Source organism: Faecalispora sporosphaeroides DSM 1294 (assembly GCA_000383295.1).
Lineage (GTDB): Bacteria > Bacillota > Clostridia > Oscillospirales > Acutalibacteraceae > Faecalispora > Faecalispora sporosphaeroides.
Genome location: KB911071.1, coordinates 145410 through 200478, shown reverse-complemented (window position 1 = coordinate 200478; position 55069 = coordinate 145410). Strand labels below are relative to the sequence as shown.

At 56.6% G+C, this 55069-nt stretch carries 67 protein-coding genes (2 of these 67 only partly in view); 56 read left to right on the top strand and 11 right to left on the bottom strand.

What is annotated here, in order from left to right; genetic code table 11:
* The 6 genes from gltS to G340_RS0111865 all read left to right on the top strand — a co-directional run.
* Positions 1 to 943 carry the 3' portion of a sodium/glutamate symporter gene (gene gltS / locus G340_RS0111890; RefSeq protein WP_020073872.1) on the top strand. It extends 290 nt beyond the left edge of the window, so only the last 943 of its 1233 coding nucleotides appear in the window; its start codon lies off the left edge, out of view; the stop codon is at positions 941 to 943.
* 127 nt (positions 944 to 1070) lie between these two features.
* Positions 1071 to 1652: a DUF4830 domain-containing protein gene (locus G340_RS0111885; RefSeq protein ID WP_020073871.1), complete on the top strand. Its 582-nt coding sequence runs from the start codon at positions 1071 to 1073 to the stop codon at positions 1650 to 1652.
* Positions 1653 to 1895: 243 nt separating this feature from the next.
* Positions 1896 to 2633, top strand: coding sequence for a pseudouridine synthase (locus G340_RS0111880; protein ID WP_020073870.1), 738 nt, complete (start codon positions 1896 to 1898; stop codon positions 2631 to 2633).
* A 202-nt stretch (positions 2634 to 2835) separates the two neighbouring features.
* Positions 2836 to 3948, top strand: coding sequence for an ABC transporter ATP-binding protein (locus G340_RS0111875; RefSeq protein WP_020073869.1), 1113 nt, complete (start codon positions 2836 to 2838; stop codon positions 3946 to 3948).
* A 410-nt stretch (positions 3949 to 4358) separates the two neighbouring features.
* Positions 4359 to 5300 carry a threonine ammonia-lyase gene (locus tag G340_RS0111870; RefSeq protein ID WP_020073868.1) on the top strand — a complete coding sequence of 314 codons (942 nt, stop codon included), beginning with the start codon at positions 4359 to 4361 and terminating at the stop codon, positions 5298 to 5300.
* A gap of 154 nt (positions 5301 to 5454) precedes the next feature.
* Positions 5455 to 5937 (top strand): RidA family protein, encoded by a 483-nt coding sequence (locus G340_RS0111865; protein WP_020073867.1) that lies wholly within the window; start codon positions 5455 to 5457, stop codon positions 5935 to 5937.
* Between the two features lie 90 nt (positions 5938 to 6027).
* Here G340_RS0111865 and G340_RS0111860 read toward each other — a convergent pair whose 3' ends face one another.
* The 8 genes from G340_RS0111860 to G340_RS0111825 all read right to left on the bottom strand — a co-directional run bounded on the left by G340_RS0111860 (position 6028) and on the right by G340_RS0111825 (position 14248).
* On the bottom strand, positions 6028 to 7158 hold the full coding sequence (locus G340_RS0111860; protein WP_020073866.1) for a bifunctional chorismate mutase/prephenate dehydratase: 1131 nt from the start codon (positions 7156 to 7158) through the stop codon (positions 6028 to 6030).
* Positions 7158 to 8246 (bottom strand): chorismate synthase, encoded by a 1089-nt coding sequence (gene aroC / locus G340_RS0111855; protein WP_020073865.1) that lies wholly within the window; start codon positions 8244 to 8246, stop codon positions 7158 to 7160. Before aroC ends, G340_RS0111860 begins: the two co-directional genes overlap by 1 nt.
* Entirely contained in the window at positions 8236 to 9495 is a 1260-nt protein-coding gene (gene aroA / locus G340_RS0111850; protein ID WP_020073864.1) for a 3-phosphoshikimate 1-carboxyvinyltransferase, read from the bottom strand. The genes aroC and aroA overlap by 11 nt, the downstream gene beginning before the upstream one ends.
* Positions 9492 to 10568 (bottom strand): 3-dehydroquinate synthase, encoded by a 1077-nt coding sequence (aroB, locus tag G340_RS0111845; protein ID WP_020073863.1) that lies wholly within the window; start codon positions 10566 to 10568, stop codon positions 9492 to 9494. Before aroB ends, aroA begins: the two co-directional genes overlap by 4 nt.
* A complete protein-coding gene (locus G340_RS0111840) occupies positions 10569 to 11453 on the bottom strand; it encodes a prephenate dehydrogenase (RefSeq protein ID WP_020073862.1) in 885 nt (294 codons plus the stop codon).
* Between the two features lie 51 nt (positions 11454 to 11504).
* On the bottom strand, positions 11505 to 12521 hold the full coding sequence (gene aroF, locus G340_RS0111835; RefSeq protein WP_020073861.1) for a 3-deoxy-7-phosphoheptulonate synthase: 1017 nt from the start codon (positions 12519 to 12521) through the stop codon (positions 11505 to 11507).
* Positions 12522 to 12827: 306 nt separating this feature from the next.
* Positions 12828 to 13352: a shikimate kinase gene (locus G340_RS16740; RefSeq protein WP_020073860.1), complete on the bottom strand. Its 525-nt coding sequence runs from the start codon at positions 13350 to 13352 to the stop codon at positions 12828 to 12830.
* Positions 13353 to 13357: 5 nt separating this feature from the next.
* The gene (locus G340_RS0111825; protein WP_020073859.1) at positions 13358 to 14248 is read right to left on the bottom strand and encodes a shikimate dehydrogenase family protein; all 891 of its coding nucleotides are present in this window, start codon (positions 14246 to 14248) and stop codon (positions 13358 to 13360) included.
* Between the two features lie 163 nt (positions 14249 to 14411).
* Here G340_RS0111825 and acpP point away from each other — a divergent pair, with 163 nt between their 5' ends.
* The 39 genes from acpP (at position 14412) to rplQ (ending at position 35213) form a co-directional block, all read left to right on the top strand.
* Entirely contained in the window at positions 14412 to 14639 is a 228-nt protein-coding gene (gene acpP / locus G340_RS0111820; protein WP_009065587.1) for an acyl carrier protein, read from the top strand.
* 245 nt (positions 14640 to 14884) lie between these two features.
* A complete protein-coding gene (locus G340_RS0111815; RefSeq protein ID WP_081626951.1) occupies positions 14885 to 16006 on the top strand; it encodes a sodium ion-translocating decarboxylase subunit beta in 1122 nt (373 codons plus the stop codon).
* 15 nt (positions 16007 to 16021) lie between these two features.
* Positions 16022 to 16207: a hypothetical protein gene (locus G340_RS0111810; RefSeq protein ID WP_020073857.1), complete on the top strand. Its 186-nt coding sequence runs from the start codon at positions 16022 to 16024 to the stop codon at positions 16205 to 16207.
* An 18-nt stretch (positions 16208 to 16225) separates the two neighbouring features.
* Positions 16226 to 17662 (top strand): proline--tRNA ligase, encoded by a 1437-nt coding sequence (gene proS / locus G340_RS0111805; RefSeq protein ID WP_020073856.1) that lies wholly within the window; start codon positions 16226 to 16228, stop codon positions 17660 to 17662.
* Between the two features lie 126 nt (positions 17663 to 17788).
* Complete coding sequence (locus tag G340_RS0111800) at positions 17789 to 18082, top strand: hypothetical protein (protein ID WP_020073855.1); 294 nt, start codon at positions 17789 to 17791, stop codon at positions 18080 to 18082.
* Positions 18079 to 18384, top strand: coding sequence for a hypothetical protein (locus G340_RS0111795; RefSeq protein WP_020073854.1), 306 nt, complete (start codon positions 18079 to 18081; stop codon positions 18382 to 18384). The genes G340_RS0111800 and G340_RS0111795 overlap by 4 nt, the downstream gene beginning before the upstream one ends.
* A gap of 1 nt (position 18385) precedes the next feature.
* Complete coding sequence (locus G340_RS0111790) at positions 18386 to 19231, top strand: polysaccharide deacetylase family protein (protein ID WP_020073853.1); 846 nt, start codon at positions 18386 to 18388, stop codon at positions 19229 to 19231.
* Between the two features lie 371 nt (positions 19232 to 19602).
* Entirely contained in the window at positions 19603 to 19914 is a 312-nt protein-coding gene (gene rpsJ, locus G340_RS0111785; RefSeq protein WP_009065628.1) for a 30S ribosomal protein S10, read from the top strand.
* A gap of 70 nt (positions 19915 to 19984) precedes the next feature.
* Entirely contained in the window at positions 19985 to 20617 is a 633-nt protein-coding gene (rplC, locus tag G340_RS0111780) for a 50S ribosomal protein L3 (RefSeq protein ID WP_020073852.1), read from the top strand.
* Between the two features lie 17 nt (positions 20618 to 20634).
* On the top strand, positions 20635 to 21258 hold the full coding sequence (gene rplD / locus G340_RS0111775) for a 50S ribosomal protein L4 (protein ID WP_020073851.1): 624 nt from the start codon (positions 20635 to 20637) through the stop codon (positions 21256 to 21258).
* Positions 21258 to 21548, top strand: a complete 291-nt coding sequence (rplW, locus tag G340_RS0111770) for a 50S ribosomal protein L23 (protein ID WP_020073850.1) — start codon at positions 21258 to 21260, stop codon at positions 21546 to 21548. The genes rplD and rplW overlap by 1 nt, the downstream gene beginning before the upstream one ends.
* Before the next feature lie 114 nt (positions 21549 to 21662).
* Positions 21663 to 22496 carry a 50S ribosomal protein L2 gene (gene rplB, locus G340_RS0111765; RefSeq protein WP_020073849.1) on the top strand — a complete coding sequence of 278 codons (834 nt, stop codon included), beginning with the start codon at positions 21663 to 21665 and terminating at the stop codon, positions 22494 to 22496.
* Between the two features lie 24 nt (positions 22497 to 22520).
* The gene (rpsS, locus tag G340_RS0111760) at positions 22521 to 22793 is read left to right on the top strand and encodes a 30S ribosomal protein S19 (RefSeq protein ID WP_009065752.1); all 273 of its coding nucleotides are present in this window, start codon (positions 22521 to 22523) and stop codon (positions 22791 to 22793) included.
* Between the two features lie 21 nt (positions 22794 to 22814).
* Positions 22815 to 23150, top strand: coding sequence for a 50S ribosomal protein L22 (rplV, locus tag G340_RS0111755; protein WP_009065523.1), 336 nt, complete (start codon positions 22815 to 22817; stop codon positions 23148 to 23150).
* 15 nt (positions 23151 to 23165) lie between these two features.
* A complete protein-coding gene (rpsC, locus tag G340_RS0111750) occupies positions 23166 to 23831 on the top strand; it encodes a 30S ribosomal protein S3 (RefSeq protein ID WP_020073848.1) in 666 nt (221 codons plus the stop codon).
* Complete coding sequence (gene rplP, locus G340_RS0111745) at positions 23831 to 24259, top strand: 50S ribosomal protein L16 (protein ID WP_020073847.1); 429 nt, start codon at positions 23831 to 23833, stop codon at positions 24257 to 24259. Before rpsC ends, rplP begins: the two co-directional genes overlap by 1 nt.
* Complete coding sequence (gene rpmC, locus G340_RS0111740) at positions 24256 to 24462, top strand: 50S ribosomal protein L29 (RefSeq protein WP_020073846.1); 207 nt, start codon at positions 24256 to 24258, stop codon at positions 24460 to 24462. Before rplP ends, rpmC begins: the two co-directional genes overlap by 4 nt.
* A 20-nt stretch (positions 24463 to 24482) precedes the next feature.
* The gene (rpsQ, locus tag G340_RS0111735; protein ID WP_020073845.1) at positions 24483 to 24740 is read left to right on the top strand and encodes a 30S ribosomal protein S17; all 258 of its coding nucleotides are present in this window, start codon (positions 24483 to 24485) and stop codon (positions 24738 to 24740) included.
* Between the two features lie 28 nt (positions 24741 to 24768).
* The gene (rplN, locus tag G340_RS0111730) at positions 24769 to 25137 is read left to right on the top strand and encodes a 50S ribosomal protein L14 (RefSeq protein WP_020073844.1); all 369 of its coding nucleotides are present in this window, start codon (positions 24769 to 24771) and stop codon (positions 25135 to 25137) included.
* A gap of 15 nt (positions 25138 to 25152) precedes the next feature.
* Positions 25153 to 25473: a 50S ribosomal protein L24 gene (gene rplX / locus G340_RS0111725; protein ID WP_009065525.1), complete on the top strand. Its 321-nt coding sequence runs from the start codon at positions 25153 to 25155 to the stop codon at positions 25471 to 25473.
* 17 nt (positions 25474 to 25490) lie between these two features.
* Complete coding sequence (gene rplE / locus G340_RS0111720; protein WP_009065758.1) at positions 25491 to 26030, top strand: 50S ribosomal protein L5; 540 nt, start codon at positions 25491 to 25493, stop codon at positions 26028 to 26030.
* A 12-nt stretch (positions 26031 to 26042) separates the two neighbouring features.
* The gene (locus G340_RS0111715) at positions 26043 to 26228 is read left to right on the top strand and encodes a type Z 30S ribosomal protein S14 (RefSeq protein ID WP_009065714.1); all 186 of its coding nucleotides are present in this window, start codon (positions 26043 to 26045) and stop codon (positions 26226 to 26228) included.
* Positions 26229 to 26246: 18 nt separating this feature from the next.
* Positions 26247 to 26645 (top strand): 30S ribosomal protein S8, encoded by a 399-nt coding sequence (gene rpsH, locus G340_RS0111710; protein WP_020073843.1) that lies wholly within the window; start codon positions 26247 to 26249, stop codon positions 26643 to 26645.
* A 16-nt stretch (positions 26646 to 26661) separates the two neighbouring features.
* Positions 26662 to 27210, top strand: a complete 549-nt coding sequence (gene rplF / locus G340_RS0111705; protein WP_009065734.1) for a 50S ribosomal protein L6 — start codon at positions 26662 to 26664, stop codon at positions 27208 to 27210.
* A gap of 20 nt (positions 27211 to 27230) precedes the next feature.
* Positions 27231 to 27590 carry a 50S ribosomal protein L18 gene (gene rplR / locus G340_RS0111700; protein WP_020073842.1) on the top strand — a complete coding sequence of 120 codons (360 nt, stop codon included), beginning with the start codon at positions 27231 to 27233 and terminating at the stop codon, positions 27588 to 27590.
* Positions 27591 to 27607: 17 nt separating this feature from the next.
* Entirely contained in the window at positions 27608 to 28105 is a 498-nt protein-coding gene (rpsE, locus tag G340_RS0111695) for a 30S ribosomal protein S5 (RefSeq protein ID WP_020073841.1), read from the top strand.
* A gap of 16 nt (positions 28106 to 28121) precedes the next feature.
* Positions 28122 to 28301, top strand: coding sequence for a 50S ribosomal protein L30 (gene rpmD / locus G340_RS0111690; protein WP_020073840.1), 180 nt, complete (start codon positions 28122 to 28124; stop codon positions 28299 to 28301).
* 18 nt (positions 28302 to 28319) lie between these two features.
* Positions 28320 to 28760, top strand: coding sequence for a 50S ribosomal protein L15 (gene rplO, locus G340_RS0111685; protein ID WP_020073839.1), 441 nt, complete (start codon positions 28320 to 28322; stop codon positions 28758 to 28760).
* A gap of 13 nt (positions 28761 to 28773) precedes the next feature.
* Positions 28774 to 30090, top strand: a complete 1317-nt coding sequence (gene secY / locus G340_RS0111680; protein WP_020073838.1) for a preprotein translocase subunit SecY — start codon at positions 28774 to 28776, stop codon at positions 30088 to 30090.
* A 45-nt stretch (positions 30091 to 30135) separates the two neighbouring features.
* Positions 30136 to 30777, top strand: coding sequence for an adenylate kinase (locus G340_RS0111675; RefSeq protein ID WP_020073837.1), 642 nt, complete (start codon positions 30136 to 30138; stop codon positions 30775 to 30777).
* Positions 30774 to 31526: a type I methionyl aminopeptidase gene (gene map / locus G340_RS0111670; RefSeq protein WP_020073836.1), complete on the top strand. Its 753-nt coding sequence runs from the start codon at positions 30774 to 30776 to the stop codon at positions 31524 to 31526. The genes G340_RS0111675 and map overlap by 4 nt, the downstream gene beginning before the upstream one ends.
* Before the next feature lie 114 nt (positions 31527 to 31640).
* Positions 31641 to 31880, top strand: coding sequence for a KOW domain-containing RNA-binding protein (locus G340_RS17980; protein WP_154653191.1), 240 nt, complete (start codon positions 31641 to 31643; stop codon positions 31878 to 31880).
* A gap of 28 nt (positions 31881 to 31908) precedes the next feature.
* Positions 31909 to 32127 (top strand): translation initiation factor IF-1, encoded by a 219-nt coding sequence (gene infA, locus G340_RS0111660; RefSeq protein WP_009065662.1) that lies wholly within the window; start codon positions 31909 to 31911, stop codon positions 32125 to 32127.
* A gap of 51 nt (positions 32128 to 32178) precedes the next feature.
* Complete coding sequence (gene rpmJ, locus G340_RS0111655; RefSeq protein ID WP_009065749.1) at positions 32179 to 32292, top strand: 50S ribosomal protein L36; 114 nt, start codon at positions 32179 to 32181, stop codon at positions 32290 to 32292.
* 34 nt (positions 32293 to 32326) lie between these two features.
* A complete protein-coding gene (gene rpsM / locus G340_RS0111650) occupies positions 32327 to 32695 on the top strand; it encodes a 30S ribosomal protein S13 (protein WP_020073834.1) in 369 nt (122 codons plus the stop codon).
* A gap of 24 nt (positions 32696 to 32719) precedes the next feature.
* On the top strand, positions 32720 to 33127 hold the full coding sequence (rpsK, locus tag G340_RS0111645) for a 30S ribosomal protein S11 (RefSeq protein WP_020073833.1): 408 nt from the start codon (positions 32720 to 32722) through the stop codon (positions 33125 to 33127).
* A 36-nt stretch (positions 33128 to 33163) separates the two neighbouring features.
* On the top strand, positions 33164 to 33790 hold the full coding sequence (rpsD, locus tag G340_RS0111640) for a 30S ribosomal protein S4 (RefSeq protein WP_020073832.1): 627 nt from the start codon (positions 33164 to 33166) through the stop codon (positions 33788 to 33790).
* 67 nt (positions 33791 to 33857) lie between these two features.
* On the top strand, positions 33858 to 34823 hold the full coding sequence (locus G340_RS0111635) for a DNA-directed RNA polymerase subunit alpha (protein ID WP_020073831.1): 966 nt from the start codon (positions 33858 to 33860) through the stop codon (positions 34821 to 34823).
* Between the two features lie 48 nt (positions 34824 to 34871).
* Positions 34872 to 35213, top strand: coding sequence for a 50S ribosomal protein L17 (gene rplQ, locus G340_RS0111630; protein ID WP_027103984.1), 342 nt, complete (start codon positions 34872 to 34874; stop codon positions 35211 to 35213).
* Positions 35214 to 35379: 166 nt separating this feature from the next.
* On the opposite strand, the gene abc-f is transcribed toward rplQ, so the two are convergent.
* The 3 genes from abc-f to rnhA all read right to left on the bottom strand — a co-directional run bounded on the left by abc-f (position 35380) and on the right by rnhA (position 39128).
* Positions 35380 to 37005, bottom strand: a complete 1626-nt coding sequence (gene abc-f, locus G340_RS0111625) for a ribosomal protection-like ABC-F family protein (protein WP_020073829.1) — start codon at positions 37003 to 37005, stop codon at positions 35380 to 35382.
* Positions 37006 to 37466: 461 nt separating this feature from the next.
* Positions 37467 to 38612 carry a cysteine desulfurase NifS gene (nifS, locus tag G340_RS0111620; protein ID WP_020073828.1) on the bottom strand — a complete coding sequence of 382 codons (1146 nt, stop codon included), beginning with the start codon at positions 38610 to 38612 and terminating at the stop codon, positions 37467 to 37469.
* A 69-nt stretch (positions 38613 to 38681) separates the two neighbouring features.
* On the bottom strand, positions 38682 to 39128 hold the full coding sequence (gene rnhA, locus G340_RS0111615) for a ribonuclease HI (RefSeq protein WP_020073827.1): 447 nt from the start codon (positions 39126 to 39128) through the stop codon (positions 38682 to 38684).
* 556 nt (positions 39129 to 39684) lie between these two features.
* Between rnhA and G340_RS0111610 the strand changes: the two genes are divergently transcribed.
* The 11 genes from G340_RS0111610 to secG all read left to right on the top strand — a co-directional run.
* On the top strand, positions 39685 to 41727 hold the full coding sequence (locus G340_RS0111610) for a ribonuclease J (protein ID WP_020073826.1): 2043 nt from the start codon (positions 39685 to 39687) through the stop codon (positions 41725 to 41727).
* 105 nt (positions 41728 to 41832) lie between these two features.
* Positions 41833 to 43824, top strand: coding sequence for a DHH family phosphoesterase (locus G340_RS0111605; protein ID WP_020073825.1), 1992 nt, complete (start codon positions 41833 to 41835; stop codon positions 43822 to 43824).
* A gap of 97 nt (positions 43825 to 43921) precedes the next feature.
* The gene (rplI, locus tag G340_RS0111600; RefSeq protein ID WP_020073824.1) at positions 43922 to 44374 is read left to right on the top strand and encodes a 50S ribosomal protein L9; all 453 of its coding nucleotides are present in this window, start codon (positions 43922 to 43924) and stop codon (positions 44372 to 44374) included.
* Positions 44375 to 44410: 36 nt separating this feature from the next.
* The gene (gene dnaB / locus G340_RS0111595; RefSeq protein WP_020073823.1) at positions 44411 to 45778 is read left to right on the top strand and encodes a replicative DNA helicase; all 1368 of its coding nucleotides are present in this window, start codon (positions 44411 to 44413) and stop codon (positions 45776 to 45778) included.
* Positions 45771 to 47141: a tRNA lysidine(34) synthetase TilS gene (tilS, locus tag G340_RS0111590; RefSeq protein WP_020073822.1), complete on the top strand. Its 1371-nt coding sequence runs from the start codon at positions 45771 to 45773 to the stop codon at positions 47139 to 47141. The genes dnaB and tilS overlap by 8 nt, the downstream gene beginning before the upstream one ends.
* The gene (hpt, locus tag G340_RS0111585; RefSeq protein ID WP_020073821.1) at positions 47138 to 47677 is read left to right on the top strand and encodes a hypoxanthine phosphoribosyltransferase; all 540 of its coding nucleotides are present in this window, start codon (positions 47138 to 47140) and stop codon (positions 47675 to 47677) included. The genes tilS and hpt overlap by 4 nt, the downstream gene beginning before the upstream one ends.
* A gap of 42 nt (positions 47678 to 47719) precedes the next feature.
* Positions 47720 to 49657 (top strand): ATP-dependent zinc metalloprotease FtsH, encoded by a 1938-nt coding sequence (gene ftsH / locus G340_RS0111580; protein ID WP_020073820.1) that lies wholly within the window; start codon positions 47720 to 47722, stop codon positions 49655 to 49657.
* Between the two features lie 594 nt (positions 49658 to 50251).
* A complete protein-coding gene (locus G340_RS0111570; protein ID WP_020073818.1) occupies positions 50252 to 52231 on the top strand; it encodes a DNA gyrase/topoisomerase IV subunit B in 1980 nt (659 codons plus the stop codon).
* Positions 52232 to 52244: 13 nt separating this feature from the next.
* A complete protein-coding gene (locus G340_RS0111565) occupies positions 52245 to 54482 on the top strand; it encodes a DNA gyrase subunit A (RefSeq protein WP_020073817.1) in 2238 nt (745 codons plus the stop codon).
* Between the two features lie 150 nt (positions 54483 to 54632).
* Complete coding sequence (locus tag G340_RS17975) at positions 54633 to 54809, top strand: hypothetical protein (protein ID WP_154653190.1); 177 nt, start codon at positions 54633 to 54635, stop codon at positions 54807 to 54809.
* A gap of 72 nt (positions 54810 to 54881) precedes the next feature.
* Positions 54882 to 55069, top strand: the 5' portion of a protein-coding gene (gene secG, locus G340_RS0111560) for a preprotein translocase subunit SecG (RefSeq protein WP_009065576.1). The gene runs 64 nt beyond the window's last position; only the first 188 of its 252 coding nucleotides appear in the window; it begins with the start codon at positions 54882 to 54884; the stop codon falls past the right edge of the window.

Here is a 55069-nt window from a genome sequence, read left to right as displayed (position 1 = left end):
GTTGACCGGCGGCAAGCTGCTGGTGATTTACTGGCTGGTGAACATAGTAGTGACGGTGCTGCAAACGGGCATTGGCGTCGGGCTTGGCCCGATGGTGGGGCTGCATGCGGCCTATGGAATTGTATCCGGCCCGGTGGCGCTGGTGGGCGGCCACGGGGGCGCGGCTGCCTACGGCCAGACGTTGGAGGGGATGGGCTACCCCGGCGCCAGCCTTGTCGGGCTCACGGCGGCAACCTTTGGTTTGATCGCAGCCAGCCTGATCGGCGGGCCTCTGGGCCGGCGGCTGATCGTCCGCTATCACCTGGAGCCGAAGCCGGAGGAGACGTTTGAGATCGACGCTGCGGGCTACGAAACAAAACAGGCGGAGCGGCCGGAAATGGACTATGCCTCCACCATGAAAAATCTGACCGCGCTGATGCTCTGCATGACGCTGGGAGCGGTCATCGTGGGGTATCTGGGCCAGCTGATTCACATGTCGATTCCCACCTATGTAGGCGCCATGTTCTTTGCGGTGCTGGTGCGCAATCTGAACGAAAAATATCATTTCTATGAGTTCCGCATGGATTTCAACGACAAGGTCGGCGAGGTGACTCTGGGGCTGTACCTGGCTATGGCGCTCATGACGCTCAAGCTCTGGGAGCTGGCCGAATTGGCGCTGCCGCTGCTCATTGTGCTGCTCACGCAGACGGTTCTGTTGGTTCTGCTCACATATTTTGTGATTTTCCGGATTCTGGGCAGGAATTACGACGCAGCCGTCATGTGCGCCGGCCTGATCGGACACGACATCGGCTCTACTCCCACCGCAGTGGCCAACATGACGACCATTCAGGAGAAATATGGAGAATCGCGCAAGGCGCTGATCATCGTTCCCATTGTGGGCGCGTTTTTGATCGATGTGTTCTATCAGCCGTTCGTCATCTGGTGTATCAATGTCCTGTGCTGACCGCCCTCCCGCCGCGCTGCCGTGTGGGGATTTGACATGCGGCGGAGATTTTTCTGCGCATGAAAATATTTGCATGAGCGTGCCGCGCCGTGCATATGTATTGGTATGAAATAAGGGGGAGAGAGCGATGTTCGTCGTATCTGTGAAAGCAAAGCGTAAAAATATCCTGTTGGTTATTTTCCTGATTCTGGTGCTGGTTCTTGTTGCAATCACCGCGATGGTTGTTCACGGCTCCGGCAGTGAGGCGACGATGAGCGGCCAGAAATATAATCTCAAGGCGGAGAGCAATGAGGACCGCGTCGCGTTTTTGACCCAGTTCGGCTGGAAGGTGGCGGAAGAACCGGTCGAAATCCGCGAGGTGACGATTCCGGCAACCTTTAACGAGGTATATGAAAAATACAATGCTCTGCAAAAGGAGCAGGGGCTCGATCTGACCCGTTATGCGGGCAAGATCTGCAAGCAGTGGGTGTATGAGATCAACAACGCCACCGATCAGGGCGCGCCGGTTCGTGCCACCCTGCTGATTTACGGCGGCAAGGTGATCGGGGGAGATATCAGCTCCACCCCGCTGGATGGCTCAATGTGCGGATTTTCCGGCAGCGACCGCATTAGGCCCGGCAATACGGCGCAGCAGCTCACCTCTTCGGCGGAATCTGCCAAAGAGACGAACGTCAGCGAAATCCCCACCAACGCCTGGCCAACGGATTAACCCGGTGCATCGGATCTCCTTGTAATCATATCGTTCAAAACGCAGCGTGCGGGGAATCGTTCTCCGCACGCTTTTCGTCTTGACGTTTTCCGCCTGCCCAAGGTACAATAGAGCCAACAGCTTTACAAAGCGTCATTTCGTTCTTCCTTCGCCAGCGGCGAGGGAAGAAATTGCCGGTTCAAGCCGGATTACGGTTTGGCCGGCTGGCAATAGTAAGAATACAAAGGGCAGGGGGAACATACGATGGCGCTGGAACGGCTCGATAAAATACTGGCTTCTCAGAACATCGGCAGCCGCAAAGAAGTGGGCCTGATGATCCGCAAGGGGCGGGTCACGGTGAACGGGGCGGTGGCGACGCGGCCGGAGCTGAAGGCGGATGCGGAGCAGGATGCGATTGCGGTGGAGGGGCGTGAGCTGGCGGGTTCCCGCTTTATTTACCTTATGATGAATAAACCGAAGGGTGTTCTGTCCGCTTCGCGCGATACCAGGGCCGAAACGGTTGTAGATCTGGTTCCGCAGGAGTGGCGGCGCCGGGGGCTGTTCCCGGCGGGGCGGCTCGATAAAGATACCGAGGGTTTGCTCATCCTGACAAACGATGGAGATTTTGCACATAAAATGCTCTCACCCAAAAAGAAAGTTGAAAAAATCTATGATGCCGTACTCGATCTTCCCATCGATTCACAGGATATTCTGGCTTTTTCTGTCGGAGTAAAAATGAAGGATTTTGAAGCTCTTCCTGCAAAATTGTCCGTTTTGCCCCCGGAGCTTGCCGACGCGAAACTTACACCCTTGCAGCGCCAGGTGCGCGTGTGCATCCATGAAGGGAAGTTTCACCAAGTGAAACGAATGTTTATGGCCCGCGGAAAAACCGTGCTGGCGCTGCGCCGCGTGCAGATCGGCTCGCTGAAATTAGACCCAAATCTTTCGCCCGGTGAGGTTCGACAAATGGCTGCCAAAGAAATTCTGGCGGTTTTCACCTGAAAAGCCTCCTTGTTTTTATCACATCTTTAGCTTCTTTATGGGATTTACCTAAACGCTCCATGCAAAGTTTGGGTAAAAAAGGTCTGTTAAAACCGGGGTGGTTCTGATATATTAATAATATCAAATCTTGCTGTTCCATCAGGTTTTTGGCGTCGGGCGACGCCGTGCTTTCAGACTGATCCATATGCTCAGGAGGTTTATTATGGCAAGCTTATCACTCAGAAACATCTACAAGATTTATCCAGGCGGCGTGACGGCGGTTACGGATTTCTGCCTGGAGATCGAAGACAAGGAGTTCATCATTCTGGTTGGCCCGTCCGGCTGCGGAAAATCCACCACGCTTCGTATGATCGCCGGGCTGGAGGAAATTTCCAAGGGCGAATTGTACATCGGGGACAAGCTGTCCAACGACATTGCCCCTAAGGACCGCGATATCGCAATGGTGTTCCAGAACTATGCGCTGTATCCGCACATGACTGTGTTCGACAACATGGCTTTCGGGCTCAAGCTGCGCAAGACTCCGAAGGATGAGATCAAGCGCCGCGTGGAGGAAGCCGCCCGCATTCTGGACATTTCTCACCTGCTCGACAGAAAGCCGAAGGCACTCTCCGGCGGCCAGCGCCAGCGCGTTGCGCTGGGCCGTGCCATCGTGCGTGACCCGAAGGTCTTCCTGCTTGACGAGCCGCTTTCCAACCTGGACGCAAAGCTGCGTGCCCAGATGAGAACCGAGATCGCGAAGCTTCATAAGCGCCTCGGCACCACCTTTATCTATGTTACGCATGACCAGACTGAAGCAATGACAATGGCTGACCGCATCGTTGTGATGAAGGACGGCTTCATTCAGCAGGTCGATACGCCCCAGAATCTGTATGAGCGCCCGGTCAATGAGTTCGTGGCCGGCTTTATGGGTTCGCCGCAGATGAACTTCCTCGATGCGGTTCTCGGCAAGGACGGCGGGCAGTACACGCTGACCTTCGGCAAGACGACCGTGAAGATTCCGCAGTCCAAAACAGAGGGAACCTCTTTGGACGCATATGTCGGCAAGACCGTTACGTTCGGTGTTCGCCCCGAGGATGTGCACGACGAGCCCGATTTCCTCGCAAAATCGCAGGATAGCCTCGCTACCGCGGACGTAGAGGTAACAGAGCTGATGGGTGCGGAAATCTACCTGTACCTCAACTGCGAGGGCAATTCCCTTACCGCTCGTGTAGATCCCGCTTCCACCGCGAAGCCCGGCGACAAGGCCAATATAGCGCTGGATATGACGAAGTGCCATATCTTTGACAAGGAGACCGAGCTGGCGATTCTGAACTGATTTCTGATTTTTACAAGGGGCGAAGCGTGTGTGCGCGTGCTCCGGATTTTGTCAAACTGCAAACGGGCTATCTGCATGGATAGCCCGTTTTTCCATCATATAGATGCTATTCGCGGATGTTTCCACGGTGAAAGCGGCGGTTTCTTTTCCGTCGGCAGGGGTACTGCGCAGGGCGGAGCCTTTACCGGAAATTGCCCGCACGAATCAATACGAATTATCCTATAGGGTGTTATGGAAAAAAGAATTTGCCCGCCGGTTCGCCGTATGGTATGGTAGAACGAGAATGTGAGGTTCTCTGCCGTACCGTGTTCCCTGCGCGCTTCAAACGCTTTTATTTTGAAGTTTGTAAGATCCATGGATACCGGTAAACAGAGGAGGAACGGAACTACAATTTAAAGGAGAGATGCACTATGGTAACAGCACAGGATGTCGCTCTGGCAAAAGAACGGATTGGAAAATACCTTCATGAAACGCCGGTGATCCGGCTGCAAAATCTGGAGGAAGCCCTCGGCTGTCAGGTCTATGTAAAAGCGGAAAACATGCAGAAAACGCATTCCTTTAAGCTCAGAGGCGCCTTGAATAAGGCTCTTTCCCTTACGCCCGAGCAGCTGGCAAAAGGGGTTGTGGCGGTTTCCTCCGGCAACCACGGCATCGGCGTCGCGTACGCCGCCAAAATGCTGGGCGTAAAGGCGACGGTGGTTCTTACCGACACCGCGCCGGAAATCAAGATCAACGAGATCAAGGGGCTGGGCGCAGAGGTTCTGCTGTGCGAGCTGAACAGCCGTCAGGCGCTGGCGCAGAGTCTGGTGGACAAGTACGGCTATATCTTTATTCCGCCGTATGACGATGAGGCGATCATCGCGGGTCAGGGCACCTGCGGTGTAGAGATCGTGCGCCAGCTGCCGAATGTTGACGTGATCATGACGCCGGTCAGCGGCGGCGGGCTCGTTTCGGGCGTGGCCATCGGCGCGAAGGGCGAGAAGCCCTCCGTGAAGGTCATCGGAGCGGAGCCTGCGGTTGTGGCACGCTATTCCAAAAGCCTTGAGGCAGGTGAGCGGGTCGGCCTGCCCAAAGCCGCCTCCCTGGCCGACGCGCTGCTGGTTACCCAGCCGGGGCAGGCCAACTTCCCACTGGTGCAGAAGTATGTTGACCAGGTGGTATCCACCAGCGAAGAGTACATTGCCAAAGCGGCGCGCTTTTTGAGCAGCGAGGGCAAAATCATTGCGGAACCTGCCTCCTCCATCACCATAGGCGCCGTTCTTGAGGGGAAGATCCGTTTTGAGCCGCAGCAGAAGGTTTGCTTCCTGCTGTCCGGCGGCAACACCGAGCTTTCGTTTTTGGCATCGCTGTAACAGCCGCATGGCGGCGAGCTCACGCAATAAGCGGCGCCCGATTCTTCGACTCTTGTACTGCAGGGAATCGGGTGCTGTACAGAAAATCCATGGAGGCTTTTAGCTCCTTGAAGTCAGTAAAGAATACCATCATGTTTTGAACAGGAGAATGATGATGAGCATTACGGAAAAGCTGAAAGAACTGGGGATCGAGCTGCCCGGCTTTAACCCGCCCGCCGCCAACTACTCCCCGGCCATCCGCACGGGAGATTTTATTTTTACCGCGGGCCAGACCCCGAAGCAGGGCGGCAAGCTTGTTCTGACCGGCAAGGTCGGTGTGGAGGTAAGTGAGGAGCAGACGTATGAGGCCGTGAAGACCTGCGCACTGAACTGCCTGACGATTGTCGATTATTATGCCGGCGGGCTCGACAATGTGGCGGCTATCGTCAAGCTGACGGTGTTCCTCAACACGGAGCCCGGCTTTGCAGACCACGCCAAGATCGGCAACGGCGCCTCCGACCTTTTTGTATCCGTTTTCGGCGCGCACGGCTGTGCGGCCCGCAGCGCGGTGGGGGTCGCTTCCCTTCCCGGCAACGCTCCCTGCGAAATCGAGCTGGTCGTTCGGCTGAAGGACGCTTCCATTCCGCCAAAGGGCTGAGTGGGCGTTTTCCTACAAGAAAAAGAAAGCATCTCCGTTCCGGGCAGGCACCTGGGATGGGATGCTTTCTTTTTCATTATATTAGGGGGCTCAGGGAGCGGCTTCCAGTTCCCGGTAATTCCCCAGGAAAGAAAAGCGGGGAAGCTCCTCATACAGAGCGGCGATCAAGTCCAGCGTATCGGCCTCATGCACATTGCCGGAAAAATCCAGATAGAAATCATACTCAAAGTTTTTGTCCGCGAGCGGCCGGGATTCGATTTTCGTCAGGTTCAGGCCGTGAATGGCAAAGCGCGATAAAACCCCCGAGAGCGAGCCGGTGGTGTGCGGCAGGGAAAAGCACAGGCTGATCTTTTGGGCGTCCGGCGGGATGACGGGGTCACGGCACACCGCCACAAAGCGGGTGCAGTTGCTGTGGGAGTTCTGGATATCGCGGTCGAGAATGGTGAGACCATAGGTCTCCGCCGCCTGCTGCGAACAAATGACCCCGATGCTGCCGCCCTGCTGTGCGGCCATTTTCGCCGCGGCAGCCGTGTTGCTGAACGGCTCGGCCGAAAGGCCGTTTTTGTTCAGGTATTCCGAGCATTGGGCCAGTGCCTGCGGGTGGGAATACACCGTTTTCAGCTCCCCGCGCCGCGTGCCCTTCGGGACGGCCAAACAGTGATCGATTTTCACCGTGGTTGCCGCCGCAATGAAAAAGCGATACTTTAAAATCAGGTCGTACACCTCGGTGACAGAGCCTGCGGAGGAATTTTCAACCGGGAGGATTCCAAAATCCGCCGTTCCCTGCCGGAGGGCCTCGAACACATCACCGAATGCGTGGGAAAAGCGGAGCTCCCCCTCCGGGAACAGCCGCAGCGCCGCCTGATGCGAATAGGCTCCCTCGGCGCCCTGACAGGCGATGCGCCCGCCGGACGGGAGGCGGTCCTTTGCGCTCTGAATCAGGGTGCGCAGCTCCTCTCCGCTGCCGAGCAGCCGGTGCTGTAACGAGCGGCTGGCCTCCATGCACGCGGCATAGATGACCCGCACCTCTCTGCCGTATGCCCCGGCGCGGTTCTCCATGCGATCCAGAATTTCGTGTTCGCGCTCGGGGTTGAGCACCGGGCCGCCGGTTTTCTGCTTGACTGCCGCCACCTCGCGTCCGCAGTCGAGTCGCGCCGTGAGCAGGGGCAGCAGCCGGTCGTCGATCTCGTTGATTTTTGTTCGGATTTCCTCGAGCGTCATCACAGTTTCCCTCTTTCCGCCATCAAATTCATAAGGCCCACCGCCACGGCGGCCTCTACGACCGGAATCGCGCGGGGAACGATGCACGGGTCATGCCGCCCGTGTACCACCAGCGGCTCGTTTTGCACAGTGGTGAGATTCACCGTGCTCTGCTCCCGGCTGATGGAAGGGGTGGGCTTGAACGCCGCGCGCAGGATCAGCGGCATGCCGGTGGTGATGCCGCCTAGAATCCCGCCGCAATGGTTGGTGCGGGTCTTTACCTGTCCGTTTTCGGCGGTGAAGGCGTCGTTGTTTTCGCTGCCGCGCAGGGAAGCGGCGGCAAAGCCGTCGCCAAACTCCACACCCTTCACGGCGGGGATGCCGAACACAATGGAGGAAAGCACGTTCTCCACGCCATAGAACATCGGCGAGCCGATGCCCGCTGGCACTCCGGTGACAGCGCATTCCACCACGCCGCCCACACTGTCGGCGCATTTGCGGGCCGCTTCAATCTTCTCCCGCATGGCGGCTTCGGCGGAGCGGTCAATCAGGGAGAAGTATTCCGTGGAGAGACGCTCCAGCAGAGCGTCCGGAATCTCCACAGGGTCAAAAGGGGCGTCAGACACCGACGCGATGCGCAGGGCGTGCGCGCCGATGTGGATTCCGTGAACGGATAGAATCTGGCGGCATATTGCGCCCGCAAAGGTGAGCGGAGCGGTCAGCCGACCCGAAAAGTGCCCGCCGCCGCGCACGTCGTTCGCGCCGTTGTAGCGCACGGCCCCGGTGTAATCTGCGTGGCCCGGGCGCGGCAAAACCCGCAGGCTCTCGTAGTCGGAGGAGCGGGTGTTGGTGTTCTCGATCATTCCGCACAGCGGCGCGCCGGTGGTTTTTCCATTCAGCAGCCCGCTGACAATGCGCACGCGGTCCCCCTCGCTGCGGGGGGTGGAAGAGAGATCGCGCCCCGGCGCGCGGCGCGCCATTTGCACAGCGAGCTGCTCTTCATCAATGAAACAGCCCGCGGGCAGGTTGTCGAGCACCACGCCGATGGCTTCGCCGTGGCTCTCGCCGAAAATGCTGATTCGTACGGAGTCCCCGAAGCTAGATGACATTGGCTTTTCCCCCTAACCGGTTATATTCCGCGAAAAAATCCGGATATGATTTTGCGACGCTCTGCGCGTCGGTGATGACGGTGGGCGCGGTTCCCCGCAGAGCGGCGACGGCCACAGCCATTACAACCCGGTGGTCGTTGCGGCCCTCGGCTGTGCCGGGCGAAAGCTGCGGCACTCCGTCGATTACAAGGCCGTCGGGCTGCTGGGTGATTTTTGCGCCGAGTGCCGAAAGCGCCTTTGTCATTGCGTCCAGGCGGTCGCTTTCTTTCAGCCGCAGGCGGGCGGCGCCGGTGATCACGGTGCGCCCCCCGGCCAGCGCGGCGGTGGCCGCCAGCACCGGCACCAGGTCGGGAATCTGCGCGGCGTCGATCTCGATGCCGCGCAGCGGCGCGCCCGATACGGTCAGCACGTCGCCCTCCCAGCTGATTTGCGCGCCGAAGCGCCGGAACAGCTCGGCAGATTCCCGGTCACCCTGCGCGGAGTCGCGGCGCAGGCCGTGAATGGAAAGTGCTCCGCCGAGCGCGCCCGCGGCAAGGAAGAACGCCGCCTGCGACCAATCGCCCTCCACGGTGTATTCCCGCGGCTGAAACTGCTGCCAGCCGGGAATGTCCCAGCCGTTCTGCACGGGGCGGATTTCCACGCCGAAGTCGCGCAGCACTGCCAGCGTTAAATCGATGTATCCGGCGGATTCGAGCGGAGTGGTCAGGCGGATGCGGCTGTCACCCGGCAGGAGCGGCAGCGCCAGCAGCAGTCCCGTGATAAACTGGGAACTGATGTTCCCCGGCAGTGCGTACTCGCCGGGAATCAGGCCGCCGCCGATTGAAAGCGGCAGCCCACCCCTGCTTTGGAGCACGGTGCCGTGGGGCGGCAGGCACTCAAGGTAGGTATCCAGCGGGCGGTAGGGCAGGCGGCCCCGGCCGGTCAGCTCGGCGCGGATGCCGAGCGCCGCCAGTATGGGGATGAGAAAGCGCAGGGTCGAGCCGGATTCCCCGCAGTCGATTTCGGCTTCCTCCTCCCATTTTCCGCCGCTGCTGACGATGAGGGTGTCGCCCTCCCGGCGAACCTCTGCGCCCATCGCCTGAATTGCGCCCAGCGTGGCGCGCATATCCTCCGAATCCGCCACATGGTACAGGCGGCTTTCTCCCCGTGCCAGCGCGGCGCAGAAAATCGCGCGGTGCGCGGCGCTCTTGGAGGGGGGGACCGTCACGGAACCGCAGAGCCGGGCAGGGGATAGGATTGCTCGGTTCATGCGTGCTCCTCCTTTTCCTTTATTATAATAGGAAGAAGCTCCTGCTTCGGAATGGGGTGGACAAACGAATGACCAATTTCACGCAGCAGGATCAGGTTGAGCGTGCCGCCCATCCCCTTTTTATCCATGGCGGCGGCTTTTGCCAGGCTTTCCGCCGGCGCGTCGTCCTCCGTGGGCAGGCGGTACTGCCGCAGCAGGGCGGCGATTTCCTCTGCGGTTCCGGGCTTCGTTAAATCAAGCGCCTCGCCCGCGCGGCAGATTTTTACCATCCCTATGCCCACGGCTTCGCCATGGGTCAGCTTGCTGAACGCGTAGTGCTTTTCCAGAGCGTGGCCGAGCGTGTGGCCAAAATTCAGCAGCATGCGCTCGCCGGTGTCGAACTCGTCGTCCTCCACCACACGGCGCTTACAGTCCACGCACTCGGTGATCATCCGCTCAAGCACCTTCGGTTCTTTCGACAGATCGTTGTCACGGATCAGCTCGAACAGCGGGCGGCTTTTGATGCAGCCGTATTTGATCGCCTCAGCCATGCCGTCCGCAAAAAAGCGGGGCGGCAGGGTGGCGAGCGTGTCGGGGTCGATCAGCACCAGGCGCGGCTGGTGGAACGCGCCCACCAGATTTTTGCCCTGCGGCAGGTCTACGCCGGTTTTTCCGCCGACGGAGGAATCGATCTGCGCGAGCAGCGAGGTGGGAATCTGAATAAAGCCGATGCCGCGCAGGAACGTGGCGGCGGCAAAGCCGGCCATGTCGCCCGTCACGCCGCCGCCGAGCGCGACGATGAAATCGGTGCGGGTCATCTTCTGCTCGGCCATGGCCGCGTAAACCCGCTCAATGGTAGAAAGGCGCTTGCTCTCCTCCCCGGCGGGGAAGGTGAAAACATCGGGCACGAAGCCTGCTTTTGCCAAAGAATCCGCCGCGCGTCGGGCGTACAGCGGGCCGACGTTGCTGTCGGTAATGATCATGGCCCGGCCGCCCCCGCGGAACAGCGTGCCGGCCTGCTCCCCCAGCTGATCCAGACAGCCTCGCCGAATCAGAATCTGGTAGGGGCTTGAGGTTTGAATCGTCAGTTCCATTTATTCTCCCAGCCTTTCCTTAATCTCCCGGCCCTGCCGCAGCAGCCCGCGAAGCGCTTCGCGGTCGTTCTCCGCCACGGCGTTCCGGATTTCTGTCAGATGCCCGAGCAGGGTATCGATTTCGCGGGTCAAAGGCTCGCGGTTTTCGAGGAACAGTTCACTCCAAAGGGTTTCGTTGATGCGCGCCACACGGGAAACGTCGCGGTAGCTGCCCGCCGAATAGCCGGGGTGCCCGGGGCACAGCGGGCTCATCACATACGCGCAGGCCAGTGCGTGGGGCACCTGGGAGGTAAACGCGATCATTTCGTCGTGGTGCTCCGCCGTGGTGGCGAGGGTGCGGGCAGCACCGATCGAGCGGGCCAGGTGCTCCATCAGCGCCACGGCATCGTCCGGCGCGCCGCAGGGGATCAAAAGATAGCTGGCTCCCTCGAACAGAACGGCTTCGCTTGCCGCAAAGCCGTTCTGCTCCTTTCCCGCCATCGGGTGACCGCCGACGAAGGCAAAGCCGAATGTGCGGGCAAGCTCCGTCAGTCTGGGGCAGATAAACCCCTTGACTCCGCAGGTGTCGCTCACAAGCGCGCCGCCGAGCAGCGCGCCCTTTTTCTGCACAAAGTCGATGCAGGCCTGCGGGTAGCAGCACAAAAGGATCAGGTCGGCACGGGCAAGCGCGCCGTCGTCCGCTTCGGCGGAAATCGCGCCGCAAAGCAGCGCCTGCCGGATCACCTCCGGGTTTTGGTCGACGCCGGTAATCCGGTGGCGGCGATTCCGCGAAAGGGCCTTGGCCAAAGAGCCGCCGATCAGACCCAGCCCGACAATCACGATATCGAGCTCGTCAGGATTTCGTTTTTCCGGCGCGCGTCGGCCGGTGTGCGGTGTTGGTTGCAAAGTTTACACTCTCCTTGCCAAATCGTTCGGCCGGTGCGGCCGTCTGCCGCATTATCTGGTTTTGCCGAAAACCTTGCCCACCTCGAACAGGCGGGAGGAGATCCTGTCGAACTGGTCGGGCGTCAAAGACTGCGCGCCGTCGGAGAGCGCGTGCGGCGGGTCGTTGTGCACCTCGATGATCAGGCCGTCGGCTCCGGCGGCCACAGCGGCCATGGCCAGCGGCTCCACCAGCCAGGCGATGCCGCCCGCGTGGCTGGGGTCTACAACGACCGGCAGGTGAGAGAGCTTCTTGAGCACCGGCACGGCGGAAATATCCAGCGTGTTGCGGGTGTAGGGCTCAAAGGTGCGAATGCCGCGCTCGCAGAGGATGACCTGCTCGTTGCCGCCCGCCATGATGTATTCTGCGCTCATCAGCAGCTCTTCAATCGTGCTGGAAAGGCCGCGCTTTAACAGGATGGGCTTTTTGATCTTGCCAAGCTCCTTGAGAAGCTCAAAGTTCTGCATGTTGCGCGCGCCCACCTGAATGATGTCGACGTCCTCGAACAGCTCAAGGTGCGAAACGCGCATGATCTCGGTGACGATCGGCAGGCCTGTCTTTTTCTTTGCCTCGCTCAAAAGCGCAAGCCCCTCGGCCTTCATGCCCTGAAAAGAGTACGGGGAGGTGCGGGGCTTGAACGCGCCGCCGCGCAGGAATTTGGCGCCCGCGGTCTTTACGCGCTCCGCGATGCCGCAGATTTGCTCCTCGCCCTCCACGGAGCAGGGGCCGGCCATCAGGGTGAGCGAGCCGTCGCCGATTTTCTGCCCGCCGGGGAGGGTGATCACCGTGTTGTCCGGATGAAACTTGCGGTTTGCCTTCTTGTACGGCTCCTGCACCCTCTTTACGCTTTCCACCAGATCCTGCGCGGCAATATAATCCATATCTACGCTGGAGGTATCGCCGATCAGGCCGAGAACGGTTCTCTGGGTGCCTACCCAGGTGTTCACCTGAAGGTCGTAATGGCTGGTGAGCCTCTCAATGAATTGTTCCAGCTGATCGTTTGTGCATTCCGGTTTTAATACGATGATCATAATAGTACCCTCCTGTATTGAATTTGGGTAAAAAAATAGGGACGAGGCTGCCAGGCAGCTTCGTCCCTTCTAATATTACCCTGCAAAATTAGCGGCGCTTGGTACGCCCTGCGCAAGAAGTAAATTCAGACCGACGGAAACAGTCACGGCAGTATTCGGAGCATGCGAAAAAATCCCACGCAAAATAAAAGCGGGGATAGCCAAAGCCTGTAAATCGCACACTGTTACGAATAACGTCCATGAGTAAAGATTCCTCCGGTTTTCGTTTTCAACTTGCGTTCATGATAAACAATCTCAAAAAGTTTGTCAAGTGTTTTTGCCGAAAAAAAGTTCAGCTTTTTGTAAAATTTGTTCCGAGACCGTGTCGGGGTCCTGGTTCGCGTCCACGCAGAGCTGCGCCGCGGCGCGGTATAAGGGCATTCTTTCGGCGTACAGCGCGCGCAGAAATTCCTGTCGGTCCGCCCGCTGCAGCAGCGGGCGGTCGCTCACGCCGGCAAGACGGCGCTCCAGTGTGTCGAGGGAGGCGTCCAGCAGCACGATCACGCCGTTTCGGCGCAGAATGTCCACGTTTTCTTCCCTTAAAACCGCGCCGCCGCCGGTGGCGATGACCAGACCTTTCTGTGAGCAAAGCTCCCGCGCGGCCTCGGTCTCCATCCGGCGAAAGGCCTGCTCGCCCTCGTCGGCAAAAATTTGAGAGATGGTTTTCCCCTGCCGCCGCTCAATGCATTGATCCAGATCAAAAAAGCGCCGCCCGCTTTTCTGCGCCAGCGCCTGCCCGACCGTCGTTTTGCCGCTGCCCATGAAGCCGCACAGAACAATGTTGTCGGCCATTTGCGTCACTCCTTTGCCCCGCCGAACATGCGGTTCATTTCCAGAATGGCGCTGCGGCCGATTTCAGCCACACGCTGCGGGTCAAACTCCGCGCCGTACCAAATGCGCTGCGCCGCGGCCGCCTGCCACACGAGCATATCCATGCCTCCCACGGCCACAGCTCCGGCGCGTCGGGCCGTTTGCAGAAACAGAGTGTCCTGCGGATTGTACACCGCGTCGAAAACGGCGGAAATGTTTTGGTATAATTCCGCGGGCAGCGGGGGAATAGTATGGGTGTTCGGGTGCATGCCCGCCGGCGTGCCGTTCACAGCCAGGTCATACGATTCGGCCGGGTCGAGCTCGTCGTAACGGCAGACCCGCACCAGAAAATCCTTCCGCTTTTCGCGCAGGCGCCCGGTCAGGGTGTCTGCCAGCTCGCGGGCGGAGGAAAGGCCGCTTTCCCGCACGCAGATTGTCAGGTCGGGGAAATAGGAGGCGTCGGCCAGCTCAAAAGCCATCACGCGCGCAACGCCGCCGCTGCCCAAAATCAGATTTTTCCCTCCCATGGGGATTCCCGCGGCGCGAAGCGATTTCTGAAAGCCCTCCCCGTCGGTGGTAAAGCCGCAAAGGCAGCCGTTCTCGTTCTTTACGGTATTCACCGAGGAAAACGCCGCCGCTTTTTCGTCGATTTTCCCCAGCAGGGCCATGACCGCCTGCTTGTGGGGGATCGTCACATTAAAGCCGTCCAGCCCGAGAAGGCGCTCCTTTTCTTCAGGCTGCGCAAGCTCCTCCGGGGAAACGGAGAGCACCGTGTAGTCCGCGTCGATCCCCGCCGTGCGGAACAGCTCGCCATGGATGAACGGCGACATGGTGTGGCCCACCGGAAACCCGATCAGGCCGAAATGACGTTTTTTCATTTGGAAACCCCTCTGAAAAGAAATAGTCAGGAAAGTTATAATTCCTATTGACAAAGAGAAAGATTGCTAATAATATGTGGGTAGGGAAATTGTAGCATACAATATTCTTGATTGCAAACCGAGCGCAATCATTTTTTACTTTATACGGTTAGGAGGAAAAAGGATGGTTTTTGAGAAGGTAAAGGCGATCCTCAGCGAGCAGTTTGATGTTGAGGAGGACTCCATTACTCTAGACACATCCGTGGTGGATGACCTGGGCGCGGATTCCCTGGATGTGGTCGACCTGCTGATGTCGATCGAAGATGAATTTGAAATCGAGATTCCCGATACGGAGATCGATAACATTAAAACAGTCGGGGAACTTGTAAAATACATTGAGGAGCATGTTTAAGACTGTATAAAATCAGCAAAAAAATGGTTAAAACTGCATAATCTACAAAAAATGAAAGCCGTTGTGCCCTGCACAGCGGTTTTTTTATGATTTTTTGGGCTTTTGACTTGAAAATCACAATGGAAGCCGATATAATGGATTGAGTTAGCATGGAAAATAAAATATTTTCAAAAGGAGAGTAAAAATCGTTGAGTGAATTCAGCTTTTTAGTTGACGGCGTGCAGACTATGGCCGCCAACCCGAAAATGCTGGTCATGTGGGTAGTTGGAGCGCTGCTCATCTGGCTTGCAATTGAAAAGGATTTTGAACCTGCACTGCTGCTCCCTATGGGCTTTGGTGCAATTCTCGTAAACCTGCCCCTCCCGGGCGTGCTCGGCAACATTGCTGTTGATGCCGCCGGCCACACCACTGTAGAGGGAGCGCCGGGTATTGTTACCTGGCTGTTCCAGACGGGCATCGAGACTTCTGAAGCGTTCCCGCTTCTGCTGTTCGTGGGTATCGGCGCGATGATCGATTTCGGGCCCCTGCTGTCAAACCCCCGGATGCTTCTGTTCGGCGGCGCGGCACAGTTCGGTATCTTCCTGACTGTTGTGCTGGCGGTTCTGCTCGGCTTCCCGCTCAAAGACGCCATGAGCATCGGCGTCATCGGCGCGGCCGACGGCCCGACCTCCATCCTCGTTTCTCAAACGCTGGGCAGCGCTTATATGGGTGCGATTGCCGTTGCAGCGTATTCGTACATGGCCTTGGTTCCTGTGATTCAGCCTCTGGCGATCAAGCTGGTAACAACCAAGAAAGAGCGCATGATCCGCATGCCCTACAACCCGAAGTCCGTTACCAAAACCACCAAGATTCTGTTCCCCATTGTGGTTACGCTGATCGCGGGCATGATCGCTCCCGACTCCGTAGCGCTGGTAGGCTTCTTGATGTTCGGTAACCTGATCCGTGAAAGCGGCCGCCTCGAGAGCCTGTCGCAGACAGCGCAGGGCCCGCTGGCCAACCTGATTACCATCTTCCTGGGCATCACCATCGCGTTCACCATGCAGGCAGACCGCTTCCTGAACATCGGTACGCTGATCGTTATGGCTCTCGGCCTGTTTGCGTTTATCTTTGACACCATCGGCGGCGTTGTGTTCGCGAAGATCCTGAACATCTTCCTGCCCCAGGGCAAAAAGATCAACCCCATGGTCGGCGGCGCCGGTATCTCCGCGTTCCCGATGTCCTCCCGCGTGATTCAGAAGATGGCGCTGAAAGAGGACAACCAGAACCACCTGCTGATGCACGCGGTTGGCGCAAACGTTGCCGGCCAGATCGGTTCCGTTGTAGCCGGCGGCATTATTCTGTCTCTGGCGAAAGTATTTTTGGCTTAAAGGAGGGCTTCTATTATGAATTTGACTACATTGGCAATTGCCTTTCAAAGCGTTATAGGCCCTGTGGAGTCTGACGCTATCGACCATTCCCTTGAGCTCATGGGCAAGGGAATGCTGGGTATTTTTATCGTAATGGTGCTGATCTATGCGCTGATCGTTGGCCTGGATAAGGTGACCGGCGGCAAAAAAGAAAAGCAGTAATTAAGGAGCAAGCAAATCATGGCCGGACAAAAAAAGCTGGTAGAAGCCATTACTCCCATGGAGGAAGACTTTGCCAGATGGTACACAGATATTGTGAAAAAAGCGGAGCTGATGGATTATTCCAGCGTGCGCGGCTGCATGGTGATTGAACCGTACGGCTGGGCCATTTGGGAGAACATCCGCGATCTTCTCGACAAACGCTTTAAGGAGCTGGGGCATCAGAACGTGGCGATGCCGCTGTTTATTCCCGAAAGCCTGCTGCAGAAGGAAAAGGATCACGTAGAGGGCTTCGCACCCGAGGTCGCGTGGGTTACCCACGGCGGTAACGAGGAGCTGCCCGAGCGCCTTTGCGTGCGCCCTACCTCCGAAACCCTGTTCTGTGATTATTACGCGCGCAAAATTCAATCCTGGCGCGATCTTCCAAAGCTCTACAACCAGTGGTGTTCTGTGGTGCGGTGGGAGAAAACCACCCGCCCGTTCCTTCGCTCGGTGGAGTTCCACTGGCAGGAGGGGCACACCATGCACGAAACGGCGGAAGAGGCCAAGGCCGAAACCGAGCAGATGCTGCGGGTGTACGCGGAGCTTTGCGAGAACGAGCTTTCGATTCCCGTGATCAAGGGGAGAAAGACCGACAAGGAAAAGTTTTCCGGCGCGGAAATGACTTATACCATTGAGGCCATGATGCACGACGGCAAGGCGCTGCAATCCGGTACCAGCCATTATTTCGGCGACGGATTCGCAAGGGCGTTTGACATCACGTTTCAGGGCAGGGATAATTCCGCCTGCCACCCCTACCAGACCTCCTGGGGGATGAGCACCCGCATTATCGGCGGAATCATTATGACCCACGGGGATAACGACGGCCTGGTTCTGCCCCCCGCAATCGCGCCGATTCAGGTTGTGATTGTGCCGGTGGCGCAGCATAAGGAAGGCGTTCTGGAAAAGGCGAGGGAGCTTGAGCAAAGGCTTAAAAAGGTCTGCCGTGTTCTGGTCGACGACAGTGATCAGTCGCCCGGCTGGAAGTTTGCTCAGTATGAAATGAAAGGGGTTCCGGTTCGTTTGGAGATCGGCCCCAAGGATATCGAGAAGGATCAATGCGTGCTGGTTCGCAGAACCGACCGAGAAAAGAGCTTTGTTTCTCTGGCCGGTCTCGAGCAGGCGGTGCTGGATCAGCTGGAAGCGGTTCGCAGGGGCATGTACGAAGCGGCGCTTGAGCGCCGCGAGAACATGACCTACGCCGTCAAAACATTGGATGAATTCCGCGAGGTGGCGGACCAGAAGCCCGGTTTTATCAAAGCGATGTGGTGCGGCAGTGCCGAGTGTGAGGAAAAACTGAAGGATTTGGCCGGAGTTTCCTCCCGCTGTATGCCTTTTGAGCAGGAACAGATTACGGAGACCTGTGTCTGCTGTGGGCAAAAAGCCAAAGCGATGGTTTACTGGGGCAAGGCCTACTGAGGCCATTTGCCGCCGCGGCGGACAAAACCAATGGGTAACGATGCGAAAAGGGGAAAGAGGATGCCAGCCATCCCTTTCCCTTTTTTCCATTAAACGGAGAATAAGGGGCAAAGAAAGGAGAAACCTATGAAAAAGCTTTGGGAAGTTCTGATAGCGTTAACGGCTGTATCAATGGCGGCTGCTGCGCTGGCTGGGTGGCGGCTCGGTCGCTGGGCCGGGCGCGACGCCTGTGCTGTTGGCGTAATTGGTGCGGCGGACGGCCCTACCTCGATCGTTGTGACTGACGGCAGAGGGCAGGGAGTGACAAGGGCTGTTTTTCGTCTGGTCTTTCTCTTTGCAAACGCCTTTTCTTCTCTGGGTGCCTGGCGGTGCGGGAGCAGCGGGAAAGAGCGATCTGCCGGAAAGGTGAGCCGGCCATGAAAAGATTGCTTGCGGTGTGTGCAACGGCGGCGCTGGTGGTTTCTTCTGCCGCGGCGGTGCGCGGGTGGGGCCAATATCGGCAATGCTTCCCGCGACCCGTACTGCTTGCCAAAGAAATCGATTCGCCGGAAGACCTCGATCTTCTGGATGGTCCGACTGCCATTTTGGCCAGTGAGCGTTCTCTGCGGGGGCCCGGGGGTCTGTTTTACAGGGCATCGTTGTTTTTCGCCAATCAAATGATTTCTGTCCGGGGAGCTGTGATCCGGCACAAACAAACTGCTTCTAAAAAAAGGGGGAGCTGAAATGAAACGACTGGTTGCGGCGTGTGTGGCGGCGCTGCTGTTCTTACTGCCGACAGGCTGCGCGGAGCGCGGCGGGCAAAGCGTGGCGCCTTCTTCCTCCGAGGAAGCTTCGGCGCCGGAATCCTCTCAGCCGGAGCTCTCGGCTCCCGAATCCTCCGAGCCGGAAAGCTCGGATCAGGTTTCAACCGCAGCGGTGCGCCGCGAGCTGTATCAATTTCAAAATAATGGGAAAAACTATACGGTAGCATATCCGGTGTTTCTTGGGATGAAGCACTCGGAGGCGCTTAACGCCGCTGTAAAGGAAGCGGCGCTGCGCGACGTGGAGGAAAACGGCTATGCCGAGGAGCGCGACGCTTCGGGCAAGCAGGTGATTCAGGTGACGATTCGCACGGATTACGAGCTGACGCGTCAGAGCGGCGATTTTGTCAGCGTTCTGTTTACCATTTCCTTCGGGCGTTCCGATGCAGCCCACCCGGGCAAACACACCAGAGCCGTCAATTTCGATTTGCGATCCGGCAAGGTGCTGGCCGCGTCCGACCTTCTCAAAGATGAGGAGGATCTGTATGAAGTGATCTGGGAAGCCGTGCGCGACAACGCCCCGGCAGAGATTGCAAACGCGCTCCCCTCCGAGATCATCGCGCAGAACAAGGCGGAAACCTCCGTGTATATGACGCCGGACGGAATCGGCTTTTCGCTGCCGGTGCCCTACGCGCTGGGCGATGTATACCAGATTGTGGTGCCGTATTTCGAGATGAAGCCTTATTTAAAGGTGGAGGCAAACCCGGAGGGGTACGCGCCGTATCAGCCCCCGGAAGACGATTTGGAGAACGCCGTGGTTTCCCACTGATTTTTGTGTGATCTCAACAAGAATTATTTTAATAATTCTTGCAGAAAAGAGAAAATAATTCTTGCGTTCCCATGAAGAATGTGGTATTATAATGAAGCGTGACTGCGACAGATATGCGATGAAGCGGGAGGTTGCGGCAGATTTGCCGGTTTTTCCGTGGAGTATGTCCGATTTTAAACCGGGCGACAGATATTTTGGGACAGAACAGAGCCATGAGTGCGCCGTTTTGCCCAGACGTTTTTTGTGCCTTTCCCGGATTAACTTCGTTTCCGAAGTCAATCCGGTTTTTAGTGTTCTAGGGAGAAACACCCGGAGCAGTGTTAGGTTTTAAAAACGCCGCCCGCCAACTATTTACAAGGAGGCGATTCAACGTGGCAGTCAAAGAAAAAATCAGGATCAGAATCAAGGGGTACGATCATCAGCTGGTGGATCAGTCCGCAGAGAAGATCGTGGCAACGGCAAAGCGTACAGGCGCCAGAGTTTCCGGCCCGGTTCCGCTGCCGACAGAGAAGCAGGTTGTCACCATCCTGCGCGCTGTTCACAAGTATAAAGACAGCCGTGAGCAGTTCGAGATGAGAACCCACAAAAGACTGATCGACATCCTCAGACCCTCTAACAAAACAGTAGAGGCGATGATGGGCCTGGAACTTCCCGCGGGCGTCGAGATTGAGATCAAACTCTGATCGACCAACCGAGCGGCTGGGGTCACGTTGGTGAAACACCAACCAATAACCTGCATAGGAGGTAAAAAACATGCAAAAGGCAATCATTGGCAAGAAGATCGGCATGACGCAGATCTTCGATGAAAAGGGGAACGTTGTCCCTGTCACTGTTGTGGAAGCCGGTCCCTGCGTTGTTTCGCAGAAGAAGACGGTTGAAAACGACGGTTATGCGGCAATTCAGGTCGGTTTCGGCGACAGAAAGCTGAACCGTTTGAACAAGCCCCTGAAGGGTCATTTCGCGAAAGCGGATGTAGCTCCCAAGAGAACTCTGAGAGAGTTCAGACTCTCCGACACAGACGCCTATAACGTAGGCGACCTGATCAAGGCCGATGTCTTTGAAAAAGGGGACAAGGTCGATGTTTCCGGCACCAGCAAAGGTAAGGGCTACGCCGGCGCGATCAAGCGCTGGAACTTCCAGAGACTGAAGGAATCCCACGGTACCGGCCCTGTTGCCAGACACCGCGGTTCTCTGGGCGCAAACTCCAGTCCTTCCAGAGTGTTCAAGGGCCTGAAGGCCGCCGGGCACATGGGTGCTGAAAAGGTTACCGTTCAGAATTTGACCGTTGTCAAGGTAGATGCTGAAAACAATTTGATCGCTATCAAAGGGGCTATCCCTGGTCCTAACGGCGGCGTTGTTGTCATCCGCGACAGCGTGAAGGCGTAAGGGAAGGAGGAATTAGAATGCCGAAAGTAGCAGTACTTGATATGGCTGGTAAGGAAGTTGGACAAATCGAGCTTTCTGAAGCCGTATTTGGAATTGAACCCAATGTCGCAGTAATGCATGAGCTGGTGAAAAACTATCTGGCAAATCAGCGGCAGGGCACACAGTCCGCGCTGACCCGCTCGGAGGTTGCCGGCGGCGGCAGAAAACCCTGGCGCCAGAAGGGTACCGGCCACGCAAGACAGGGCTCCATCCGCGCTCCCCAGTGGAGACACGGCGGCGTCGTGTTTGCCCCGAAGCCCCGCGACTACAGATATACCGTGAACAAGAAGGTTCGCCGTCTTGCCATGAAATCTGCTTTTTCCAGCAAGGTCATCGACAACGAGATCGTTGTTCTGGACCAGATTGCAATGGACGAATACAAAACAAAGGTGATCGTTTCCATGCTCAAGGCGCTCGGCGCTGAGAAGAAGGCCCTGATCGTTCTCCCTGAGGAGAATAAGAAGGTCATCGCTTCCGCCGCAAACCTGCAGGGCGTGAAAACCGCCACCGTGAACACTCTGAATGTCTATGACATCCTCAATGCCGACAAGTTCATCGTGCTCAGGGATGCCGTAGCCAAGATCGAGGAGGTGTATGCATAATGACTGCACATGAGATCGTCATCCGCCCGATCATTACGGAAAAGAGCATGGGCGCCATTGGCTTTAAAAAGTACACCTTCGAGGTTGCCCGCAATGCCACCAAGATTGATATTGCGCGCGCTGTCGAGGAGCTTTTTAAGGTGAAGGTCGCAAAGGTGAACACCCTGCATGTCCGCGGACATCTGCGCCGCCAGGGCAGAACCCAGGGCTATACCGCCGCGTGGAAAAAAGCGGTTGTCTCCCTCACTGAGGACAGCAAGCCGATCGAATTCTTCGAGGGTATGATGTAATATCGCGCGTCGATATTACAATGTGTATACAGAATCCTGCCGATCCTGAGGCAGGGGCAAAGTATGGGGATTTGGCTGATCCCCGCAAAGCCATAACAAGGAGTGTGAAACCGAATGCCTATTATCAATTATAAACCGACTACCGCGGGCCGCCGCAACATGTCGGTGACAGATTATTCTCAGCTTTCCAAAAAGGGCCCTGAGAAGAGCCTGCTGGAGCCGCTGAATAAAAAGTCCGGCCGCAACAGCTATGGCAGAATTACGGTTCGCCACCGCGGAGGCGGAAACCGCAAGAAGTACCGCGTGATCGATTTCAAGCGCCAGAGAGCAGACGCCCCGGCAAAGGTTCTTACCCTGGAGTATGATCCGAACCGCTCCGCTTTCATCGCGCTCGTTCAATATGAGGACGGCCAGAAGAGCTACATCATCGCTCCCCACGGCCTGAAGGTCGGTGACACGATCGTTTCCGGCGCCGCCGCCGACATCAAGCCCGGCAACGCGCTGCCTCTTTCCGCAATCCCGACCGGTACCTTCATCCACAACGTTGAGCTGTACCCCGGCAAGGGCGGCCAGCTGGCCCGTGCGGCCGGCAACCAGGCTCAGCTGATGGCGAAGGAAAACGGCATGGCGCTGCTGCGTTTGCCCTCCGGCGAGCTGCGCAACGTTTCTCAGCTGTGCATGGCCACCATCGGCCAGGTCAGCAACCTCGACCATGAGAACGTAAAGATCGGCAAGGCCGGTCGCAAGCGCCACATGGGCTGGCGTCCTACCGTTCGCGGATCTGTCATGAACCCGAACGATCACCCCCACGGCGGTGGTGAAGGTAAGTCTCCCGTCGGCCGCCCCGGCCCTGTAACCCCTTGGGGTAAACCCGCACTGGGCTACAAGACCCGTTCTAAGAAGAACCGCTCCGATAAGTTTATCGTGAAGCGCAGAAATAGTAAGTAAGGCGGACAGAAAGGAGCTTAACTGATGAGCAGAAGTGTGAAAAAGGGTCCTTATGTTCAGCCCGTTCTGCTGAAGAGGATTCAAGAGATGAACGCGGCCGGCGAAAAGAAAATCGTCAAGACCTGGAGCAGAGCTTCGATTATTTTCCCGGATTTCGTCGGTCATACGATTGCCGTCCACGACGGCCGCAAGCATGTTCCGGTTTATGTTACCGAAGATATGGTTGGGCACAAGCTCGGTGAGTTTGCCCCCACCAGAACCTTTAAAGGTCACGCCGGATCCAAAACTACCCGATAAAGGCCGAAAGGAGTGTATACAATGGAAGCAAGGGCTTATTTGAAATACGCCCGTATTTCTCCCCGCAAGGTATCGATTGTGCTGGATTTGATCCGGGGCAAGGAGACAGACCTTGCTATGGCTATCCTGAAGCATACCCCAAAGGCCGCATGTGAAGACCTTCAGAAACTGCTGAAGTCGGCCATTGCAAATGCTGAGAATAACCATAACATGGACGTTACCAGACTGTACGTCGCCGAGTGCTTCGTCAGCCCTGGCCCGATCCTCAAGCGCATTCGCCCCAGAGCGCAGGGTCGCGCGTTCAGAATTTTGAAAAGAACTTCGCACGTTACCCTCGTGCTCAAGGAAAAAGAATAGCGGAGGAGGTAAACTATGGGCCAGAAAATCAATCCCCACGGCTTTCGTGTGGGCGTAATTAAAGATTGGGATTCCCGCTGGTTCGCGAAGGACAATGTCTTTGGCGACACCCTGGTCGAGGATTACAAGCTGCGTAAAACACTCAAGAAGCAGCTCGCTTCCGCGGGTGTTCCGAAAATCGAGATCGAGCGCGACGCTTCCAGGGTTCGCGTTCACATTCACTGCGCAAAGCCCGGCATGGTCATCGGCAAGGGCGGCGCAGAGATCGAGAAGCTCCGCGTGCAGTGCGAAGCGATGCTGAACAAGCCGGTATCCATCAATATCGTCGAGGTGAAATCCCCCGACCTGAACGCACAGCTCGTTGCGGAGAACATTGCCCAGCAGCTCGAAAAGAGAATTTCGTTCCGCCGTGCGATGAAGCAGTGCATGGGCCGCGCCATGAAGCTCGGCGCAAAGGGCATTAAGACTCAGGTTTCCGGCCGTTTGGGCGGCGCTGAAATCGCCCGTACCGAGCACTACCATGAGGGTACCATCCCGCTGCAGACCATCCGCGCAGACATCGACTACGGTTTTGCCGAGGCTGCTACCACCTACGGCCGCATTGGCGTGAAGGTGTGGATCTACAGAGGCGAGGTTCTTCACGATAACCGCAAGCCCAAGAGGGAAGGAGGCAATAAGTAATGTTGCTGCCTAAACGCGTAAAATACCGCAGAGTGCACCGCGGTCGTATGACCGGTAAGGCATATCGCGGCAGTACGGTCGCATACGGCGATTTTGGCCTTCAGGCTCTTGAGCCGGCCTGGATCACCTCGAACCAGATCGAGGCCGCCCGTATCGCCATGACCCGTTACACAAAGAGATTCGGTAAAGTATGGATTAAGATTTTCCCCGATAAGCCCGTCACCAAAAAGCCGGCGGAAACCCGCATGGGTTCCGGTAAGGGCGCGCCCGAGTACTGGGTGGCCGTTGTAAAGCCCGGCAGAGTGATGTTCGAAATCGGCGGCGTTGCCGAGGCAACCGCCAGAGAGGCAATGCGCCTTGCCGCAAACAAGCTGCCGATTAAATGCAAGTTTGTCAAGAAGGAAGAAACGGGTGGTGAGCAATCATGAAGGCCGCAGAGATTAGAGAGTTGACAACCGAAGAGCTGCAGAGCAAGCTGAAGGACCTGAAAGAAGAGCTTTTCAACCTGCGTTTTCAGCTTGCCATTAATCAGCTTGACAACCCGATGCGAATTTCCGCTGTCAAGAAAGACATTGCCCGCATTAAGACCGTGCTGCGAGGGAATGAGCTGAAGGACAGCGCGAAAGCGTAATGGGAAGGGAGGATTAAGCTGTGAGTGACAGAAATATGAGAAAAACCAACGTCGGCAAGGTCGTCAGTAACCGGATGGACAAAACCGCCGTTGTCGCTATTCAGGACAGCGTGAAGCATCCGCTTTACAACAAGATTATCAAGCGTACTGTGAAACTGAAGGTTCATGACGAAAACAACGAGTGCAACATCGGTGACCGCGTGCGTGTGATGGAGACCCGTCCCCTTTCCAAAGAAAAAAGATGGCGTCTTGTCGAGATTATTGAGAAAGCCAAATAAGTAGCTTTCAGCGAAGGAGGAACGCACTGTGATACAACAGCAGACTTACCTCAAGGTTGCCGACAACACCGGCGCGAAAGAGCTTATGTGCATTCGCGTGCTGGGCGGCACCGGCAGAAGGTATGCCAATATTGGCGACGTTGTGGTAGCTTCGGTCAAAAAAGCAGCACCCGGCGGCGTTGTTAAAAAAGGCGACGTTGTTAAAGCGGTTATTGTTCGCACCGCTTTTGGCGTTCGCCGCCACGACGGAACGTATATCCGCTTCGACGAGAACGCGGCGGTTCTGATTAAGGATGATAAAAACCCCAGGGGCACGCGTATCTTTGGGCCCGTTGCCAGAGAGCTGCGCGACAAAGATTACCTGAAAATCTTAAGCCTTGCCCCGGAAGTACTGTAATGGAGGTGTTCACTAATGAATAATAAAGTTCATGTAAAAACTGGTGACACCGTCATCATTTTGAGCGGCAAAGAGCGCGGCAAGCAGGGGAAGGTTCTGGCGGTGAGCCCCAAAGAGGGAAAAGTGATCGTCGAGGGCCGCAACATGGTAACAAAGCATGTAAAGCCCCGTAAAATGGGTGCCCCGGGCGGACTCGTAAAGGCCGAGGGCGCTCTGTACGCCTGCAAGGTTCAGATCGTTTGCCCTCGCTGCGGAAAGCCCACTCGTGTTGCGCATAAGCTCTATGAGGACGGCACCAAAGACCGCGTTTGCGTAAAATGCGGCGAGTCGCTGTAAGGGAGGAAGAATACGACATGGCCAGACTGAAGGAGTTTTACAAGCAGGAGGTCTCGCCCGCGCTCATGAAGAAATTCAGCTACAAGAGCGTGATGGAGATCCCCAAGCTCGAAAAAATCGTCATCAATGTAGGCGCCGGCGAAGCCCGTGACAATTCCAAGGTGATCGACGCCATCATGACCGACATTGCAGCGATTACCGGCCAGAAGCCCCAGGTTTGCAAGGCGAAGAAATCCGTTGCGAACTTTAAGCTGCGTGAGGGCATGAACATCGGTGTGAAGGTTACGCTCAGAGGCGAGAACATGTATGAGTTTATCGACCGTTTCTTCAACGTCGCGCTGCCCCGCGTAAGAGACTTCAGAGGGATTAATCCGAATTCCTTTGACGGGCGCGGCAACTACAACATGGGCATCAAGGAGCAGTTGATTTTCCCCGAGATTGAGTACGACAAAATCGACAAGGTGCGCGGAATGGATATCTGCTTCGTAACCACCGCAAAAACCGACGAAGAGGCCCGCGAGCTGCTGACGCTGATGGGCGCTCCGTTTGCGAGATAAGGAGGGATTATTGTGGCCAAAACATCAATGAAAATCAAACAGCTGAGGACGGCGAAATTTTCCTCCAGAGAGCATAACCGCTGCAAAATCTGCGGCCGGCCGCATGCTTATCTCCGCAAGTTCGGGATTTGCCGCATATGCTTCCGCGAGCTTGCCCATAAGGGTGAGATCCCGGGCGTGAAAAAAGCCAGCTGGTAAAGCAAAGGAGGGAACGGTATGCAGATTACAGATACAATCGCTGATTTGCTCACCCGTATTCGCAACGCGAATGCTGCCAAGCACGATTCCGTTGAGATCCCCAAGAGCAACATGAAAGAGTCTATTGTAAAGATTCTGGTTGAAGAGGGATATGTAAAGAACTACACGGTGATCGAGGACGGCAAACAGGGGATTCTGAAAGTGAATCTGAAGTACGGCGAGGGCAAGACCCCCGTCATCAAAGGCCTGCGCAGAGTGTCGAAACCCGGCCTGCGCATTTATTCCAACGCAGAAGATCTGCCCAAGGTTCTCAAGGGCCTCGGCATCGCGGTCATTTCTACCTCAAGGGGCGTCATGACGGATCGTCAGGCGCGCAAAGAGAATGTAGGCGGCGAAGTTCTGGCGTTTATTTGGTAAACAAGGGGGTGCTATTATGTCGCGAATTGGAAGAAAACCCATAAATATTCCCGCTGGCGTCGAGGTGAAAATCGACGGCAACGTTGTTACTGTTAAGGGAGCAAAGGGAACTCTGACACAGCAGTTCCACCCGAACATGACGATCTCTCAGGAGGGCAGCGAGCTCATCGTGACCCGCCCGAACGACGAGAAGGAAAACCGTGCGCTGCACGGCCTGACCCGCACGCTGGTGCACAATATGGTGGTCGGCGTGACGGAGGGCTTTAAGAAGGAGCTCGACGTTTTGGGTGTTGGTTACCGTGTGCAGAAGCAGGGCAAGGACCTGGTCATGAACCTGGGCTATTCCCATCAGGTGATCGTGTCTGAGACAGACGAGATCCAGATCGAAGCTCCCACGCCCAACAAGATCATCATTCACGGGATCGACAAGCAGAAGGTTGGCCAGTTTGCCGCGGAAGTCCGCGAGAAACGTCCGCCGGAGCCGTATAAGGGCAAGGGAATTCGTTATGCTGGTGAATTTGTCCGCCGTAAGGAAGGCAAGGCCGGTAAGGGCTCGAAGAAGTAACTGAAGGAGAGTGAATCAATATGGTGAACAAGGCTGATACAAATAAAGCCAGACTGAACCGCCACCGCCGTGTGCGCGGCAAGGTTACGGGCACTGCAGAGCGCCCGCGCCTGAATGTATTCCGCTCCGCCAAGAACATCTACGCCCAGATTATCGACGATGTTGCGGGAGTTACTCTCGCGGCAGCTTCCACGCTGGACAAAGAGTTTACTGGCAATGGCGGAAACAAGGAAGCCGCAAAAAAGGTTGGCGAGCTGATCGCCAAGCGCGCGGCTGAGAAGGGGATCACCGAGGTCGTGTTCGACCGCGGCGGTTATATTTTCCACGGCCGCGTCAAAGAGCTGGCCGAAGGCGCCCGCGAGGGCGGCCTCAAGTTCTGAGAGAAGGAGGAATACTTTTGGCTAGAATTGACGCATCTACTTTGGATCTGAAAGAGCGCGTGGTTGCCATCAACCGCGTATCCAAAACCGTAAAGGGCGGGCGTATCTTCAAGTTTGCCGCTCTGGTCGTTGTCGGTGACGGCAACGGAACAGTCGGTTTCGGTATTGGTAAGGCAGGAGAGGTCCCGGATTCCATCCGCAAGGGGATTGAGGACGCCAAGAAGAACCTGATCAAGGTTTCTCTGCGCGGCAGCACCATTCCTCACGAAGTCATCGGCGCATACGGTGCAGGCCGCGTGCTGATGAAGCCCGCCGCTCCCGGTACCGGCGTTATCGCTGGCGGTGCGGTTCGTGCGGTGGTGGAATCCGCCGGTATTAAAGACATTCGTACCAAGGCACTGCGCTCCAACAACCCGTGCAACGTGGTTCGGGCGACCATTGAGGGTCTCGCTCAGCTGCGCACTGCCGATGAGGTTGCTGCGATCCGCGGTAAATCGGCAAAAGAGATTCTGTAACAAGGGGGGCAGCAATATGGCACAGATTCACATCAAGTTGGTAAAAAGCCTGATCGGCAGCCACAAGGACCAGATTGCGACCGCTCAGTCCCTTGGTTTGCATAAGATCGGCGACTGCACTACGCAGCCCGATAATCCTCAGACCAAAGGCAAGGTGGCAAAGATTATCCACCTCATCGAGGTAAGCAACGCGTAAGCAAGGAGGTGCGAGTAAATGAAGTTGCATGACTTATCTGCAGTACCCGGGTCTACCCAAACGGCCCGCAGAATCGGCAGAGGACACGGCTCCGGCTGGGGCAAAACCTCCGGCAAGGGCCATAAAGGCCAGAAGGCCAGAGCCGGCCGCGGGTTCCGCGCGGGTTTTGAAGGCGGCCAGATGCCTTTGCAGAGAAGAATTCCCAAAAGAGGCTTTGTCAATATTTTTGCGAAGAACATCGTTGCGGTCAACGTCGGTACGTTGGAATCCTTTGAGAACGGCGCGGTGGTCGATATTCAGGCGCTGCTGGATGCCGGCATCGTGAGAAATTCCTTTGACGGAGTGAAGATTCTTTCAAACGGCAAGCTGACCAAAAGCTTGACAGTAAAGGCAACGTCCTTCTCTGAAGCGGCAAAGCAGAAGATTGAGGCTGCCGGTGGGAAGGCAGAGGTGATCTGAGTTGTTTTCTACAATGAAGAACGCCTGGGCCATTCCTGATCTGCGCAAAAAAATTCTGTTTACACTGTTCATAATCGTTGTGTTCCGGTTCGGCGCCGTGATTACGGTGCCCTTCCTGAACGTAGAAGCCCTGCAGGGCTTAATGAGCCAGGTTGGCGAGTCGGGCAACGCGCTGGGGTATTTGGATATGCTCTCCGGCGGCGCGTTCGCAAATGCCACCCTGTTTGCCATGAGCGTTACGCCCTACATCAACAGCTCCATTATTCTGCAGCTGCTGACTGTGGCCCTGCCTCCTCTGGAGCGCCTGGCCAAAGAGGGCGAAGAGGGCCGCAAGAAGATTGCCGCCATTACCCGTTACGTCACCGTTGTGCTGGGTCTGATTCAGGGTACCGCTTACTACTTCTATCTGCACAACAGCTCTTTTGAGGGAACCCCCATCACCATGTTCAACAGGGGCTGGGAACAGGCTTTCTCCGCTGTGGTTATCATCTTCACCTTCACCGCCGGTACGGCGCTGATGATGTGGATGGGTGAGCAGGTCAACAAGTACGGTATCGGCAACGGTATTTCGATCCTCCTGTTCTCCGGTATTGTGGCGCGTATGCCGCATATTCTGAACACGCTGGGCAAATACCTGCAAATTGCCAACCAGGATCCTTCCACCTACGGCAAGTATTATGCGTTTGTTCCGATCTTCGTCGTTTTGTTCCTGGCGGTCATCTGGGTTATTGTTCTGATGAACAACTCCGAGCGCCGGATCCCGATCCAGTATGCCAAGCGCATGGTGGGCCGCAAAATGTACGGCGGTCAGTCCAGCCATATTCCGATCAAGGTTGCGATGTCCGGCGTTATGCCGATCATCTTCGCGAGCTCGATTCTTGCCATCCCCAGCACCATCCAGCTGTTCACCAACCCGAAGAGCGGCTTCTGGAAAGGCTTTCTGGATGCCTTCTCCACCACAGGCTGGATGTATTCGGTCGTGTATTTCCTTCTGATTGTCATGTTTGCGTATTTCTATGTTACCATTCAGTATAATCCGATTGAAATGGCCAATAATCTTCGTCAAAGCAACGGTACGATTCCGGGTGTCCGCCCCGGAAAGCCGACCTCCGATTTTATTTCTAGAATCCTTTCCAAGCTTACCCTGATTGGCGCTTTGTTCCTGGCTGTGGTTGCGCTGCTGCCCATCATTTTTGGTGCGGTGACAGGAATGCACAACATGTCTCTGGGCGGTACCTCTCTTATCATTTTGGTAGGCGTCGCTCTGGATACAGTCAAACAGATGGAGTCTCAGATGATGATGCGCCATTACAAGGGCTTTCTTGATTGACAGGCAGGCTTTTGAAAACAACTTGGGGAGAGAGGGAAAAGGATTATGAAAATCATACTTCTTGGCGCTCCGGGCGCCGGCAAAGGAACGCAGGCTGAAGTGATCTGCGAGCGTTTGTCTATTCCCGCCATTTCTACGGGAGAAATAATTCGAGAAGCGCTGAAAAGCGGTACTGAAATGGGCCGGAAAGCAAAGTCCTACATGGAAGCCGGCCAGCTGGTTCCCGATGAGATCGTGATCGGCATCATCAGGGAAAGACTGGCAAAGGACGACTGTGCAAACGGATTTATCCTGGACGGTTTCCCGAGAACCATAGTTCAGGCCGAGGCTCTGGATAAGATGGGATTTGCGATCGATAAGGTCATCGATATTGAGGTGGCCGACGAGGACATCGTTGCCAGAATATCCGGACGCCGTGTCTGCGACAGCTGCGGCGCAATCTACCACGTGCGGTATAAATCGAGCGCGGTCGACGGCGTTTGCGACAAGTGCGGCGGCACCCTTTCTCAGCGTAAGGATGACCAGCCCGAAACAGTGAAGGAACGGCTGATAGTTTACCATGAGCAGACGGAACCGCTGAAGGAATATTACCGCAGGCAGGGCAGACTGTTCATTGTAGAAGGGGAAGAGCACATTGCGGATACCACCCGCAAAACTCTTGCCATATTGGAAGAGGCGCAGCTATGATTGTGCTTAAAACCAGCCGCGAGCTCGCAGCGATGCGGGTAGCGGGAAGAATTTCAGCCAATGCATTAAAACTGGCAGGCCAGGCGGTCGAGCCCGGTGTTTCCACCTGGGAGATCGACCGCATTGCCCGCCGCTATATCGAAAGCGAGGGTGCGAAGCCTTCCTTTCTGGGATACGGCGGGTTTCCGGCCAGTGCCTGCATTTCGGTGAACAATGTGGTTATCCACGGCATACCCAGCAAGGATTTGATCCTCAGGCACGGCGATATTGTCAGCATTGACATCGGCGCGTTTTATGAGGGCTTTACGGGCGACAACGCCTACACGTTTGCGTGCGGCGATGTTTCCCCCGAAGCGCAGCGCCTGATGGACACGACCCGGGAGAGCCTTTACGAGGGCATCCGCGCCGCAAAGGCAGGGGGCCGGGTGGGCGATATCGGCCATGCGGTGCAAACGTATGTCGAAGCGCGCGGTTACTCGGTGGTACGCGATTTTGTCGGCCACGGAGTAGGCGCGAAGCTGCACGAAGATCCCAGCGTACCGAATTTTGGAGCGCCCGGCCGGGGCGTGCGATTGTTACCTGGCATGACGATAGCCATTGAGCCAATGGTGAATGCCGGAGTGCATACCGTCAAAACATTATCTGACGGCTGGACCACCGTTACAACAGACGGCAAGCTGGCCGCTCACTATGAGCATTCGATTGCCATCACCGCGGATGGTCCTGTCATTTTGACCGTACCGGATTAATGCTGTTTTCCGAACAGAGCGATGGATCGCGTTTTTCCCCCGCCGCAGGCGGGGCGAGAAGAGAAGCTTCAATTCATTATTTTTGAATGGGAAAACAGTGTAAGGGGAATCAGGATGGATTTTGTTAGAGGGCTTGTTGTCCGGTCACTAAGAGGGCGCGACAAGGGTGAGTTTTTAGTGGTGCTGGAGGCCTCCGGCTGCGAGATTGTTGTCTGCGACGGAAAACGCCGCCCGCTGGAAAGGCCCAAACGCAAGAACCCGATTCACCTTGCCGCGACAAACACCTTGCTTCGCTCGATGAACACCAACCGTGAAATCCGCTGCGCCCTGCGGCAATTTTCCCAGGACAGCTGATTTCTGCAAGAGGAGGTTATGCTGATTTATGTCAAAACAAGATGTGATCGAAATTGAGGGTACCGTAACAGAAGCTCTGCCGAACGCGATGTTTAACGTAGAGCTGCCGAACGGCCACACGATACTGGCGCATATTTCCGGTAAGCTGCGCATGAATTTTATCCGCATTCTGCCCGGCGATAAGGTTACCGTAGAGCTGTCGCCCTATGACCTCACGCGCGGACGTATCACCTGGCGTTCCAAATAAAACCAGTGAAATCCGATTTGTTTAACGACTTCATCAAGGAGGGCGCACAGAATGAAAGTCAGACCTTCTGTAAAGAAAATTTGCGAGAAGTGCAAAATCATTAAGCGCAAGGGAAAGATCATGGTTATTTGTGAGAATCCCAAGCATAAACAGCGCCAGGGCTGATGGCGTAATTTGATCTTATGGAGGTGCAACCAGTATGGCGCGTATATCAGGTATCGATTTGCCCAGAGACAAACGCATTGAAATTGGGCTTACCTATATTTTTGGAATTGGCCGCAAAACCGCCAATGATATTCTGAAGGCAACCGGTGTCAATCCGGACACCCGCGTTCGCGATCTGTCTGAAGACGACACTGCAAAGCTGAGAGAGTATATCGACCACAACTGCCGCGTGGAAGGCGACCTGCGCCGCGACGTGGCGTTCGACATCAAACGGTTGATCGAAATCGGCTGCTACCGCGGAATCCGTCACCGCAAGGGCCTGCCCGTTCGCGGCCAGCGTTCCAAGACGAATGCCCGCACCCGCAAGGGCCCCAGAAAAACCATGGCAAACAAGAAGAAATAAGCGAAGTCAGGAGGGATTACTCAGATGGCAGCACAAAAAGGCGGTAAGAAAACTACCGCAGTCCGCAGACGCCGCGAACGCAAGAACATCGAGCGCGGTGCTGCTCACATTCAGTCTACTTTCAACAATACAATTGTTACCATTACCGATGTGCAGGGCAATGCAATTTCCTGGGCCAGCTCCGGTGAGCTGGGCTTCAGAGGCTCCAGAAAGTCCACTCCCTTTGCCGCGCAGTCCGCAGCGGAAACAGCCGCCAAGGTCGCGATGGAGCATGGTATGAAATCGGTAGAGGTTTTCGTGAAGGGACCGGGCGCCGGCCGTGAAGCCGCGATCCGCGCGCTGCAGGGCGCCGGGCTTGAGGTCAGCATGATTAAAGATGTGACCCCCATCCCCCACAACGGATGCCGCCCGCCCAAGAGAAGACGCGTTTAGTACCAAAACCGATTTATTAGGAGGTGCAACCTTATTATGGCAAGATATACAGAGGCTGTGTGCAAGCTGTGCCGCCGCGAAGGCCAGAAGCTCTTTTTGAAGGGCGAGCGCTGCTACACAGACAAGTGCGGAGTTGGCCGCAGAGCGTATGCCCCGGGCCAGCACGGCCAGGGACGCAAGAAGACTTCTGAATACGGTCTGCAGCTGCGTGCAAAGCAGATGACCAAGCGCTTTTACGGCGTTCTGGAGAGCCAGTTCAGAGGCTACTATGACATGGCTACCCGCATGGAAGGCAAAACCGGCGATTTGCTGCTCGGAATTCTCGAGAGCCGCCTGGACAACGTTGTGTACCGTTTGGGCTGGGGCAGCTCCCGCGCGGAAGCGCGCCAGCTGGTCGTTCACGGTCACTTCACCGTCAATGGCAAGCGAGTCGATATCCCCTCTTACCTGACAAAACCGGGTGAGGTTATTTCCATCAAAGATTCCAGCCGCAGCAGCGACAAGATCAAGGCTGTGCTGGAGGCGAACGCTTCCCGTCCTGTACCGAAATGGGTGGATCTCAACCGCAACACTCTGGAAGCCAAGGTTCTGGCATTCCCCGAGCGTGAGGACATTGAGCTGGCAGTTGACGAAACTCTCATCGTTGAGTTGTACTCCAAGTAATGCCTTTGCGCAAGGCCAGTGTACATGACGGCAAAGCAATTTGCTTATGTGTGAAGGAGGTTCGCTGATGATTGAGATCGAAAAGCCAAAAATCGAAACAGAAGAGTTATCCAGTGACGGAACCCACGGCATATTTGTTGTGGAGCCGCTCGAGAGAGGCTTTGGCACCACCCTTGGCAACAGCCTGCGGCGCGTGCTGCTCTCCAGCCTGCCGGGCGTAGCTGTTACCTCGATTAAGATAGACGGTGTTCTGCACGAGTTTTCCACAATTCCCGGCGTGAAAGAGGATGTCACCGAGATCGTACTGAATATCAAGGGATTGACTGCGAGGCTGCACTGCGACGGTCCCAAAACCGTTGAGATCAGCGCGGAGGGCCCCGGCGAAGTGACAGCGAATTCCATCAAATGCGACAGTGAAGTGGAGATCCTGAATCCCGATATGCATATCGCCACTCTGTCCGATGGCGCCAAGCTGTATATGGAGCTGACTCTGGATAAGGGCCGCGGCTATGTTCCCGCCGAACGCAACAAGGCGAACATGCGCGGCGGCAGCAACAGCAGCGTGATTGGTGAACTTCCGGTCGATTCTATTTACACCCCGGTTTTAAAAGTGAATTACAATGTCGAAAATACCCGCGTAGGTCAGAGTATCGATTACGACAAGCTGACCATGGATGTGTGGACGAACGGCGTGATCAGCGCGCAGGAGGCTGTCTCTTTGGCCGCCAAGGTGCTGACCGAACACCTGAATCTGTTTGTGGATCTGTCCGATAAGGGCAGCAGCACCGAGATCATGGTGGAAAAGGACGAGAAGGGCAAGGAAAAGGTACTGGAAATGACCATCGAAGAGCTGGATCTTTCCGTACGCTCCTTTAACTGCCTCAAGCGCGCCGGCATCAATACGGTAGAGGACCTGATCAACAAGTCTGAGGAAGACATGATGAAGGTTCGCAACCTGGGCCGCAAGTCTTTGGAGGAAGTTGTGTGGAAGATGGCTTCCCTCGGCTTTAGCCTGCGTAAGGACGACGAATAACGGATTAGCAAATAACTTGCAACCTAAGGTAAAAGGAGTGATATTTCGATGCCTGGAACCAGAAAGCTCGGAAGAGATACTGCTCATAGAACTGCGATGCTGAGAGGCATGGTTACGTTTTTGCTTGAAAACGGCAAAATCGAGACCACAGTAACCCGCGCCAAAGAGGTTCGCTCCCTGACGGAGAAGCTGATTACCCTGGCGCAGGAGAACAATCTGCATAACCAGCGTATGGCACTTTCCTTTATTACAAAGGAAGATGTGACCCACAAGCTGTTTTCTGAGATTGCCCCCAAATATGCCGACCGTAAGGGCGGATATACCCGCATCACAAAGATCGGGCCGCGCCGCGGCGACGCAGCCGAAATGGCGATCATTGAGCTGATCTGATCGAACTGTTTCGATCGGTTTTATGAATAGAGAAAGCCCTCCCGAGCCGGGAGGGCTTTTTTGTTCATAAAATTTTTGGTTAATGAAGCAGGCAATCGTTTTATGATTACCATAAGGTCAATAATAGGACGTGCAAAATAGAAGAACCGGCGGATTTTTTGCTGTTTTAAAGTGTATTCTCTGATAAGCGTTTCAGCTCTTCCAGAACAGAACGGTACTCCTCATCCAGTGCTTCGCGGTTTACACCGGGCATCGAGAGCTCGGATACAATGCGGGCAAGGCGTGTTTCCAGCACCATCCGCTGTGCAGCGTCCGGTTTTGGCCGCGGAACTTTCGCTTGGCTCTGGTAATCGGAGAGATTGCCGTCGAACGCGCGGAGGCCCTTGTTTTCGATCAGCAGCAGGCGATTTGCTACCGTATCCACAAATGACTGGTCATGAGAAATGAACAGCAGCACGCCGGGGTAATCCGAAAGGATTTGCTGGACCGCTTCAATCGACGGCAAATCCAGATAATTTGTCGGTTCGTCCAGCAGCAGAACATTCATATCCGATACCAGCAGCTGTGCGAGCGACAGCTTGATTTTTTCTCCGCCGCTGAGAACGGCGGCTTTTTTCTGCACCGTGTCGCCGCGGAAGAGCAGACGAGCCAGTATGGTGCGCACCGTATTTTCGGGCTGCACGCTGTGCGCCAGCGCGTTTTGCAGTACCGTCTGATTTTCGTCCAGATTTTCAAATTCCTGACGAAAATAGCCGATGCGGGCCTTGGGTGCGCACGAAATAGCGCTGTTTCCTTCTGCGATCAGGCGAAAGAGCGTTGTCTTTCCCGCGCCGTTTTCGCCGATGACCGCCGTGCGCGTGTGGTTTCTGATCCCGAAGCCGGCGTTTTGGAACAGAAGGTGATCTCCGTAGCCGAAGGTCAGGCTCCGGCAGGAAAGCACAATTTTGTTCTGCGGCGGGTCGGTGCGTGAAAAATCGAGCTGAATGCGCGGCTGCCCACGCGGCTTTTCCTTCTGCTCCAGCCGATCCAGCCGGGACTCGAGCGCCCGGGTGCTTTTATGCAGCTTTTCGGTAATTTCTGTGGACATTCGCTTATGCAGGCGCGCTTCAGAATTACCCATGCGCTTCGGCGCCTTGCGGATGCTCTTTGCTTTCTCCCGGGTGCCGACGATCGCTTGTTGCAGCCGCGCCCGCTCCTGCGCGTACTGCCGGTATTCCAATTCCGCGCGCTCAAGGGCCGCCTGATTTTGCCGGGCATACGCGCTGTAATTGCCCGTGAAATCAGTCACGACACCGTCGCGGATTTCGAGAATTCGATTGCAGACAGCGTCCAACAAAGCGCGGTCATGGCTGATGACGATCAGCGTTTCGGCGGATTTCAGCTGCTTTGTCAGCATTTGAATTCCCGCGTAATCCAGATTGCTGGTTGGCTCGTCGGCCAGCAGCAGGCAATTGGAGCGTGACAGCGCATTGTCGATTTTCAGGCGTGTCTGCTCGCCGCCGCTCAGGCGTTCATGTGAAAGGCGGTCACCCGGCAGAAACCGTCGGACTGCCCCGGGGGCGGGTTGTTCCTGAGAAAACTGACGCAAATACGAAACCGGGCATATGCGCCGCACGCACCCTTCCTCCGGCTCGGTCTCTCCGGCCAGCAGCTCCATCAATGTCGTCTTGCCGGCGCCATTTTGGCCGACAATGCCGATTTTGTCGCCGGTGTAAACCGTCAGGCGCGGCAGTTCGAGAATCAACCGATCACCAACGTATTTTTTCAAATCGAAAAGTTCCAGTACTATCAAAAAAATCTCTCCTTGCATCCTCTGGATGTGTCGGAAAGATCATAACAAAAATACACAGATACAGCCTGCTCCGAACGGAACAAGCCCCTGCGCTGATTCTTTTTGATATGCCAATCCGACACCAACGGGCGCACTCCACCCGTTTTCCCATTTTATAATGGTTTTGGTCAGATCAGCAATTGCGCATGGCTCTTAACTACCGTACCTTTCTTTGGAATGCTTTCAGAATAACGGATTTTGCCTGCTTTGTCAATGGTGAAATTTGTTTTGCCCTTGTTAAAACCGATTAGGTTTTCAACAATCAGTTAACAGTATGTTGAAAACCTAATCGGTTTTACTATTGGTTAATCACATCGCTTCCAAAGGAGGCTGTTTCCAAGAGAAAACAGCCAGAGTACCATGAGGGAGCAGAGGGCGGAGTAAAAGCCTTTTCCAGACTGTCCCGTAACGGGTAGGCAGGTTCAACTTGCTCTCAGGCGCTCTATCACCGCCGGGAGTACGCTTAGAATATACTCCACATCCTCTTTGGTGTTCTGCTCACCCAGCGTCAGGCGCAGGGAGCCTTTGGCGAGCTGCGGAGGAATCCCGAGAGCCAGCAGCACATGGCTGGCATCCAGAGAACCGGCGGTGCAGGCGGAACCGGAGGAGGCGCAGATGCCCTGACGGTCGAGCAGCAGCAGCATCGCTTCGCCGTCGACCCCCTCAAAGCAAAGGCTTACGTTGCCGGGCAGACGGTGCTCGCGGTCGCCGTTCAAAGAGCTGCCGGGTATCTTCAGCGCGCCGTCGATCAGGCGGTCGCGCAGAGAGCGCAGGCGTTTCGCACGCTCCTCCATCCCGGCGCTGGCCCCGCGCAGCGCCGCGGCCAGCCCCACGATCGACGCAAGGTTTTCTGTTCCCGCACGCCGCCCGCGCTCCTGCGCGCCGCCGTCGATCAGGTTCTGAATCGGGATTCCCCGGCGCACATACAAAGCGCCAATCCCCTTGGGCGCATGCAGCTTGTGGCCGGAAAGCGAGAGCAGGTCAATGTTCTGCTCCGTCACATGGATCGGCAGGGTTCCCACCGCCTGCACCGCGTCCGTGTGGAACAGTACGCCGCGCTCCCGGCAGATGGCCCCAATCTGCGAGATCGGCTGAATCGTGCCGATCTCGTTGTTGGCGTACATCACAGAAACGAGCGCAGTGTCGGGCCGGATGGCTGCCGATACTTCTTCGGGGCGCACCAGACCGTTCTCATGCACGCTGAGGCAGGTGACGGAAAAGCCCTCGCGCTCCAGAGCTTCAGCGGTATGCAGCACGGCGTGGTGCTCAAAGCGGGTGGTGATCAGGTGGCGCTTGCCCTGCGGCGCGAGCTCACGGGCAATCCCCTTAACTGCCCAGTTGTCCGATTCGCTGCCGCCAGCCGTAAAATAAAGTTCGCCGGGCCTCGCGCCGATGCACTCCGCGATGTCCTCGCGCGCCAGCTCGAGCGCGCGTTTGGCCTCGCGCCCCTTGGAATAGAGACTCGAGGGGTTTCCGTAGCTCTCGGTCAGATACGGCATCATAGCCCGCAGTACGGGCTCGGATATCGGCGTGGTGGCCGCATTATCTGCATATACAAATCGGTTCATGAGAATTCCTCCGTGCGCCGTGCCCGGCGCGGTTCCGTGTGCTGCAAGTTGGTTCTTATATCGGGCACATTATGGTTTCTTTTTGAATTGTTCTGCCGCCGCCACCGCCAGCCGGTCGCAGCGCTCGTTTTCCGGGTGCCCCGCGTGGCCCTTTACCCAGCGGATCGTCACGCGGTGCTGCTCCAGCAGATTCAGCAGGCGCTCCCATAAATCGCTGTTGAGAGCCGGTTTTTTATCAGCCTTTTTCCAGCCGTTTTTTCGCCAGGCCTTGGCCCATCCTTTTTCAATTGCGTCGCAGACGTATTTGGAGTCGCTCCAGAGCGTGATGTCGCAGGGCTCCTTCAACAGAGAAAGCGCTTCGATCACGGCGCTCAGCTCCATACGGTTGTTGGTGGTGTGCGCCTCGCCGCCGCTGATCTCTTTTTCGCGGCCCTGGTACCGCAGCACCGCGCCCCATCCGCCCGGGCCGGGATTCCCCTGACAGGCTCCGTCTGTAAAAATTTCTACTTGTTTCACGTCCGCTGTCTCCGTTCTTTGTTTTTTTCTGTGAGATGTTGGCATACTATATTTTAATAAAAGCAAGAAATGTTGTATTCTGCCGCCGCGGCCCAGCAGCGGAATTCCGCAGTTATCACAGCACAAGCCGCAAACACAAATCATATTAAATTCAATATAAAAATGATGAAATGACGCTTTGCATCCGGCGGCAGGGTGGAATTTGCCGCGCGCCCAAAGCGGGGATTCCGCCTGTATGGTGCGGCGTATGGTCTTATTATACCAACCTTTTCCGCGCACCGCAACCGCCGGGCGTCGGTTGGCTTCGCTTTGTGCCGTGCTTGACATCATGCGGCAATCAGGTTACAATAAAACCAATCATATAAAGCGGATAAGAGGATATTCTCCCCACGGAGAATTCATAAAATCCGCAGTGAATCGTTCATTTTCGCGGCAGCCCCGCGATGGATATAGACAATCGGATATTCCCCTGTATGCGTCTGCATAGTAGGTCTGCGGCACCGTTTGTGCGCAGGCTGTGGTGGTTGTGTCCCCAAATTAAAATGGAGGTTATTTTGTGACAGAAAAAATGAATAATCATTCGCCTGCCGGCGCTGAAAAGAAGCCGGGCACCTTGTACGGAAAAGTGGTGGCCCGCAAGCAGCCGGAGAAGGCCGCGGAAGCGGAAGAGAGCAGGCTGGCGAAAGCGGAGAAGACGGCGGAGAAAACGGAAAAAGCAGCCGCCGTTAAGGCTGCGCCCAAAAGCGCGCCCAGATCGCAAAAGAAGGGCGGCCAAGGCGGCGGCAGGCAGCCGCGCGCGAAGGAAGCACCGAAGAACGCGCCAAAGAGCGCTCCCCGCAAGCCGGAAAAGAGCGCCCTCTTGCCGGAGGTGCTTGCCCAGGTACAAAAGCAGGCAAAAAAACAGGCGCGCAAAAAGCCGAGAAAGGAACCGCAGAAGGAAAAGCCCTCCATTAAGGTCTATTTCCTCGGCGGCCTGAATGAAATCGGCAAGAACTTCACCCTGTTTGAGTGCGAGGGCGATATGATGATCATCGACTGCGGCATGGCATTCCCGGATGGGGACATGCTCGGCGTAGATCTGGTTATTCCCGATTTTACCTTTGTCGAGCGCAACATTGATAAAATTCGCGGCATCGTGCTCACCCACGGGCATGAGGATCACATCGGTTCTCTGCCGTTCCTGCTCAAACGGGTCAATCTGCCGCTGTACGGAACGGCCCTTACTCTGGGGCTGGTGGGCGGCAAGCTCAAGGAGCACGGCCTGGCCGGCAAAGTAAAGATGAACGTGATTCGCCCCGGCGATACGGTCAAGCTGGGCTGCATGACCTGCGAGTTCATCCACGTGAACCACTCGATTTCCGATGCCGTCAGCATCGCGATCCATTCGCCCGCGGGCACTTTGGTGCACACCGGTGACTTTAAAATCGACTGCACTCCCACACAGGGCGAAATGATCGACCTCGGTCGGTTTGCCCAGTTGGGCAAGGAGGGCGTTCTGGCCCTGTTGGCCGACTCCACCAACGCGGAGCGCCCCGGCTTTACCATGACGGAGCGCACGGTCAGCCGGTCCTTTGAAAACCTGTTCCTGCGCGCGGAAAAAAGCCGCATTATCATCGCGACGTTCGCGTCGAATATCAGCCGCGTGCAGCAGATCATCAACTGCGCCGTAAAATACGGGCGCAAGGTGGCTTTGTCCGGCCGCAGCATGCTCAACGTGATGGGCATTGCGCAGGAGCTCGGCTACCTCGATATTCCCGACGGCGTTCTGATTGACATCGATATGATCCGCCGCTACCCCAAAGAGCAGATCGTGCTGATCACCACCGGCAGCCAGGGCGAGCCGATGTCCGCTCTGACGCGCATGGCTTTTGCCGACCACCGCAAGGTGGAGGTGGGCCCCGGCGACTTCATCATCATTTCCGCCCGCCCGATCCCCGGCAACGAAAAGACGGTCGGCACCGTGATCGACGAGCTGATGAAGCGCGGCTGCGAGGTCGTGTACGAATCCATGTACGAGGTGCATGTGTCCGGCCACGCCTGCCAGGAAGAGCTGAAGATTATGCAGGGCATCACGCGCCCCAAATATTTTATTCCCGTTCACGGCGAGCAGAAGCATCTGCAAAAGCACGCCCAGCTGGCGCAGGCCATGGGCATGAGCCGCTCGAACATCTATATCGGCAGCATCGGCGACGTGCTCGAAATCAACGAGAATTACATGCGCCAGCTGCCCAGCGTGCCCGCCGGCCGCATTCTGGTGGACGGCCTCGGCGTGGGTGACGTCGGCAGCATTGTGCTGCGCGACAGAAAGCATTTGGGCGAGGACGGCCTGATCGTTGTCGTCTGCACCATTGACGCGGCGGACGGCCACGTTGTTTCCGGTCCGGACGTTGTCTCCCGCGGGTTTGTTTATGTGCGGGAATCGGAAAGTTTGATGGACGATGCCAGAAAATTGGTATATAATGTTCTGGAAAGCAACGCGCAGGGGAAGGTGCCCGACTGGGGCATGCTAAAGACCCGAATCAAAGACGATTTGTCGCGCATGCTGTATGATAAAACCAGACGCAGCCCGATGATTTTACCGATCATCATGGAAGTTTGATTTGTAGAGTCGATTTACTTGAAAGCAGGCATTCTCCCTGCGCCTCTGGCGGGGGAGAATGCAGCGGTTTTTCAAAAGTGAAACTGCGATAAAGGAGAAATTTATTTGAAGCGGAAAATATGGGCTACCTCACCCGTGTTTTATGGCATCGCGGCGGTGATGCTGCTCATGGCGCTGCTCAGCAGATTCTGGGATGCCAGAATCTTCTATGCGGAAGTGGTTCTGGCTGTGCTGGCCTTTGCCGCAGTGGCCATGGCAAACCATCATTTTAAGCTGTATGTAGGTACGGCGGTCAAGAGTGCGGAAAAAATTCTTTCCGCGTCGGACTACCGCGCCCTGCACGAGTTTTCCATACCGGCTGTGCTGGTGGGAAAAATGGGTGATGTCATCTGGTATAACAGCCGTTTTTCCAGTGAGGTAAGCCCCGGGTTTGACTGCCGGGGCGAGAATGTCGCGCGGTTTTTGACCCCCCATACTCTGGAGCAGGCAGTGGGCGGAGACGGAATCGATACCCAGGTGGGCCAGCGGCAGTATACGGTATATTCCATGTCTACAAGGAACGGCTATGTGCTGTACTTTGTGGACAATACATATTACAAAGAGATCAGCCGCCGCTACAGCGACCAGCGCCCGGTGGTGGCCCTCGTGCTGTTCGACAACCGCGAGGAGCTGATCCGCGACAGCGCCAGCAGCGAAGACGCCCGCATTTCCGCCGCGGTGGAAGAGGTGCTGCGGAACTGGACGAAGGGTACCGGCAGCTTTCTGGAGCGCCTGGGCGGCGGGCGGTACCTGATTATGACGGACGAGGCGCACATCCGCGAGGATGTGAAAAAGCGCTTTGAGGTGATCGACGCGGTGCGCACCGTAAAGAGCGCGGACAACCGCAGCGCCACCATCTCCATCGGCGTGGGGCGCGGCGCCCCCACCTTTGCGGAGGGCGAGCTGTGGGCACGCCAGGCGCTGGATATGGCGCTCGGGCGCGGCGGCGATCAGGTTGCCGTCAAGCAGGAGGACGGCACCTACGAGTTTTTCGGCGGTCTGTCGAAGGGCGTGGAAAAGCGCGACAAGGTGCGCACCCGCGTGATTGCGGCGACCTTGAGCGACCATGTCAAGGTATGTGACATAGTGTTCATCATGGGTCACAAGTATTCCGACCTCGACGCGATCGGCGCGGCGGTGGGCATGTGGAGCGCGGTGCACAAGGGCCTTGGCAAAGAGGCGTATATCGTCGTCAACCGCGCGCAGAGCATGGCGGTTCCCATTATAGAAAGCATGGAGCAGTCCCTGCCGGACGAAAAAATATTCATCACGCCCGACGAGGCGCTCGATCTTGTCACGCAGAAGAGCCTGCTGATTGTAGTGGACACCCATTCGCAGGATTTTGTGGAGAGCGAGGAGCTGCTGCGGCAGGCGCCGAAGGTCGTCGTCATCGACCATCACCGCATGATGGTAAAGCACATCAGCAACGCGATTGTATTTTATCACGAGCCGTACGCCAGCTCCGCGGCGGAGCTGGTGACCGAGCTGGTGCAGTATATCAGCGAAAAGGCCCTTTCCCGCGTGGAGGCGGAGGCCCTTCTGGCCGGGATAATGCTCGACACCAAGAATTTTGTGCTGAAAACCGGTGTGCGCACCTTTGAGGCCGCGGCTTACCTGCGGCGCAGGGGGGCCGATACCGTAGAGGTCAAGCGCCTGTTCTCCAACACCATCGACACGTACAAGGCGAAATACCAGATGGTTTCCTCCGCCGAGATTTACAACAACTGCGCGATTGTCAGCGCGGACGAGGAGACGCCGGATATCCGGGTCGCCGCGGCGCAGGCTGCCGACGAGCTGCTCTCGATTCAGGGGGTCAACGCGTCGTTCGTCATCTACCCCACACCCGGCGGGGTGCAGATTTCCGCCCGCTCCCTGGGCGATGTGAACGTGCAGGTGATTATGGAGGTGATGGGCGGCGGCGGCCACCTGACGATGGCGGCCGTGCAGCTGAAGAATACCACGCTTCAGCAGGCTCGCGACACACTGATTTCGGTCATCAACAACAACCTTGCAAAGGCGAGCAAGCCCAGTCTGCCCGCGCAGGGCGGTGCCAAATAAGAGAAAATCAGCAAGTCTTTCTCCGCTGTATGTGGGGGAAGAATTCAACGGTGCTTTTGAAGGTTGCATTACTATTGATCAAACGGAGGAATGTTTCATGAAAGTAATTTTGCTGCAGGACGTAAAGGGAAGCGGAAAAAAGGGCGAGCTTGTGGATGTTTCCGACGGCTACGCCAGAAACTTCCTTTTGCCCAGAAAGCTGGCCAAAGAGGCGAACGCACAGGCGATGAATGAGCTGAAGAACGCCGAAGAGGCCAAGGAATTCCGCCGGAAAGCCGAGCTGGAAACCGCGCAGAAAACCGCGCAGATCATCGAGGGCAAGAGTGTGAAGCTCACCGCAACGGCGGGCCAGGGCGGCAAGCTGTTCGGCTCCGTTACCGCAAAAGAAATCGCCGAAGCGATTAAAAAGCAGTTCGGCGTGGATGTGGACAAGCGCAAGATCGAGCTGCCTGGCGACATCAAGGCGTTCGGCACCTACGAGTGCGAGGTGCGGCTGCACCAGAGCGTTACCGCCAAGGTATACGCCGTTGTGGGCGAAAAGGCCGAATAAATTGCGTTTGCCCACAGCCTGTCGGGAGGATTCGGGATGGATCACGAAAATCTGACAATTGGATACGACGGGATGGACCTACCGTTCAGCCCCGAGGCGGAGCAGTCCGTTTTGGGCGCGGTTCTGCTGGATTCCACCTGTCTGGACCGGGTCGCGGAAATTCTTCCGCGTCCCGATTATTTTCATCAGGTCAATCACGTGCTGATTTATGGCGCGATGCTCGAAATGTTCACGCTCGGCCAGCCCGTCGACTTTGTGACGGTTCTGGAGCGACTCAAGGAAACGCCGCGCTTTGACGAATCCGCAGGCAAAACGTACCTGATGCAGCTGGCACAGATCGTGCCCTCGATTTCTAACGTGGAAACCTACGCGAAGATCGTGCGCGACAAATACGATGTGCGCTCGCTGATTCAGACGGCGCGCGGGATTCTGGACGACGCGCGCGAAAACGGCGCGGACGCATCCACCCTGCTGGATTCGGCGGAGCAGCGCATATTTGACATTCGTCGCGGTAAAAATATGCAGGGACTCCAGCGGGTCAACGAGATCATTCTCGAAACGTTCGACCGGCTCGATTTGCTCAACGGCCCGGAAAGGGATCTGTATCAGGGCATCCCCACCGGCATCAAGGCGCTGGACGATACGATCACGGGCCTCAATCGCTCCGACCTGCTGATTCTGGCAGCCCGCCCCGGTATGGGCAAAACGAGCTTCGCGCTGAACATCGCGCGCCATGCGGCGGTGGTGGCCAATAAACGCGTTGCGTTCTTCTCGCTCGAAATGAGCAAGGAGCAGCTTGCGTCGCGTCTGCTTTCCACAGAAGCGCTTGTCGGCGGCACCAAGCTGCGCACCGGCCAGCTCAGCGAGGGCGAATGGATGCGCCTGATCGAAGCGGGGGACATTCTCTCCCGCGCGCAGCTGTATTTTGACGACAGCTCCGGCATCACCGTGCCGGAAATGAAGGCCAAGGTGCGCCGCCTGAAGGACGTGGACCTGATCGTAATCGACTATTTGCAGCTCATGTCCAGCTCCCGCCGCATCGACAACCGCGTGCAGGAGATTTCGGAAATCACGCGAAATCTGAAAATCATGGCAAAAGAGCTGAATGTGCCGGTTTTAACGCTGTCGCAGCTGGCGCGTGCCAGTGAAAAGCGCACCGAGCACCGCCCGGTGCTCAGTGACCTGCGCGACTCCGGTTCAATTGAGCAGGACGCCGACGTCGTTCTGTTTTTGTACCGCGAGGATTACTATCAGGGCCCCGGCGCGCCGGACGAGGACGCGGACCGCAACAGCGGCGAGTGCATCGTCGCGAAAAACCGTCACGGCGAGCTCAAGACCGTTCCCCTGCACTGGCAGGGTGAGTTTATGAGATTTACTTCTCAGGAGGTTGTCCGCAGTGAATAGAGAGAATAGCGCACCGGCAGAGGAACTGATCTGGCAAACGGTCAGGCGCTATTCGATGCTGACCGGCGCGGAGCGCGTGGTGGCCGGATTTTCCGGCGGCGCGGATTCCATGGCGCTGGTTCATTTTTTATGGCGGGCAGGGATTCCGCTGCTCGCGGCCCATGTGAACCACGGCCTGCGGGGCAAAGCGTCCGACGCGGACGAGGAATGTGTGCGCCGGTTCTGCGCCGAGCGGCAGATTCCCCTGCGGGTGCTGCGCGCAGACGCGGCCAGGGCGGCCGCCGAACGCCGCGAAGGGGTCGAAGCGGCCGGGCGGCGCATCCGGTACGGCTTTTTTGAGTCGCTGTGCGGGCCGGGCGATAAAATCGCGACGGCGCACACGCTCTCCGATCAGGCGGAAACGGTGCTGCTGCACCTGGTGCGGGGCTCCGGCACGAAGGGCCTGTGCGGCATCCCGCCGGTGCGCGGGCGCGTGATCCGGCCGCTGCTCGGCATGACGCGGGAGCAGGTAGAGGAATACTGCGCTCACTATGAGCTGCCCTTTGTGACCGATGCGAGCAATTTTAGCCGGCAATACGCGCGCAACCGTGTGCGGCTCGACGTCGTCCCCGCGCTCAAAGAGCTGAACCCCTCCTTTGAGCAGGCGGTGGGCCGCATGACGCACCTGCTTGCAGAGGATGAGGACTGCCTTTGCGCTCTGGCCGCACAGGCGGTACAGGAGGCACGCGCACCGCACGGCTGGAGGATTGCCCCGCTTTCTGGCCTGCCGCGCCCTGTTTTGTCGCGCGCGCTGCGGCAGATCGCGCGGGAAGCCGGCCTGCCCGCCCTCACCCGCGAGCGCACCGAGGCGGTCATGCGCCTGCTCTTGGCCGGTTCCGGCAAAATCGATGCCGGAGAAGGGCGCTTTTTTGCGGCGGAAAGCGGCGTTCTGCGCGTCGTTTTGCCGCAGAAATGCAAAAATGACTGGAGCGTACCGTTACAGGTGCCGAAAACCTTGACACCGGAGGGCAGAGAGGTCATAATAAGAACACTGACCCGCGCGGAATATGAAAAGTTACCGGCAAAAATTCACAATTGGTTATTTCATAACGCGCTGGATTATGATACAATAAAGAATAATTCCATCATAAGAGGCCGTCGGCCCGGCGATTCCTTTTCACCGGCGGGCCGGGGTGTGACCAAAAGCCTGAAAAAACTGATGAACGAGGAGAAAATTCCCGTTTCTGGCCGGGGAGGGCTTTTGCTTCTGGAAAACAACGGACAGATTTTGTGGATCGAATCCATCGGCGTGGCCGAGCAGGCCCGCATCCGCCCGGGTACCGGGCAAATCGCATACATTAGCGTTAAGGAGTGCAATTCATGACCAACGATATCAAAGAGGTTCTGTTTAGCGAGGAGAAACTGGCGGAAATTGTCCGCAATCTGGGTAAGCGCATCAGCGAGGATTATAAGGGAAAAAATTTGCTGATGGTCAGCGTGCTCAAAGGTTCCTTTATTTTTATGGCGGATTTGACCCGCGCCATCGACATCCCCTGCCGCATCGACTTTATGTCGGTTTCCAGCTACGGCGCCGGGACAAGATCCTCCGGCGTGGTGAAGATCACAAAAGACCTGGATCTGCCGCTCGCCGGTTACGACCTGCTGGTGGTGGAGGACATTCTCGACAGCGGCGTGACGCTCAGCTACATACTGGAGCTTCTGCAGCCGCGCGGCCCGAAGAGCATTAGAATCTGCACTCTGTTCGATAAGCCTGAGCGCCGCACCGCACAGATTACGGCGGACTATGTCGGCACGCGTGTTCCAGATGAATTTATTGTAGGCTACGGCCTTGATTATAATGAAACCTACCGGAATCTCCCGTATGTGGGTATTTTAAAGCCCCACGTGTATGGCGGGTAAGCTTTCCGGATATCACAATTAAAGGAGAGGAGTGAACTCATTTTGGATAATAAAAAAAATCTGCGGAATCTGCTCATTTATTTAGGCGCCCCGATCCTGATCATTATTATCATGGCCGGCATCTATGGCAACGTAAAGCCGCAGAAGGCCCATAAATATTCCGAAATAGTCGGCTACTTTAAATCACAGCAGGTCATCGATTATACCATGGATCTTGGCAGCGGTGAAATGCAGATTTCCCTCAAAGACGGTACGAAAGTAACGTATACCGCGCCGAACGTGGTGATTATGTACGACGAGATCCACCCCTATATTGAACAGTACAACGAGGATCACCCGGACAAGAACATGGAGTACGATCTCAAGCGTCCGGCAGAGACCTCCTGGCTTGCGAGTCTGATTCCGACGATTCTGCTCCTGGCGGGCATGCTCGTTTTCTGGTGGTTCATGATGAAGCGCCTGAATACCAGCATGGGTGACGCGGGCAAGCAGATGAACTTCGGCAAGGCGAAGGTTAAGCAGATGGCCGATGAAAAGCGCAAAACCACCTTTGCCGACGTGGCGGGAGCCGATGAGGAAAAGGAAGAGCTGCGCGAGATTGTCGAGTTCCTCAAAAATCCGAAAAAGTATAACGAGCTGGGCGCGCGCATTCCCAAGGGCGTGCTGCTCGTCGGCCCTCCTGGCACCGGTAAAACGCTTTTGGCCCGCGCGGTTGCGGGTGAGGCGGGGGTTCCGTTCTTCTCCATCTCCGGTTCCGATTTTGTGGAAATGTTCGTCGGTGTCGGCGCGTCGCGCGTGCGCGACCTGTTCGACCAGGCGAAGAAAAATTCCCCCTGCATCATCTTCATCGATGAAATCGATGCGGTGGGCCGCCAGCGCGGCGCCGGTCTTGGCGGCGGCCACGACGAGCGCGAGCAGACCCTGAACCAGCTGCTGGTTGAGATGGACGGCTTCGGTGCGAACGAGGGCGTCATCATGATCGCCGCGACGAACCGCCCCGATATCCTCGACCCGGCGCTGATGCGCCCCGGCCGCTTTGACCGTCAGGTCATGGTGGGCTACCCGGACATTAAGGGCCGTGAAGAAATTCTGAAGGTACACGCCCGCGGCAAGCCGATTGCGCCGGACGTGAGCCTGAAGACCATCGCGAAGTCCACCGCCGGCTTTACCGGAGCGGATCTCGAAAACCTGCTCAACGAAGCGGCGCTGCTCTCGGCGCGCAAGAACCTGCGGGCCATCACGATGGAAGAGATCGAGGAGGCCACGATCAAGGTGGTGGTCGGCACCGAGAAAAAGAGCCGTGTGATGACGGAGAAGGAAAAGACCCTCACCGCCTACCATGAGGGCGGCCACGCGGTCGTCACCTATTTTTGCTCCACGCAGGACCCGGTGCACCAGATTTCGATCATCCCCCGCGGCATGGCGGGCGGCTATACCATGCAGCTGCCCTCGGAGGACCGCTCGTATAAAGGCAAGAAGGAAATGCTCGAGGATTTGATCGTGCTTATGGGCGGCCGTGTGGCGGAGGCCCTGGTGCTGGACGACATTTCCACCGGTGCCTCCAACGATATTGAGCGCGCTACCAAAACAGCCCGCGCCATGGTGACCAAGTACGGCATGAGTCAAACGCTCGGCACCGTCACCTATGGCTCCGACAACAGCGAGCCGTTCCTGGGCCGCGATATGGGCCATGTGCGCAACTACTCCGAAAGCACGGCGGCCGCGATTGATAAAGAGATCAAAGAGATCCTGACAAACGCGTACGACGGCGCGGCCAAGATTCTTTCCGATCATATGGATAAGCTGCACGAGGTTGCCAAGTATCTGTATCAGAACGAAAAGATGAGCGGCGAGGACTTCCAGAAATTGATGAGCGGCGCCGGTTTGCCGGCCGCTGCCGGGCAGATACCGCCTCTGCCGAAGCTGAGCGCGGATCTCCCGCAGGTGGAGCTTCCGTCGGCGGACGAAACAGCTGAATGATGCGTTTGGAAAAGGGGAAATGTTGCATTTCCCCCTTTCCTTGTCTCGGCGGGCCATCGAAAAATGGCGCGCGGTTTTCTTCTGCTGTGTTGCTGCATGTCGGCAGGGGCGTGCCGCAGGGCTTAGGGCTGCGCTTGTGCCGCGGTGGCTGCCGCTATGGCGCGATGCTCCGCGGCAATCTGTTTTCGGCGCGGTTTCTTGGCAGGTACGCCCTGTTTCGACAGAAAGCAGCGGCGTGTTTGCTTATCATCAAAAGCGGGAAGCAATTTGTTTCCTGTGTGAAGCGTGCGCTGAAATCAGCGTTATCGTCTTGGTCCCGGGCAGGGTCATTCCCAGAAACAGGTGGTGTGGATTGAAATCACTGTTGGAAGGCTTGGCTTGAGCCCTCGGGCAATGTCGCTCTCTGCACGGGAAGCGTGGATTGAAATAACTCGGAAATTCAGAATGAGCCGATCGATCCGGAGACTGCTCCCTGCACGGGAGGCGTGGATTGAAATACCAAATAGAACAGGAACGGTAACACCCGGGAATGGCCCGGGCAGAATTCAAAATGCCAAAAGCCCCGGCGATGGGGCGGTCGGCAGGAGGGAAGCTATGGCAAAAAAGACGGCATATGGAAACGACAGTATCTCGTCGCTCAAGGGCGCAGACCGTGTGCGCCGGCGCCCGGCGGTTATTTTCGGCTCGGACGGCATCGAGGGCTGCGAGCATTCCATTTTTGAAATATTGTCCAACTCCATCGACGAGGCCAGAGAAGGCTTTGGGCGGGAAATCACGATCACCTGCTTTCGCGACCATTCGATAGAGGTGGAGGACCACGGGCGCGGCATTCCCGTGGACTACAACCCGAAGGAAGAACGCTTCAACTGGGAGCTGGTGTTCTGCGAGCTGTACGCGGGCGGCAAATACAACAACGATTCCGATGAAAGCTACGAGTATTCGCTGGGACTGAACGGCCTTGGCCTTTGCTCGACCCAGTACGCCTCAGAATATATGGATGTCGACATCCGCCGCGACGGCATACGCTATACGCTGCATTTTGAGCACGGGGAAAACGTGGGCGGCCTGCGGCAGGAGCCGTATGCCAGGAAGGACACGGGCACTAAAATCCGCTGGCGGCCCGATCTGCAGGTGTTTACGGACATTGCCGTGCCGCAGGAATATTATCTCGATATGATCCGCCGGCAGGCGATCGTCAATGAGGGCATCCGTTTTCTGCTTCGCTTTGAAACGGAAACAGGCTTTGAAACGACGGAGTTCTGCTATCAGGAGGGAATCCTCGATCACGTTCGCGAGCTTGCGGGGGAGGACGCTCTCACCTCGGTGCAGAGCTGGCAGGCGGAGCGCCGCGTGCGCGACCGCGCGGACAAGCCCGAATACAAAACGAAAATCAATGTGGCGCTCGCGTTCTCGAACCGCGTCCATGTGACCGAATATTACCATAACTCCAGCTGGCTCGAGCACGGCGGCGCGCCGGACAAGGCCGTGCGCAGCGCGTTTGTTTCGCAGATTGACGCATATTTAAAGCAGACGGGGAAATACAACAAGAATGAGAGCAAGATCACCTACGCCGACGTGGAGGACTGCCTGATTCTTGTTATTTCGTCGTTCTCGAACCGCACGTCCTACGAAAACCAGACGAAAAAGGCGATTACGAACAAGGGAATTCAGGAGGCCATGACCGAGCTTTTGCGGCACCATCTGGAGGTGTTCTTCCTCGAAAACCCCGTGGAGGCCGAGCGTGTCGGCGCGCAGGTGCTCATCAACAAGCGCAGCCGGGAGGACGCGGAAAAAACGCGCCTGAACCTGAAAAAGAAGCTCACAACCAATATGGACGTGACGAACCGCGTTGCGAAATTTGTGGACTGCCGCAGCCGCAAGGCCGAGGAGCGCGAAATCTTCATCGTGGAGGGCGACTCGGCTTTGGGCGCGTGCAAGCAGGCCCGCGACCCGGATTTTCAGGCGATCATGCCCATCCGCGGCAAAATTTTGAACTGCCTGAAAGCGGACTATGACCGCATTTTCAAGAGCGACATCATCACCGACCTGATCAAGGTGCTCGGCTGCGGCGTGGAGGTGAAATCGAAGGCGAATAAGGATTTGTCTTCGTTCGATCTGTCCCTGCTGCGCTGGAACAAGGTCATCCTTTGTACCGATGCCGACGTGGACGGCTTCCAGATCCGCACGCTGCTGCTCACGATGCTGTACCGCCTGACGCCCACGCTGATCGAGCAGGGCAAGGTGTTCATCGCGGAATCGCCGCTGTTTGAAATCACGACGAAGGATCAGACGTATTTCGCCTATACCGAGCAGGAAAAGGCAAAAATTCTGCAGCGCCTGGAGGGAACCAGGTATACCATTCAGCGCTCGAAGGGCCTTGGCGAAAACGAACCCGATATGATGAACCTGACCACCATGAACCCGGCCACCCGGCGGCTGATTCAGGTGCTGCCGGAGGACGCGGCCAAAACGGCGGACGTGTTTGATCTTCTGTTAGGCGACAACCTTTCCGGGCGCAAGGATTTCATCGCCCGCAGCGGCCACGAATATATCGCCGCCGCCGACGTCAGCTGAGGGGGGAACACGATTGGCACACAGAAAAAAAGAACCGCACACCGCGCCCCCCAAGGGAAAGGGCGTGATTGAAGGCGCGGGGCTGGTTGTAACGCAGCCCATCACCGCGACGCTGGAGCAGAACTACATGCCCTACGCCATGAGCGTCATCATGTCGCGCGCGATTCCGGAGATCGACGGCTTTAAGCCGTCGCACCGTAAAATATTATACACTATGTATAAAATGGGTCTGCTCACCGGTGCCAAGACAAAAAGCGCCAATATTGTGGGGCAGACGATGAAGCTGAATCCCCACGGCGACGCCGCCATTTACGAAACCATGGTGCGCCTGAGCCGCGGGTACGAGGCGCTTTTGCACCCTTATGTCGATTCCAAGGGAAACTTCGGCAAATTTTATTCGCGCGACATGGCGTGGGCGGCCTCCCGTTATACCGAGGCCAAGCTCGACGATATCTGTCAGGAGCTTTTTCGCGATATCGACCGGGATACGGTCGATTTTGTCGACAACTACGACAACAGCATGAAAGAGCCGACTCTGCTGCCGGCGGCGTTCCCGTCGATTCTCGTCAACGCCAACACGGGCATCGCGGTCGGTATGGCGAGCAACATATGCCCGTTCAATCTGGCGGAGGTCTGCCAGACGACGATCGGCCTCATCCGCGACCCGGAGTTCGACGTGGCCTCCACGTTGCAGGCGCCGGATTTCCCCGGCGGCGGACAGGTGGTGTACGACCGCGCCGCAATGGAGGAAATCTACCGCACCGGCCGCGGCGGCGTGAAGATTCGCTGCCGCTATTCCTATGACAAAGCCGCCAACTGCATCGACATCACGCAGATTCCGCCCACCACCACGATCGAAGCGATTGTGGAAAAAGTGGTTGACCTGGTGCGTCAGGGCAAGCTCAAGGAGATTTCGGACATCCGCGACGAAACCGGTCTGGGCGGCCTGAAGATCACCATCGATTTAAAGCGCGGCGCAGACCCCGAGCGGCTGATGCAGCGCCTGTTCAAAATGACGCCGCTGGAAGACAGCTTCTCCTGTAACTTCAACGTGCTGATCGCGGGGGTGCCTCGGGTGCTGGGCGTGCGCGACCTGCTGCTCGAGTGGGTGGCGTTCCGCGTGGAGTGTGTGCGCCGCCGCACGCATTTCGACTTGCGCAAAAAGAAAGAAAAGCTGCATCTGCTGCGCGGCCTGCAGGCAATTCTTCTCGATATTGATAAAGCCATTAAAATCGTGCGCGAAACCGAGGAGGAAGCCGAGGTTGTGCCGAACCTGATGATCGGCTTCGGTATTGACGAGATTCAGGCGGAATATGTAGCAGAAATCAAGCTGCGACACTTAAACCGAGAATATATTTTAAAGCGCACGCAGGAAATCAGCGAGCTGGAGCAGGAGATTGCCCGGCTGCAGGAGCTGATGGAAAGCCGCGCGAAGATTCAGTCGGTGATTATCGCCGAGCTCAAAGAGGTGGAAAAAAAGTACGGTCAGCCGCGCCGCACGCAGCTTTTATATGCGTCTGATCTTGAGGTGGCTGAACCGGAGCAGGAGATCGACGATTACCCGGTACATCTCTTCTTTACCCGCGAGGGGTATTTCAAGAAGATCACCCCGCAGTCGCTGCGCATGAGCGGCGAGCAGAAGCTGAAGGAAGGTGACGTCGTCACCCAGACGGAGGAGGCCACAAACGCCTGCGACCTGCTCTTCTTTACCGACCGCTGCCAGGTGTATAAGATGCGGGCATCTGACTTAAGCGATGGCAAGGCCAGCGTGCTGGGCGAGTATATTCCCGCCAAGGCGGGCATGGACGAGGGAGAAAACGCCGTTTACATGGTGCCCACTACAGATTACCAGGGCTACATGCTGTTCCTGTTTGAAAACGGAAAGGCGGCCAAGGTGGAGCTTTCGGCCTATGCCACCAAAACGAACCGGCGCAAGCTGGTTGGAGCGTACAGCGATAAATCCCCGCTCGTGGCGGTGCTGTACCTCAAAGAGGATCGTGACCTTTTGCTGACGGGAACCAACGGGCGCCTGCTTCTGGTCAACACAGGTGCGATTCCCGATAAGGCCACCCGCGCCACGCAGGGCGTTTTCGTTATGACGTTCACCGCGGCAAAGCACCACCTGAAAAGCGCCGAGCCGTATGAGGACGGAATGCTCGAAACGCCGGACCGTTACCGCAAGAACGTGCCGTCGCCCGGTGCGCTGCCCAGCCAGGCCGATGCCATGCGCGGTCAGCTGTCGCTCACCTGAATCCGTTGAGCCTGCGGCATCGGTTTTGCACACTGCCAATATCAGGCAAAGAATACGATGTGTTTTTATTGTTTGAATCCAAACCGAAGGGGGAGGAACCCCTCTTTCCGTTTTGCCGTGCACGGTCCATCACCTGAAAAAGGCGGCCCTATGCGTTGGATCAAAAACAAACCGCCGCACGGAAAGCCAATAGCAATCCGGCGGCGGTTCCGGCAATTGAAAATGCAAACGCACGCGAAACTTTCAATTGCTGATCTTACTATGTCCGGTTTTGCCGCCGGATATGTGCGGATTTTTTTGGAAGAGGGCAGTCCAATAAATTTTTGAAAAAAGATTGCTAAAACACAGGCTTTGTGGTATCATAATCACAAGTGTTTATGGTACGTTCGGAGGTACATTATGAGTGGACTTGAGATTTTCTTTGGAGTGGTTTTGCTGCTGTTCTCCATTGCGATTGTGGTGATTATCCTTCTTCAGGAAGGCCAGCAGCAGAATTTAGGCGCAATTACCGGCGGCGCAGATACATTTTTGTCCAAGAATAAAGCACGTTCCATCGACGCGTTTCTGTCGCGCTGGACAAAAGTGAT

Bases quoted from the DNA above. Each gene is read 5' to 3' on its own strand.
- map (WP_020073836.1), top strand. From the start codon at position 30,774: ATGATTGTGCTTAAAACCAGCCGCGAGCTCGCAGCGATGCGGGTAGCG.
- rpmC (WP_020073846.1), top strand. From the start codon at position 24,256: ATGAAGGCCGCAGAGATTAGAGAGTTGACAACCGAAGAGCTGCAGAGC.
- G340_RS0111795 (WP_020073854.1), top strand. From the start codon at position 18,079: ATGAAAAGATTGCTTGCGGTGTGTGCAACGGCGGCGCTGGTGGTTTCT.
- dnaB (WP_020073823.1), top strand. From the start codon at position 44,411: ATGGATCACGAAAATCTGACAATTGGATACGACGGGATGGACCTACCG.
- G340_RS17975 (WP_154653190.1), top strand. From the start codon at position 54,633: ATGCGTTGGATCAAAAACAAACCGCCGCACGGAAAGCCAATAGCAATC.
- G340_RS16740 (WP_020073860.1), bottom strand. From the start codon at position 13,352: ATGGCCGACAACATTGTTCTGTGCGGCTTCATGGGCAGCGGCAAAACG.
- rplO (WP_020073839.1), top strand. From the start codon at position 28,320: ATGAAGTTGCATGACTTATCTGCAGTACCCGGGTCTACCCAAACGGCC.
- rpsH (WP_020073843.1), top strand. From the start codon at position 26,247: ATGCAGATTACAGATACAATCGCTGATTTGCTCACCCGTATTCGCAAC.
- G340_RS0111825 (WP_020073859.1), bottom strand. From the start codon at position 14,248: ATGAAAAAACGTCATTTCGGCCTGATCGGGTTTCCGGTGGGCCACACC.
- aroA (WP_020073864.1), bottom strand. From the start codon at position 9,495: ATGAACCGAGCAATCCTATCCCCTGCCCGGCTCTGCGGTTCCGTGACG.
- G340_RS0111790 (WP_020073853.1), top strand. From the start codon at position 18,386: ATGAAACGACTGGTTGCGGCGTGTGTGGCGGCGCTGCTGTTCTTACTG.
- rplQ (WP_027103984.1), top strand. From the start codon at position 34,872: ATGCCTGGAACCAGAAAGCTCGGAAGAGATACTGCTCATAGAACTGCG.
- G340_RS0111800 (WP_020073855.1), top strand. From the start codon at position 17,789: ATGAAAAAGCTTTGGGAAGTTCTGATAGCGTTAACGGCTGTATCAATG.
- rplI (WP_020073824.1), top strand. From the start codon at position 43,922: ATGAAAGTAATTTTGCTGCAGGACGTAAAGGGAAGCGGAAAAAAGGGC.
- hpt (WP_020073821.1), top strand. From the start codon at position 47,138: ATGACCAACGATATCAAAGAGGTTCTGTTTAGCGAGGAGAAACTGGCG.
- rpsS (WP_009065752.1), top strand. From the start codon at position 22,521: ATGAGCAGAAGTGTGAAAAAGGGTCCTTATGTTCAGCCCGTTCTGCTG.
- G340_RS0111860 (WP_020073866.1), bottom strand. From the start codon at position 7,158: ATGACGCTCGAGGAAATCCGAACAAAAATCAACGAGATCGACGACCGG.
- proS (WP_020073856.1), top strand. From the start codon at position 16,226: ATGGCCGGACAAAAAAAGCTGGTAGAAGCCATTACTCCCATGGAGGAA.
- rpsD (WP_020073832.1), top strand. From the start codon at position 33,164: ATGGCAAGATATACAGAGGCTGTGTGCAAGCTGTGCCGCCGCGAAGGC.
- rplW (WP_020073850.1), top strand. From the start codon at position 21,258: ATGACTGCACATGAGATCGTCATCCGCCCGATCATTACGGAAAAGAGC.
- aroC (WP_020073865.1), bottom strand. From the start codon at position 8,246: ATGTCATCTAGCTTCGGGGACTCCGTACGAATCAGCATTTTCGGCGAG.
- rpmD (WP_020073840.1), top strand. From the start codon at position 28,122: ATGGCACAGATTCACATCAAGTTGGTAAAAAGCCTGATCGGCAGCCAC.
- G340_RS17980 (WP_154653191.1), top strand. From the start codon at position 31,641: ATGGATTTTGTTAGAGGGCTTGTTGTCCGGTCACTAAGAGGGCGCGAC.
- rplC (WP_020073852.1), top strand. From the start codon at position 19,985: ATGCAAAAGGCAATCATTGGCAAGAAGATCGGCATGACGCAGATCTTC.
- G340_RS0111810 (WP_020073857.1), top strand. From the start codon at position 16,022: ATGAATTTGACTACATTGGCAATTGCCTTTCAAAGCGTTATAGGCCCT.
- rplV (WP_009065523.1), top strand. From the start codon at position 22,815: ATGGAAGCAAGGGCTTATTTGAAATACGCCCGTATTTCTCCCCGCAAG.
- secY (WP_020073838.1), top strand. From the start codon at position 28,774: ATGAAGAACGCCTGGGCCATTCCTGATCTGCGCAAAAAAATTCTGTTT.
- acpP (WP_009065587.1), top strand. From the start codon at position 14,412: ATGGTTTTTGAGAAGGTAAAGGCGATCCTCAGCGAGCAGTTTGATGTT.
- rpsC (WP_020073848.1), top strand. From the start codon at position 23,166: ATGGGCCAGAAAATCAATCCCCACGGCTTTCGTGTGGGCGTAATTAAA.
- aroB (WP_020073863.1), bottom strand. From the start codon at position 10,568: ATGGAACTGACGATTCAAACCTCAAGCCCCTACCAGATTCTGATTCGG.
- G340_RS0111865 (WP_020073867.1), top strand. From the start codon at position 5,455: ATGAGCATTACGGAAAAGCTGAAAGAACTGGGGATCGAGCTGCCCGGC.
- rpmJ (WP_009065749.1), top strand. From the start codon at position 32,179: ATGAAAGTCAGACCTTCTGTAAAGAAAATTTGCGAGAAGTGCAAAATC.
- G340_RS0111635 (WP_020073831.1), top strand. From the start codon at position 33,858: ATGATTGAGATCGAAAAGCCAAAAATCGAAACAGAAGAGTTATCCAGT.
- nifS (WP_020073828.1), bottom strand. From the start codon at position 38,612: ATGAACCGATTTGTATATGCAGATAATGCGGCCACCACGCCGATATCC.
- G340_RS0111570 (WP_020073818.1), top strand. From the start codon at position 50,252: ATGGCAAAAAAGACGGCATATGGAAACGACAGTATCTCGTCGCTCAAG.
- rplE (WP_009065758.1), top strand. From the start codon at position 25,491: ATGGCCAGACTGAAGGAGTTTTACAAGCAGGAGGTCTCGCCCGCGCTC.
- G340_RS0111875 (WP_020073869.1), top strand. From the start codon at position 2,836: ATGGCAAGCTTATCACTCAGAAACATCTACAAGATTTATCCAGGCGGC.
- rplP (WP_020073847.1), top strand. From the start codon at position 23,831: ATGTTGCTGCCTAAACGCGTAAAATACCGCAGAGTGCACCGCGGTCGT.
- infA (WP_009065662.1), top strand. From the start codon at position 31,909: ATGTCAAAACAAGATGTGATCGAAATTGAGGGTACCGTAACAGAAGCT.
- rplF (WP_009065734.1), top strand. From the start codon at position 26,662: ATGTCGCGAATTGGAAGAAAACCCATAAATATTCCCGCTGGCGTCGAG.
- G340_RS0111880 (WP_020073870.1), top strand. From the start codon at position 1,896: ATGGCGCTGGAACGGCTCGATAAAATACTGGCTTCTCAGAACATCGGC.
- rplB (WP_020073849.1), top strand. From the start codon at position 21,663: ATGCCTATTATCAATTATAAACCGACTACCGCGGGCCGCCGCAACATG.
- rplD (WP_020073851.1), top strand. From the start codon at position 20,635: ATGCCGAAAGTAGCAGTACTTGATATGGCTGGTAAGGAAGTTGGACAA.
- rplX (WP_009065525.1), top strand. From the start codon at position 25,153: ATGAATAATAAAGTTCATGTAAAAACTGGTGACACCGTCATCATTTTG.
- rpsK (WP_020073833.1), top strand. From the start codon at position 32,720: ATGGCAGCACAAAAAGGCGGTAAGAAAACTACCGCAGTCCGCAGACGC.
- rpsM (WP_020073834.1), top strand. From the start codon at position 32,327: ATGGCGCGTATATCAGGTATCGATTTGCCCAGAGACAAACGCATTGAA.
- rplR (WP_020073842.1), top strand. From the start codon at position 27,231: ATGGTGAACAAGGCTGATACAAATAAAGCCAGACTGAACCGCCACCGC.
- G340_RS0111675 (WP_020073837.1), top strand. From the start codon at position 30,136: ATGAAAATCATACTTCTTGGCGCTCCGGGCGCCGGCAAAGGAACGCAG.
- G340_RS0111870 (WP_020073868.1), top strand. From the start codon at position 4,359: ATGGTAACAGCACAGGATGTCGCTCTGGCAAAAGAACGGATTGGAAAA.
- G340_RS0111885 (WP_020073871.1), top strand. From the start codon at position 1,071: ATGTTCGTCGTATCTGTGAAAGCAAAGCGTAAAAATATCCTGTTGGTT.
- G340_RS0111815 (WP_081626951.1), top strand. From the start codon at position 14,885: ATGCTGGTCATGTGGGTAGTTGGAGCGCTGCTCATCTGGCTTGCAATT.
- aroF (WP_020073861.1), bottom strand. From the start codon at position 12,521: ATGATCATCGTATTAAAACCGGAATGCACAAACGATCAGCTGGAACAA.